Genomic DNA, 55,384 nt, shown 5'->3' with positions numbered 1-55,384 from the left:
CCGATGGGCAGATTCGCGCCTTAGAGCAACTCTATCCCCTGTATGGCGTGGACTGGACTGATGGCCCGCTTGATTTGAATCGCCTTTTTGTAAAACCAGGCCCGGTTGTTCTGGATATTGGATTTGGTGATGGGGAAGCGCTGGCTGCTATGGCAATCACCCATCCTGAGTACAACTACTTGGGGCTTGAGGTTTATCGCGCTGGCACCGGTAAGCTTTTGCGCCGCATCGAAGCGGACGGCATTAGCAATCTAAAAGTGATGTTGACCGATGCTACGGAGTTTTTAAAAGCCGGCGTTGCTTCTGCTTCATTGGCTGGTGTGCAACTGTTTTTTCCCGATCCATGGCCTAAAAAACGCCATCACAAACGCCGCATGGTTCAGCCTGAATGGCTGACGATGGTGGCCGATCGTCTGCAGCCCGGTGGCTTTTTGCACATGGCAACGGACTGGGCCGAATACGCCGACTGGATGCTCGAGTTAACCAATCAAGCACCTGATTTTGAGAATCCACATCGTGGCTTTGCTTCGAATGTTACTGCACGGCCGTCCTCTCGCTTTGAACGCCGTGGCCTTCGCAAAGGTCACCAAGTTTTTGACTTGATCCTGCTTCGTCGAGCGGGCACACTCTAAGCATTACTTCGGTTCTGATGTTACGGCATCAGATGAAAAGGGAACGCAGTGTAAAGCTGCGGCTGCCCCCGCAACTGTAAGCGGATAGCGAAGTCCTAAGATGCCACTGTCACGCTGCGTGATGGGAAGGCGGGGCTGAGCAAAGACCCGTGAGCCAGGAGACCTGCCGATGTAGTCACCCATTTCCGGTGCGGGGCGCGCCTGGGAAGCGGCACATCGCAGAGGTGACAGTCGCCGGTCTGCGGTGGGCTGTCTAAATGAGGCCTTCGTAGACCTAATGTGTCTGTCAGCAGGGGTATTCCCTGCTTGTAAGTTTAGGCCTCAAAATCATGAAAAAATCTGTTTGTTCTTTTGCCCTGGCACTGGCTGCCGGTGTTCCCCTGTCTGCCAATGCGCAATCTTTTCTGGTTACCGAGTTAGATCCCATCATTGTTTCTGCTGGTATTTCTCCAGTTTCTGCAGATGTGTATGGACGGTCGCATACCGTCATTAATCGCCGTGAAATCGAAAGCCAGGGTTATACGACGGTTCAAGAAGCACTAGAGGCGCGTCCTGGCGTATCCATCAATGGCACTGGGCCCAACGACCGGCAAATCCGCATTCGCGGCAGCGAAAGTAATCACACCCTGGTGTTAATCGACGGTGTTCGCGCTGCAGCAGGCGATAACGAGTTCTTTTTGCGGGGGCTAGATCTTGGCGCGATTGAGCGGATTGAGATTTCGCGTGGCCCACAGTCAGTGCCGTTTGGTACGGATGCCGCGGCGGGCGTGGTCAATATCATTACTCGCGAAGCAGCAGAAGGCTTAAGCGCTGGGGGCTCGGCAGAAATTGGCGAGGGCGATCGTCAAGCCGCTTACCTCACCTACGGTGGAGAATCTCACCGCCTTGCGATATCGCTGTCTAATTTAAACGACCGAGGTTTTGATTTTAGCGGTAGTGATGGCGAGCGAGACAGCACACGTTGGCAGTCTGCTGCGGGCAAAGGTGAGTTTGACCTGACCGCAACCACGACAGCGGGATTTAGCTTTCGACTGGCAGATGCCAGTTACGATTTTGACGATACCGATTTTAGCGCAACACGCATCGAAGACTATGTGGTTGATAGCGCAGAAAATGAACGCAACCTGACCGAGCGGGCGGGTAGCGTTTTTGTTGACCATCGGCCAACGAATCAACCCGTCAGTCATCGCTTGCGACTCGATCGCACTGCTAATCAAACGGATAATCCGTTTACCTCAGATACCACAACCGATGTGGTGAATTATCGTTTCCAAGTAGCACTTGATCAGGCGCAAATTGAATCGAGCGATCAGCTTGTTAGCGTGCTTTTAGAGCGACGTACGGATGGTGATGAGGGTGAAGTTCCAGATCGTGAAAATGACAGCGTAGCCGTTGAGTATCGAACCTGGATCTCAGAGCAAATGAGTGTTCAGGCTGGCGTTCGTTACGACGATAATAATGTGTTTGATAACGCCACAACTTGGAATGTTGCCACGAGCTATTTTTTAGAAAATGACATTCGCTTGCATGCCTCTGGCGGTCGAGCCGTGGTTAATCCCACGTTTTTTGAGTTCACTGGCGGCACCGATCAAGCGCTCAATGCCAACCTTCAGCCCGAGAAAAATGAAGGCTTTGATGTGGGTGTTGAGGTGCCGATTACAGGCTTAAATGGCTCTGTTGATGTGACGTATTTTCAAGAAACACTGACCGATGAGATTTTTACAAAGAATAGCTTTACCTCGCCATTTATCTTCGAAAATCGCCCCGGCGATAGTGATCGTGAAGGCGTAGAAATTACCGCGCTGATACGTCCTGCCAACGCAGTGGATTTGCGTGCCAACTACACCTATCTAGATGCATCTGATTCGCAAGGCAACACCGTAATTCGGCGGCCACGTAACGAATTAGGCATGGGTGCAACCTGGCGCCTGCCCAATGGCGATACAACGCTCAGCGGTAACCTTCGTTATGTCAGAGGGCTGTACGACGACCAATTCTTCTCTGGCGGTCAGACAGGGGTTCGTTTGGATGACTTTACGGTGGTCGGGTTGTCGCTTAGTCACGCTTTGAATGCAAATTTTGAGCTTACAGCGCGGTTAACCAATGCGTTTGATGAGACCTACCAAGAGGTGGCCGGTTTTGCGACGCGTGGCCAAGCTGCTTACGTCGGGGTGCAGGCCACATGGTAGCCCGAGTTTGGGTTATTTGGCTTTTGGTGGGGGCGTTGCTCCCACTGAGCCTTGGGCAGGCAGAAGAGCGGTCGAAGGCAACCCCGCAGCGGGTTGTTTCGATGAACCTATGTACGGATCAGTTAGCTATGCTGATTGCCGATGAAGACCAGCTCGTTTCTGTGTCTGCGTTGGCCAAAGATCCGCTCAATTCAAGCATGGCCGATCAGGCGGCAGGATATGCGATTAACCATGGTAGGGCGGAAGAGATCCATCTACTGAACCCCGACTTGGTGATTACCGGTCGATTTAACGCGGGTCCAACAGTTGAGATGCTGCGCCGATTAGGTATTTCGGTGGTGGTATTTGATCCCGCCAATTCATTGCATGACATTCGCGACAACCTGATCAAAATGGGCGATGTGCTTGGGCAGCCTGAGCGAGCGCAAACTTTGGTTAAGGAATTTGATCAGCGGCTTGCCATGCTTAGTCAACCGGCGCTAAACCCGCCGCGAGCCGCTTTATATTTCCCCAACGGCTATACCCGCGGAGACAACACCTTGCTGGGCGATATCGTACGTACCGCTGGATTTGCCAATATTGCAATGGAAGCGGGTGTTCAGGCCGGGGCGCACATGTCGTTAGAAAAGCTTGTGATGGCTGCACCAGATATCATCATTACGGGGAGCCGCCACGATGGGAAATCAAGATCTGAAAATATTCTGCAACACCCCGCGCTTGATACCGCCGCTCGCTGGCAAGTAAAACACGAGCTCAAAACGAGTGACTGGGTTTGTGGTACGCCGCAAGCGCTTGCCGCTGTAGAGCGAATTGGTGCGTTGCGTGGCAGTTTGATGGGCGCACGATGAAGTCTCTGCTAGCAGTATTGGGTTGTATTGCCGCTGCATTATTTGTTGCTTCGCTTTTAATTGGGCCATCCGCCATTGGGCCACTGCCAAGTGTTAAAGCTTTGTTTTCGTCAGGCGACACCGCGCTGGCATTAGTGATGCAAGAGATCCGACTACCACGGGCCATTCTTGCCGTGCTGGTCGGCGCCAGTTTGGGTTTGGCCGGTGCCGCGATGCAGGGATATTTGCGCAACCCACTGGCAGAGCCTGGATTGCTGGGTATTTCAGGGTCTGCAGCGCTCGGTGCCGTGTTAGCAATCCAAACTGGCCTAGCAGCCACATTGCCGCTCGGCCTGCCCCTTGCAGCTTTATTGGGCGCACTGCTCGGTGTGTTTTTGATTACGCTGCTGGCGGGTCAACAAGGCGGTACGTTAAGCCTTATTTTAGCTGGCATTGCCATTTCTGCTTTAGCCAGCGCCATGGTTTCTTTAGTGCTTAACTTATCGCCTAACCCATTTGCTACTAGTGAAATCGTGTTTTGGCTGATGGGATCATTGGCCGATCGGTCTATGGAGCATGTGGGTCTAATTCTGCCCTTTGTGCTGTTGGGCGGCGCGATGTTGTTTACCTTACAGCGCTCGTTAGATGCGATGACGCTGGGTGAAGATGCCGCAGAAGCTTTAGGCATGGGTGTGGCGCGCATGCGCCGGCGGTTAATTATTGGTGCAGCATTGGTTGTGGGTGCTAGCACTGCTGTGGCGGGAACCATCGGTTTTGTGGGGTTGGTGGTGCCACATCTTCTGCGGCCTTTTGTTGGCGCGATGCCCGGGCGGTTGCTACCAGCAAGCGCACTGGGTGGGGCTATTATGGTGTTGCTGGCAGATATTTTAGTGCGCGTTATTCTGCCCGAAGCCGATCTAAAGCTCGGGGTGCTGACTGCGCTGATTGGTGCGCCTTTATTTTTGCATCTGATTTATCAAACGCGGCGAACACTGGCATGAGCTTACTAAGCGTAAAACAGCTCTCGGTGTCGTTGAGTCAGCAAAAAATCATCTCCGGCGCTGAGCTTCAGATTGCCAAGGGCGAGGTGGTGGGGCTAATTGGGCCCAACGGCGCCGGAAAAACAACCTTAATGCGGGCGATTTTGGGCCTGATCCCCACGGTGGGCCACAGCAGCCTTGCGCGCTTGAGTGAGGATGCGCGCGCCCGGGCAGTGGCTTGGATGCCACAAGATCGGCATATTGCATGGCCGATTGAGGTGCAATCGCTCATTATGCTGGGGAGATTGCCTTATCGCAGCTACTCGCGCGCCCCGAGCGCGGCTGATCAACAGGCAGTGCAGGCGGCAATGCAGCAGGTCGATTTGGTGGGATTTGCCAAACGCCGCGCCACAGAACTATCGGTGGGTGAGCGTACCCGAGCGTTAATCGCCCGGGCGCTGGCGCAACAAACGCCATTGCTTATGGCAGATGAGCCTATCGCTGGCTTGGATCCGGCTCACCAAATGAGCACTATGCAAACGTTTGTTGAGCTTGCTCAGCGGGGTAACTCGGTATTCCTGTCGATTCATGACTTAGGCTTGGCGGCACGTTATTGCAGTCGATTAATTTTGCTCGGTGAGCAAAAAATCATTGCCGATGGCCCGCCGGCTGAAGTGTTAACGCCTAACAACCTTGCTCGAATTTTTGGCATTGAAGCCTATTTTGAAAACACAGCGCATGGCCGAATCTTTCAGCCTTTGCGTGTGTTGGCACCGTAGCTTTTAGAAACAAATGCCTCTTCGCTTAACCCGCGTCGCTGGTTGATCACCAAAATCATCGCAAAGAAAAGATTACAGAAAACATTGCACAACCTGGGCAGCACATCGGGTATGTCTTGGCCGGTTTCTTCAATTCTAACTAATTGGCGAATGGCCTTTTTAGCGCCCGAGCGGGCGAGATTTAAAAAAGGGACAGGCATCTCGCCGCGGGGCAAAACAAAGCCGGTAGCTTGGCCTTTTGCCTCGTTGCGGTAGTGATCCAAGCGTGCTTTAGCCCATTTGATGTCAGCTTCCTCAATAGCCATACGCCCGCGCAGCGACCCATTTAAATGAAAGGCGAGTGGTTGTAGCGTGGCAAGGTCCTGATGAATATCAGCAAATTCGGCGGGGGTAAGAGACACGGCTGCCCCAATGTTGCCGCAGAGCTCATCGGTGATGACTTCAAAATCAGTGAGTGGGCCGTGTTCATGGATAAACGGATAACAGACTTCATCTAAGTTATCGCTGCGTTGCATGTTCTGACTCCTTTGGATTCCGGTATCCTATGCGGCATGAGTATCTCGATTATGACCGCTAATTTAAATGGCATTCGCTCAGCGCAGCGCAAAGGCTTTTTTGAGTGGCTTGAGCAACAAAGCCCCGATGTTCTGTGCATTCAAGAAACCAAGGCCCAACGCGATCAGCTTGAGGGTGGCCCGTATTTTCCCGCCGGCTATCATGCCGAATTTGTTGATGCTGAACGCAAAGGCTACAGCGGTGTTGCGCTCTACAGCCGGCGCCAGCCTGATGAATTTATTCGTGGCATTGGTATTCCTGAGATTGATCAGGAGGGCCGTTGGCTTGAGGCACGATTCGGCGCTTTAAGCGTGATTTCATTTTACATGCCTTCGGGTAGTTCTGGGGAACATCGACAGGCCATTAAAGATGCCTTTTTGGGCCCGCTTATGGAGCGGCTGCAAACTATGGCTGCCGATGGGCGTGAATATGTAATTTGTGGCGATTGGAATATTGCGCATACCCAGCGTGACTTAAAAAACTGGCGGTCTAATCAGAAAAATTCTGGGTTTTTGCCGCATGAGCGTGAGTGGATGGATCGACTCTTTGGCGAGGCGGGCTATGTGGATGCCTTCCGCCAGGTCAATGACGAGCCCGATCAATACACCTGGTGGTCATTTCGTGGTCAGGCCTGGGCCAACAACACTGGATGGCGCATCGACTACCACGTCACCACTCCGGGTATTGGTGCAACGGTGAAAAACGCCTCGATCCACCGCGCTGACCGCTTCTCCGATCATGCCCCACTCACGATTACTTACGATTGGGGGTAATTGGTCATTCGGTAATCGCCGGAAGGCCAATTAAAAGCCCCACTAGGATCAGCAAAACGCCTGCAATCTGATTGGTCCTGCGCAAAGCAGCGGGAGACAGGACAAGCGCGCGCAGCCGGTCAATGCCGACGGCAAACACCATATTGCCAAGAAATGGAACGGCCATGGAGACCGCCACAATCAAGGCGATATCGACAGTGGTAATTGCTTGTAAATCAAAAAAGCCTGGCAATAGCCCGAGGTAAAAAAGGATGGCTTTGGGGTTGCCGAGAATCGCCACAACGCCTGCTGTAAAGCCTGGCCAAAAGCCCGGTCGTGTCAGTCGGCCGTCGGCGTGAATCGCTTTACCGGCACGGCGAATGAGCTGAATACCCATGCCTGTGAAAACTAGCAGAGCCAGCCAACGCATCGCTACCAGCACTTCGGCATACATCGAGACGATCCAAGCAAGGCCGAAAATCGCAGCAAGTGGCCATAAAAAATCTCCGACCACCACCCCAAGCGAGAGTGGCAAAGCCGCAGGGAATCCCCCCGCCAGTGTGCGGGCCAGAAGCGCAAGCCACACAGGCCCAGGGGTGAGAAACAACACCAGCAGCGCACCGGCGTAGAGCAGTAGATCAGCTGGGCTTATGGTCATGGCGCCGACTAAGCGGCGGCCAACCGGCGTAAATAATCAATAATATCCGCTGACTCATATAGCCACTCGCTGCGCCCGTCTGAGAACTCGATATAAAGGCAGGGCACCATGCCGCGGCCTCCGCCTTTGACCAGTTCCTGCTGGCGAGCGGGCTCGCGCAGAATGTTGCGTGACTCGATATTCAGCGGGAGGCTTTCGGTGGCCTGCCGTACCATCATGCAAAACGGGCAGAGCTCATGCTCGTAGAGCGCCAAATGTGTCGGCTTTTCCATGCCCCCGCTCATGTCTGGGCATCGAGATATTTTTCGGCATCTAATGCGGCCATGCAGCCACTGCCCGCTGAGGTAATGGCTTGGCGATAAACATGATCCATTACATCACCGGCGGCAAAAACACCGGGTATGCTCGTGGCCGTGGCGTTACCCTCTAGCCCACTTTGTACCGTAATGTAACCGCCTGCCATATCGAGTTGGTCAACAAAAAGCTCGGTATTAGGGCGATGGCCAATCGCAATGAATACACCGGCCAGTGCAATATCTTCAGTGCTGTTGTCGGCGGTGCTGCGCAGTCGTGCGCCGGTTACCCCAGATTCATCACCCAGCACCTCATCTAACGTGCTATTCCAGCGAATTTGAATATTGCCGGTAGCCGCGCGTTGTTTGACTTGATCTTGTAAGATTTTTTCGCCGCGGAATGCATCGCGCCGATGCACGATAGTCACGGATTTGGCGATATTAGACAGATACAGCGCCTCTTCTAGCGCGGTATTGCCGCCGCCAATCACGGCCACGTCTTGATTACGATAGAAAAACCCATCGCAGGTAGCGCAGGCGGAAACGCCTTTGCCCATAAATTCACTCTCAGAATCCAGCCCGAGATACATGGCAGATGCGCCAGTGGCAATAATCAGGGCATCGGCCGTGTACTCGGCATTATCACCAATCAGCCGGAAGGGGCGATTTTTCAAATCAGCGGTGTGGATGTGATCAAACAGCACCTCGGTGCCAAAACGCTCGGCATGTTGGCGCATGCGCTCCATTAAATCGGGCCCTTGCAAGCCTGATACATCGCCGGGCCAGTTGTCGACATCCGTGGTAGTGGTGAGCTGCCCGCCCATTTGCATACCGGTAACTAACACCGGATTAAGGTTGGCTCGGGCGGCATATACCGCGGCCGTGTATCCGGCGGGGCCTGAACCTAAAATCAATAAGCGGCTGTGGCGTGTGTCAGTCATTCGGTTCTCCTTTGCGAATCCTGACTATTGTCGCCCCCTCCATGGGTTCGCGTCCACCGCATGATTATTACAACTAAACCAATAGCGGGTAAGCCAAGGGTTGCCGCTGAGATAAAGAAAATGGGATAGCCCATTGCATCAACAACCACCCCACCAAAGCCACTTAAAAATTTGCCCGGCAGGGTCATGAGCGAGCTAAAAAGGGCATATTGAGTTGCGGTATAGGCAGTGTTGGTTAAGCTAGAAAGCCAGGCGATAAAAACCGCACCGGCAAACCCACCTGAGAAATTATCGGCACTAATGACTAGCATTAATGCCACCACGGATCCGTCTTGGCCAGCCATCCAAGCAAAGAGCAGATTGGTGCTCGCCACGAGTATCGCCCCCACCAGTAAGGGCCGCATCAACCCAAATCGAGCGGCCACTAAGCCGCCGGCCAGCGCGCCAATGATTGTCATGGCCAGCCCATAAGCGCCACTAATATTTGCGATAACAGCCTTGCTGTAGCCAAGGTCGATATACAGAGGGTTGGCCATACTTGCCATGGCGATGTCACTAATACGAAACGTGGCTACGAGCCCAAGAATGACTAATGCAAACCAGCGAAAGCGCGAGAAAAAGTCAGTTAGCGGGCATACGACGGCAGAAATTAACCATGCGCCGGTTTGTTGCGCCCAGCTGGGCAGGTTGGGTGTGCGATCAATAAAGGCAGTGACGCGTTCCTCCTGAGCCAAGGTGGCCCGATCAATTTGTACAATAGGTTCAGGACGAAGCAAGATGGTGAGCATGCCGATGCTCATCAATACCGCCATTGCAAGGTAGGCGCTGCGCCAGTCAAACCCTTCGGCTAGGTATAAAGCGCCGGTGTAAGAGGCCAAAATGGCAAAGCGATAGCCCATTTGATAGGTGGCCGCCATCGCGCCTTGAAAGCGATCGATTTCAGATTCGATACGGTAGGCATCGATGGCGATATCTTGGGTAGCTGATGAAAACGCAACTAACAGGGCAAACAGGGCAACCGGCAGCAGTGTGACGGTGGGGTCTGAAAAGGCCATACCAATCAGCCCTAGCATAATGCCGGTTTGCCCAAGTAGTATCCAAGCCCGACGCCGACCGAGCAGGCGAGATAGTAACGGCAGGGGTAAGCGGTCTACCACGGGTGCCCAAATAAATTTGATGGAATAGGTAATGCCCACCCAGCTAAAAAAGCCGATGGCCGTGCGGCTCACGTCAACCTCACGCAGCCAAGCGGTTAGCGTGGCAAACACCAACATAAAGGGCAGGCCAGCAGAGAAACCCAAAAGCAGCATCGTAATAACTGCCGGGCGTCGGTAAATGCTTAGTGCGCCCATGTTGATGTCCTTACAACCTTTAGCACTGACTGAATAACTGCATGTTCAGGGAAGTGCTGCCGCTCGGCAAGTCGTAGCCGCTATAATGCACTAGAGATAAAAGGGAGTTTGCATGAGCGAAAACCGTAATGACGCGCCGCTGCGCGAAGATATCCGCCAGCTTGGCGGCCTTTTGGGCAGCACCATTCATGATCAAAATGGCGCGGCTGTTTATGACATTGTCGAAGAAATACGCGGTCTTGCCAAAGATGCCCGTGGTGGCGATACGGCAGCAGGGCAGGCATTAGAAGAGCGCCTAGCCGCATTGCCGGATGAGTGGATTGTTCCGGTGGTGCGCGCGTTCTCGCAGTTTTTAAACTTAGCCAACATTGCTGAGCAACATCATCGGGTTCGCCGCAGTCGCGCGTGGCTGCGCGATCCTGAGTCAGGGCCGTTGCGTGGGTCTTTAGAAGAGTTTTTTACGCGCATGCTGCCTGAAACTGAGCCAGAGGCATTGCATGCCACCTTGGCAGGTTTAAACATCGAGCTTGTGTTAACGGCGCACCCAACCGAGGTGATGCGCCGCTCAATGCTGCAAAAATACAATCGCATTGCTGAGCTGTTGGAAAAAGGGGATCGCTTAGACCCAACACCCGAAGAAATTGAAGAGGTTCATCAGGCCCTGCGGCGTGAGATAACGGCTGCGTGGGAGACCGATGAAATTCGGCGCCGTCGCCCCGCACCTCAAGATGAGGCGCGCTGGGGCTTGGCGGTAATCGAGCAAACACTCTGGGATGTTGTGCCGCATTTTCTGCGTCGGCTGGATCGGATGCTGCTACGTCATACCGGCAAGGGGTTGGAGCTGGATGCAGCCCCGATTCACTTTGGTTCGTGGATGGGGGGTGATCGAGATGGCAATCCGCGCGTTACCGCTGCGGTTACTCGCGAGGTTTGTCTGCTTAATCGCTGGCAGGCGGTGGAGCTGTATGAACGAGAGGTAGCCGCATTGGTTGAGGAGCTCTCGGTGCGCACGGCCAATGCCGAGCTTCGCGAGCTAGTGGGTGATGCTTGGGAGCCGTACCGTACGGCACTCAAAGTGGTAAGAGATCGGCTGATTGCCACCCGGCATTGGATTGAGGCAAGACTGGCGGGGCGGCGCCCGCCCGATGCGCTGATTTACTGGCATGCCGAAGAGCTGCGAGCGCCTTTGATGATCTGCTATCGCTCTTTGTTAGAGACCGGTTCAGAGGTGGTTGCCGAGGGTCGATTGAAGGATTTGCTGCGGCGCTTGGCAACGTTTGGTATGACGCTGATGCGGGTGGATATCCGACAAGAGTCAGGCCGCCATACGGAGGTGCTTGATGCACTCACGCAGGCGCTTGATATGGGTTGCTACGAGGAGTGGTCAGAAGAGGAGCGGCAGGCCTTTTTAATTAAAGAGCTGGCCAACCGCCGCCCGTTAATTCCGCCAGACTTTGCGCCTGAAGAATCGGTGGAGGAGGTTTTGGCCACCTTTCGGATGATTGCGGAGTTTGGCGCAGATTCACTCGGTGCCTATGTGATTTCGATGGCATCGCGTCCATCCGATATTTTGGCGGTCAAGCTGCTGCAAAAAGAAGCCGGCGTAAGCTCGCCACTACGCGTTGTACCTTTGTTCGAAACCCTAACGGATCTTCAGGGTGCGGCCGACTGTTTAACCCAACTGCTCGATATTCCTTGGTACCGCGAACATATTCAAGGCGAGCAAGAGATTATGATCGGGTACTCCGATTCTGCTAAAGATGCCGGTCATCTGGCTGCCGCCTGGGCGCTTTATCAAACCCAAGAGCAGTTAGTTGAGGTGGCAAAAGAGCAGGGGGTGCGATTAACGCTATTTCATGGGCGCGGAGGGTCGATTGGCCGGGGTGGTGGCCCAACGCATGCGGCCATCCTCTCACAACCACCGGGGTCGGTAGATGGGCGTTTGCGCGTTACCGAGCAGGGAGAGGTTATTCAAGCAAAATTTGGACTGCCGGGCATTGCCGAGCGCAACTTAGAGCTTTATGCCACAGCGGTGGCAGAGGCAACACTGAAGCCGCCGGCGCCACCCGCTGCCGAATGGCGTGAGCAAATGGGCCAGCTTGCCGATAGTTCGTGTCAGGTCTATCGGCATTTGGTCAGAGAGACGCCAGAATTTATTGACTACTTTCGGCATGCAACACCTGAGCACGAAATCAGCCACTTGGCTATTGGTAGCCGTCCGGCACGGCGCCGTCCAACAACGGGTGTTGAGGGGCTGCGAGCCATTCCTTGGATTTTTGCTTGGACCCAAACCCGTTTGCTTTTGCCGACATGGTTAGGCGTGGGCGATGCCCTTCACCAGGCATTAGCGGGTAATGCCAAACAAGCGTTGCAGCAAATGTATCAGCAATGGCCTTTCTTTCGGGCGTTTATGGACATGCAAGAGATGGTGCTGGCGAAGAGCGATCCTGCCGTAGCGGCATGGTACGACGCGCGCTTGGTACCCGAGGCGCTGCACCCGCTTGGCGCAGAGCTACGCCAAAAGCACGCACAAACCCGTGAAATGGTGCTCACCGTAACAGGCCATGCGCAACCACTTGACGATGCACCGGTGGTGCAACGATCGGTGGGGCTGCGTAATCCCTATGTTGATCCGCTTAATTTGGTACAAGTGGAATTGCTGGCACGCATTCGCCATGGCCAAGAGGATGATCTGCGCGAGGCATTGATGATTTGTATTAACGGCATCGCCGCCGGCATGCGAAACACAGGATAAAACCATGCAGCCTTATCAGCGACAATTAATTGAGTTTGCCTTAGCGCGAGGGGTGCTGCGGTTTGGTGATTTTACGCTCAAATCAGGCCGGCAAAGCCCGTATTTCTTTAACACGGGTTTGTTTGATTCAGGTCAGGCATTGCATGTGCTTGGGCAGGCGTATGCCCAGGCGGCAATGGATGCGCGGCTTGAGTTCGATATGTTATTTGGCCCGGCCTACAAAGGAATTCCGATTGTGTCGGCCACGGCAATCGGGCTGGCTGCAACGCATCAGCGGGATATCCCCTATGCGTTTAATCGTAAGGAAGAAAAAGACCATGGTGAGGGCGGCATGATTGTTGGTGCGCCCCTGCAAGGCGCGGTGTTGGTTGTGGATGATGTGATTTCAGCCGGTACCTCAGTGGCTGAAAGTGTAGCGCTGATTAAAGCCGCGGGGGCCCGGTTGGCCGGTGTGCTGGTGGCATTAGATCGACAAGAAAAGGGTAGCGCTGAGCGCTCAGCCACCGAAGAGGTGGCAGCGCGCTATGGCGTGCCGGTAACACCAATTTTAACCCTCAGCACACTGATGGAGTTTTTATCAGAGCGCCCCGATGGCGCTGAGCAGCTTAAGGCGATGAAGACCTATCAGCGCCGTTATGGATCAGCGTACCAACCCCAGAGTCAGTAAATAGCTCAAGCAACACGGCATGCGGCACTCGCCCATCAATAATGGTGGCGGCTTTAACACCGTTGCGCACCGCCTGTAGCGCGCACTCAACCTTTGGCAGCATGCCGCCATGCAGGGTGCCATCATTGATTAGCGCGCGCACTTGAGCCTCATCTAGGCCCGTTAGCAAATTGCCCTGTGTATCCAAAATACCGGCGGTATTGGTCATTAGGATTAGCTTTTCAGCACCTAAGGTCTGTGCCAAATGCCCGGCCACCAGGTCGGCATTAATGTTGTAGCTTGTGCCATTTTCATCCACGCCGATGGGCGCAACCACGGGAATAAAGTCGGCGCCATCAAGGAGCGTGAGTAGAGCAGAATCCATGCCGGTTACCTCGCCGACATGCCCGATATCAATAATTTCAGGCGCCTGTTCGGCCGGCCCAGGGCGCGTTAGCTGTAAGCGCTGGGCACGAATTAACCCGCCGTCCTTTCCGCTCAGCCCAACTGCGCGGCCACCGTGCGTGTTGATCAGGTTAACGATTTCCTTATTCACTAACCCACCGAGCACCATTTCAACAACGTCCATGGTCTCTGCATCGGTAACGCGCATGCCCTGTATAAACTCGCTTTCCTTGCCAATTTTCTTAAGCAATGAGCCAATTTGCGGGCCGCCGCCATGCACAATGATGGGGTTAATGCCCACCAGTTTCATGAGCACAATATCGCGGGCAAAGCTCTGCTTTAACGTCTCATCAATCATTGCATTGCCGCCGTATTTCACTACAACCGTGCGGCTATGAAAGCGGCGGATGTACGGCAGTGCCTCAATGAGCACATGGGCGACAAGATTAGGGGGCGAGTTTTCTGCTGTCATTGGCTGTTAATTTCCGCAAAATAAAAAAGCCGCACAGGGTTTGTGCGGCTTTATGTTGGCGCCCCGCGAGCCAGGGCGCAAGCATGACTGCGGATCAGTTAGCCGCAGCACCCCGTGGGTAGTCCGGGATATCAGGCAGTGGCGTGCTATCTGTACGCACGGGCATAACCGGATAGACCACGTCGGGCTGCTTGCCAGTCAGTGCGCGCAAGAACGCCGTTACGTCTTCTACTTCTTGGTCGCTGAGTAAGCTGCCGAGCTGAGAGTCGTTCATCACCGCAACCGCTTCACGCAGGCTCCACACGTTGCCTGAGTGGAAGTAAGGTGCCGTTAGCTCCACATTACGCAGTGACGGAGAGCGGAAGACATAGCGATCTGCCGCTGTTTCCGTAACCTGCGCACGACCCAAGTCGTCATCGGGCAGAATATCAGCGCCTGGACGTGAGATAACACCAAACGGGTAGTAGCCCTGACCGCCCACATTAACGCCGTTATGACAGGCCACACAGCCTTTGTTCATAAATGCATCCAAGCCGGCCATCTGTTGCTCCGTCAGTGCGTCCTTATCCCCTTTAAGGTAAAGGTCAAACGGCGCATCTGGCGTAATTAACGTAGCCTGATAGACCTCAAGCGAGGAAGCAACGTTATCGAAGCTTACCGGGTTAGGATCATCCGGGAAGGCTTCGTTAAACATTTCCACGTAGGTCTCGATACTATTGAGCGTGCGCTCTAAGTTATCGGGCGTGTTGTTCATTTCAACGCCAGCCTGAATGGGGCCTTTGGCCTGCTCCTGAAGGTCTTCTGCCCGGCCATCCCAGAACTGGGCTACGTTAAACACCGCATTAAAAATGGTGGGTGAGTTACGCGGGCCACGCTGCCAGTCATGACCAATGGAGGTTGGGATGTTGTCATCACCACCCATGCCCACGTTATGGCAGGTATTACAGCTTATGGTTTGACTAGCAGACAGTCGGGGGTCGAAGAATAGCATCTCACCCAGCTCGATCTTCTCTGGCGTCATTGGGTTACGATCAGCTAAAACATCTTCGGCACTGTCTGGAATTGGCTTAAACAGCAATTGTGCCCGTTCAAGCATGGCATCGTCAGCAGCCGCAAGGCTACTGCCCAATCCCAGTGCAACGGCCGCGGTTAGCGAGTAGGCGGCTTTCATGGTTTTACACTCCTTAGTAACGTTGTTCTGTTTAGGAGCTTATGCCTACCCGCAATTGGGAATCTTGACCGGGGTCAAATACTGATTTTTTCTGTGCTGGCTGCTTGCTGAATTAGGTTTTGGAAATGGGCTCGAATGCGCTGAAGTGCTGTCTCATCTTGGCCCTCAAAGCGCATAACAAGGCAGGGCTGAGTGTTTGATGCGCGCACCAGCCCCCAGCCATCTGCAAAATCCATCCGCAACCCATCAAGGGTGGTCACTTTGGCGTGGTCTTGCTGAGAGGCAGCGGTTTGCATAATCGCGGTGATTAGTCGGTGTGGTTCGCCCTCGTTAAGATCAAGGCGAATTTCTGGCGTGCTGAGCGGCTCGGGGAGTTCGGCAAAAATGGCAGACGCAGGCCGGGTATCAGTCGCCAGAATCTCTAATAACCGCGCAGCGGCATACAGGGCATCATCAAAGCCATACCAGCGATCATTAAAAAACAAATGGCCACTCATCTCGCCGGCTAGCGGGGCATTTGTCTCGCGCAGTTTCTCTTTAATCAGGGAGTGACCGGTTTTCCACATCAGTGGCTGTCCACCGGCTTGTTCAATTACCGTGGCAAGCGCACCGCTGCATTTCACATCAAAGATCACCGCTTCGCCTGGGCGCTCTCGCAGCACCTCGCGTGCATACAGCATCATTTGCCGGTCAGCCCAAATAATATGGCCCTGCTCATCAACCACGCCGAGGCGATCGCCATCGCCATCAAACGCAATGCCAACATCGGCAGACTGCGCCTTAACCGTGGCAATTAGGTCTTGGAGATTCTCTGGCAGGCTGGGGTCTGGGTGGTGATTGGGGAATTGCCCGTCTACCTCGCAAAAAAGTGGAATGACGTCTGCGCCAAGCGATTTCAAGAGCTCAGGCGCCAGCCCGCCAGGCACGCCATTACCGCAGTCGATAACAACTTTGAGTGGCCGCTTAAGATCGATGCCTTGCTGGATTTTTTCTAAATAGGCTGGGCGGATATCCACTGATTCTGTGCTGCCTTGGCCGTTAACCAGGTCATCTTCGCGCAGCCGACGGCCGAGGTCTTTAATGGCCTCGCCCCAAAATGGGCCATGGTTCATGACGGTTTTTAAGCCGTTGTAATCCGGCGGATTATGGCTGCCAGTAATGGCAATGCCGGCGCCCGTGTTTAAGTGATAAGTTGCAAAATACACCAAAGGTGTAGGAACTTCGCCAATATCGATGACGGTTCGCCCGGCGGCCATTAGGCCAGCGCGCAACGCGGCGGCTAGCCGAGGGCTTGAGGCCCGCCCGTCATACCCCACCACAACTCGCTCTTGTTGATGTGAAGCGGCGACGCTGCCAATGGCATGCCCAAGCGCTTTAACGGTGGCTTCGGTTAAATCTTGATCGACAATGCCCCGAATATCATAAGCACGCAGGATGGTTTCATCGATAACAGTCACGGTGGCTGTCCCTTATCATTTCTTTATTTATTGTCGGCCGGTGTGTCCAAACCCGCCTTCACCACGGGTGCTCTGCTCAAAGTCTTTAACCACATTAAATTGAGGGCGGCTGATGGGTAAAAAAACCAATTGCGCGATGCGCTCACCAGGTTCGATATTAAAAGTGGTATCACTGCGATTCCAGCAAGAGATAAAGATTTCACCCTGATAGTCAGAGTCAATTAACCCCACTAAATTACCCAGCACAATGCCGTGTTTATGGCCAAGCCCAGAGCGTGGCAGGACAACCGCGGCATGCTCAGCATCTGCAATGTGCACGGCCATGCCGGAGGGGATTAGCTCTGTCTGCCTAGGCTGTAAGTTCAAAGGCGCATCAAGACACGCTCTAAGATCAATGCCAGCAGACCCCGCCGTGGCGTAGTCTGGAAACGGAAATTCATTGCCTAAGCGTTGGTCGAGAATTTTTATTTCAATGTTGTTCATTTACCGCATCTGCAATCAATAAAAGAAGTTCGTTTGCCAGGCTTGGTTTGGGTGCTGGCCCCAGCGTGCGCTCTGCATGTTCCGACAGGATATGCAAACAATTATCTTCGGTATCAAAACCTAAACCCGGGCCAACCTGATTGGCCGCGATCATATCGAGCCCCTTACGCTCGCGCTTGGCGCGGGCATTGTCGATAACCGCTTCGGTTTCTGCCGCAAACCCAACGATATACGGCCGATTAGGCAAAGCCGCGGCTTCGGCAACAATATCTGGATTAGGGATAAGGGTTAGCGATGTTTGTGCCGTTGATTTTTTTATTTTCTGTGCAGCTGGCGTGGCGATGCGATAGTCAGCAACGGCCGCGGCAGCAATAAAAATTGCTTTGCCTTTAATGTGCTGCATCACCGCGTCATGCATTTCGAGCGCGGTGGATACGTTAATGCGTTCTACACCGTGCGGTGTGGATAAGGCTGTCGGCCCACTAATGAGGGTAACCGTTGCGCCCTGCTGTGCGGCGGCAGTAGCAATGGCATAACCCATTCGCCCACTACTGCGATTACCAATAAAGCGCACCGGATCAATCGGCTCATGCGTGGGGCCAGCGGTGATAAGGAGGGTTTTGCCCGCCAGCGCGCCAGCCTTGTTAATGCTAAGCGCCTGAACAATATCCAGCGGTTCCATTAACCGCCCTGGCCCTGACTCGCCCTCGGCTAATGGGCCATCGATAGGGCCCAAAATACGGATGCCCCGCTGCTCAAGTTGTGCAAGATTATGCTTTGTGGCGGGCGCTTGCCACATGATGTGGTTCATCGCTGGGCAGACGGTAATAGGTGCCTGTGTGGCAAGGCATAACGTGCTCAGTAAATCATTAGCAAAGCCGTGGGCAAGTCTTGCTAAGCAGTTTGCACTAGCCGGTGCGATGACAACACGAGTTGCCCAGCGCGCCAATTCAATGTGGCCCATGCCGGCCTCTGCTTCAGAGTCGAGTAATTCTGTGTGCACGCGTGTATGCGCTACCGCCTGAAACGTCAGGGGCCCCACAAAGGCTTGTGCGCCGTCGGTAAGTACCACACGCACTTCAGCGCCGGCATCGCGAAGGCGGCGGACCAAATCTGGAGCCTTATAGGCGGCAATGCCACCACTAACCCCCAGCAGAATACGTTCACCGATCAGTGTCATAGCGGAACTGGTTCACAGGTCTTCCAAAGTCGCGAAGTTACACTGTTCTGCGCTGGCTGAACAGGGAGAGATGCGGTGGGAATTATGGATTGGCCCGAGGCAGAGCGGCCGCGGGAGAAACTTTTGGGGCAGGGTCCAACGGCATTGTCTGATGCAGAATTGCTGGCCATTTTTTTGCGAACGGGTGTGCGAGGGCATACGGCGGTGGATTTGGCGCGCGGTTTATTACAGCAGTTTGGTGGTTTACGTCCCTTGCTGGAGGCCGACAACAAAACCTTTTCATCGCATCATGGCTTAGGCCCGGCTAAGTATGTGCAGCTGCAGGCGGTGCTTGAAATGTCTCGCCGGCACTTGCGCGCCCGCTTGATGCGGGGTGATTCTTTAACCGGGCCAGAGGATACGCGGCGGTATCTAATATCGCGATTGCGTCACTTAGAGCACGAGGTTTTTGCTTGCTTATTTTTAGACAATCGCCATCAAGTGATTGCGTTTGAAGAGCTATTTCGCGGCACAATTGATTGTGCCAGTGTTTACCCGCGTGAAGTGGTGCGACGAGCGCTCGATTTAAATGCCGCGGCGGTTATCCTTGCACACAATCACCCATCAGGGGTTGCCGAGCCTAGTCGTGCTGACGAAACAATGACCGAGCGCTTGGAAAAAGCACTCGGTACTGTCGATATTCGTGTGCTCGATCACTTTGTGATTGGCGAGGGGCGACCGGTCAGCTTTGTTGAGCGTGGCTTGATTTAGGCGCTCTGCAATTGTGCTTTGAGCTGGGTAATGCTCTGCTTTTCAAGCTGCCTGATACGCTCAGCAGACACGCCGTATTCGTCTGCCAAAGTTTGTAATGTGGCCTTCGGCTCATCTAGCCAGCGGCGCACAAGGATATCGCGACTGCGCGCATCCAGTGCGCTCATTGCCTGTTGTAGCGACTGCTCACGTGAGTCATCCCAGTCTGTTTGCTCAAGCGAGCTGGCAGGGTCTGCATTATCGGCCATTAAATACTGTGCCGGTGCACTGGCATGTGGTTCTTCGGTATCTGTTTCTGGCCCGGGGTCAAACTCTACATCTTGTGCAGCAAGCCGAGATTCCATTTCGGTCACAACTTCGGGCTTAACGCCTAAGTCTGACGCCACGGCCTCAACCTCTTGCCGATTCAACCAACCCAGGCGCTTTTTAGCGCTACGGAGATTAAAAAAGAGCTTACGCTGCGCCTTGGTGGTGGCCACCTTAACGATGCGCCAGTTGCGCAAAATAAACTCATGAATCTCTGATCGGATCCAATGCACGGCAAAAGACACCAAGCGCACGCCAACGGCGGGGTCAAAACGCTTAACCGCTTTCATCAGGCCCACATTGCCTTCTTGAATCAGATCGGCTAGCGGCAGCCCATAGCCGTTGTAACCCCGTGCTACATGCACTACAAAGCGCAAGTGCGCCAGCACAAGCCAACGCGCGGCTTCTAGGTCGTTATGCTCGAAGTAGCGCAGGGCAAGATCCTGTTCAGTTTCTGCGTCTAACGCTGGAATAGCGTTAACCGCCTGAATGTACTGCTCCTCGCTACCTGCCCGTAGAGGCAAGCGATTGATATCTGTTGCAATTAATGCGTTATTCATACCCAATTTGAGCCCAATTAAGGCTTTAAGTTCCCTCTCCAGGCTCAATGCGGCGAAGGTGTTGAGTTACCGCCACCCAAGCGCCAACCAAGCCGAGAAAAACGCCGGTTGCCACAATAGTCAGCCCATCTGCTAGCCAGGGTCCACTGAGCGCAAACCCCGAGTCGTATAAACCGGCAAGGCGATTAGCTGGCCGTGCAACCACGGCAATCACAATGGCGCTTAGTATCCACGCCAGCATGCCACCCATCAAGCCATGCCAGAAACCGGTGTAAACAAAAGGCCGGCGCACAAAGGCATCAGTACCGCCAATGAGCTTCATAATCTCAATTTCGCTCCGGCGATTTTCAATATCCAACCGAATGGTATTGCCCACCACAAGCACAACGGCAATTGCCAGCAGGGCGCCGATTAACCCCGTGGCTCGGCTAGCTAGGTCTACGATGGTTTGCAGGCGCTGCAGCCAAGCTTGGTCAAGACGCACATCTTCCACGCCTGGTAAATCAGCAAGCGTGCCGACCAATGCGCTTACCTCATCTGGGTTAAGGGTGTTCACGGGCGTGGCTTGAATAACTGCCGGGAATGGATTTTGCTCAAGCAAATTGAGCATTTCAGCCATGCCGGTGCGCTCGGCAAAGGTTGTTTTGCCCTGCTCGGCGCTGATTAAAACGCTGCGCGTAATGCCAGATAGCGCATCAATTTGCGATAGCAGTGCGGTTTGCTCCTGCTCGCTGAGCGTGCGTTCTAGGTAGACATTAGCGCTCGGCGTGCCGTCCCAGTCTTGGGATACTTCGGCCAAATTATCGAGGGCAAGAATGAAAATCGCTGGCAATGCTAGGGCAATACCGATGACCGTGATTGTCATCAAGTTACCCGTCAGCCGGCGCTGAAATTCACCCAGTGCGCCAATGGCGGCACTAAGATGTTGTGTAAAAAATCTCATGCGAGCGCCCCATCGGCCAGATGAAGTCGACGATGCCCCAGTCGTTCTACCAAGGCATGGTCATGGCTGGCAATCATCAGCGTTACGCCAATCCGATTAAATTGCTCAAAAAGCCGCATGATTTCTTCAGACAAAGCCGGGTCGAGATTTCCGGTTGGCTCGTCTGCAATTAAAATGGAGGGACGGCTAACAACCGCTCTTGCTATGCCTACCCGTTGTTGTTCACCACCCGAAAGCGTGGCTGGATCACTGCGTTCTCGATCAAGTAACCCAACCTTATCAAGCGCTGCACGAACACGGCGTTGAGCTTCTTTATGCTCAAACCCCGCAATAACGAGTGGTAATGCCACATTATCGAATACGGAGCGGTCGGGCAGCAGGCGATGATCTTGAAAAATCATGCCAATCGAGCGGCGCAAATAAGGAATTCGCCGGCGTGTTAGCGTGGCCAGATTGACGTCATTGACGATGATACTGCCGCGGGTGGGGCGCTCTAGGAGGGGGATAAGACGCAAAAGCGTGCTTTTGCCTGCGCCACTGGGGCCAGTCACAAACACCATTTCGCCTTGGGTTACCTCAAACGAGATACCACGCAGCGCATCGTTTCCGCCTGGATAACGCTTAGCAACCCCATGAAATCGAATCATGACGCATTTTTTTCCGTTGCAGAGACATCGAGTAGTGCATCGACAAACGCCTCGGCGTTAAACGTACGCAAATCCTCAACGCCTTCACCGATACCGATAAAGCGCACGGGAATGCCAAAGCGTTTTGCAATCGCAAAAATCACGCCGCCCTTGGCGGTGCCATCCAGTTTAGTCAGCACAAAACCACTAACGTTAACCGCCTCGGAAAACTGCTCTGCTTGCGCCAATGCATTCTGACCCGTGCCGGCATCAAGAACGAGTAATACCTCATGCGGAGCGTTTTCATCCTGTTTGCCTAACACCCGGGCAATTTTTCGTAACTCATCCATCAGGTTTGCTTGCGTGTGCAGTCGCCCTGCTGTGTCTGCGATTAACACATCGGCACCGCGGGCAATCGCTGATTGATGCGAATCAAAAACGACTGACGCTGAATCAGAGCCTGTGGGTTGGCTGATTACTGGAATGTCTGTGCGCTCACCCCAAACCTTGAGTTGCTCTACCGCGGCCGCCCGAAACGTATCGCCGGCAGCCAGCACAACACGATGCCCGTCTTGTTTGAGTTTTGCGGCGAGTTTACCGATGGTGGTTGTTTTGCCAGCGCCATTGATGCCCACTGTTAGAATGACAAAGGGTTGTTTTTGTTGAGGAATAACCAATGGTTGGGCAACCGGCTCTAAAATAGCCAACATATCTTCGCGCAGTGCGGTACGCAGGCTATCTGGGTCATTTATTTGGTTGCGTTTTAGCCGAGCGGTAAGGTCATCGATGATTTGGGTGGTGGCCTCAATGCCCACATCGGCCATGAGCAGATGGGTCTCTAACTCTTCGAGTAAGTCTGCATCAATCGATTGGCGCCCAGAAAACAGTTGCCCAAGCCCGCTGCCAGTACGTTTGAGCCCTGCGCGTAACTTGCTAAAAAAGCCGGTTTCGTTAGCAGTTTCGTTAGCGGTTTTGTTGCGTTTAAAAGGCAGCATGGAACTCCTGGCCATGGAGATGGAACAAAGTATCGGTATCCTAGCATTCAGTCGGCAGAATTGGCTCAACTAAGAGGCACAAAAATGGCAGCCAGAAATGCAATCTTCGCGTTGCTTCCCGCGTTAATGGCCGCACCTGCTTTTGCAGATGATGGCAATAACAACAATATTGGCAACATTACTCGATTTACACTTGATAACGGTATGCAGGTGCTCGTTAGAGAAGATCATCGCGCACCGGTTGTGGTTTCGCAGGTTTGGTACAACGTGGGCTCGAGTTACGAGGCACGCGGTGTTACCGGCATCGCGCACATGCTTGAGCATATGATGTTTAAAGGCACGGAGCAGTTTCCTGAGGGCGAATTCTCCGCCATCGTTTCGCGCGAAGGGGGGCGTTTAAACGCCTTTACCAGCCGCGATTTTACTGCCTATTTTGAAATTATGGCGGCCGATCGTTTGCCGATTGCCTTTGAGCTTGAGTCTGATCGGATGATGAATCTGCAGCTCACCGACGATGCCCTTGCCACCGAGCGTGAGGTGATTCTTGAAGAGCGTCGGCTGCGCAGTGATGATCGACCCGAAGGGCGTTTTGGCGAGCGCTTTGCAGCGGTCGCTAACCCCGGCACGGGTTATGCCCACCCGATTATCGGATGGGAAGATGACATTCGTAGCATCAGCTTGGACGATCTGCAGTCGTGGTATGAGCATTGGTACTCACCCAGTAATGCCACGTTAATTGTGGCAGGTGCCGTTCAGGCTGATGCTGTTTATGCGCTGGCGGAAGAGTATTTTGGCGATATTCCGGCACGTGAAGTACCGGCAGTGCGCGACCCTAACGTTTTTGATGCAGCGGGCGAGCGGCGATTAATTTATCGGGATGCTCAAGCCCAGATTCCTCAGCTTCGCTTAAGCTACGATGTGCCCTCATTCGCCACGGTTGAAGATCGCGCCGATGTGTATGCATTACTCATGCTCTCAGCGATTTTAGATGGCGGAGAAGGTGCGCGCTTAGCTGAGCAGCTGGTTCGTGGTAGCGAGGTGGCAGCGGCCGCCGGCGCTGGATATAACCCCATGGCTCGCCTACAAGCCGATTTTTCGCTTTATGGGGTGCCGGCAGATGGCCAGGTTGAAGCGGTAGAAGAGGCGCTGCGTGCCCAAATCGATGCATTAAAGGCCGAGCTGGTTACTGAAGAAGAGCTTGAGCGCGCCCGCAATCAATTGCTGGCAGATCATTTGTTTGAGCTTGACTCTGTGTTCTATCAGGCAATGCAGCTTGGCATGCTCGAGACCACAGGCGCCGGTTGGCAGACGCTGCAAGACTACCAAGCCGGCATTGCCGCGGTGAGCGCGCAAGATATTCAATCGGTGGCAGAGCGTTATTTGCTGCCAGAACGCCTAGCCGTGGGCATTATGCTGCCGCCTGAACAGGGGGAAGACACATGAAGCGGTGGCTTTTGGGGGGATTAATGACGGTAATTACCGGCACAGGGGGTGCGATGGAAGCGGATATTCAGCAGTGGACAACGGACAATGGCGCAAAAGTGCTGTTTGTAGAGCGAAACGAACTCCCCATTGTTGATTTACGGATCGCATTTGATGCTGGAAGCGCCCGTGATGGGCATCAGCCGGGGCTGGCACGCATGGTCAGTAATGTGCTGCTTGATGGCACAGCTGAGCGTAATGCAGGCGACATCGCCCGGCGTTTTGAGCGTTATGGGGCGCGTGTTTCAGCCGGCAGTAGCCGTGATATGGCAGAAGTTAGCCTGCGCAGTTTGAGCGATCCCGACAATCTCAAACCGGTGATTAATGAACTGGCAGCAGTGATAGCGGGCGCCAATTTTCCCGACGATGCGGTGGCGCGTGTGCGTCAGCAAATGATGCTTGGCTTGCAACAAGAGCAATCATCGGCCTCTAGTTTGGCAGAAAAAGCCTTTGCGGCAGCCATTTATGGCGATCATCCGTATGCGAAACCGCCGCAGGGCACCCTAGAGTCGGTGCCTGAAATAACGCGTGAAGACCTACAAGCGTTTCATGCGAAACACTATGTTGCACAGAACGCGACCGTGGCGATTGTGGGTAATTTGACTCGGGCTGATGCCGAGACAATGGCTAATCAACTGACATCCGGGTTGCCTACTGGGCAAGCGCCTGAACCGCTGCCAGTGGTTCAGTTGCCAGCAGCCGCAGAGGTGGTGCGGGTGCCATTTGAGGCAGGCCAAACCCATGTGTTGATTGGCCAGCCGTCTGTTGCCCGCGGAGACGAGGCGTACTACCCGCTTTATTTTGGCAACCACCTGTTAGGCGGCGGTGGTTTAACCTCGTTGCTGGCAGAGCGCATGCGTGAGGAGCGGGGGTTGTCTTATAGCAGCTACTCGCAACTGAGTACCGGCGCGCAGCGTGGCCGCTTTGAGATGGGCACACAGGTACGTAATGAAGCGCTGGAAGAGGCACTAGAGGTTTTGCGTGGCACCTTGGTCGAATTGATTGAGCAAGGGCCATCTGCAGAAAGGCTGGAGGATTCTCGGCGCAATATTACCGGCAGCTTTCCTTTGCAGTTAGACAGCAACCGTAGTTTGCTCGGTTATGTTGTTAGCATTGGCTTTCATGACCTGCCCCATGACTACCTCACTCAGTTTGTTGAGAAAATCGAAAACCTAGACGCAGACGCGGTGCAAGGGGCGATGCGTGAGCATCTGCATCCACAACGAATGATTACCGTACTGGTTGGCCCGGCTGAGGTTATTGAAGCGGTGGCAGATTAACGCTTGGCGGGGCAACTGCGGATTATTGCGGGTCAGTGGCGTGGGCGGCGGTTGCCAGTTACGGCTGCCGCTGGCCTAAGGCCAACCGCCGATCGTAATCGAGAAACGCTATTTAATTGGCTGCAAGGCGATCTGCAGGGCGCCCGTGTGCTGGATCTTTTTGCTGGCACCGGGGCTCTTGGGCTAGAAGCCTTATCTCGAGGTGCGGCATCGGCGGTATTGGTGGAGCGTCATCGTCGAGCGGCCAGCGCGCTAAAAGCAGCCATAGAGCAGCTTGATGCCACCGCGCTTGCACAGGTCATTACCGATGATGCCTTGCGGTTTTTAAAACGGCCACCCGCTGCGAAGTTTGATCTTGTTTTTATTGATCCGCCGTTTCAGTCGACGTTGCTGGCAGCGGTTATGCCTTTGCTGACACAGGACGAATGGCTGAATCCGGGCGCGCAAATCTACCTTGAGGCCGCTTCTATGCCGATGCTGCCGGAGCATTGGACCTTACGACGGGGTCAATCGGCGGGCGGGGTCTGGTATGGTTTAGCCGTGATCGGTTAAGCAACGAGGACAATAATGGGCATCATCGCCGTTTATCCAGGGACTTTTGATCCGCTGACCAATGGACACAGCGATCTTGTGGAACGAGCGGCAAAGCTCTTCGATCAGGTGATTGTGGGAGTGGCCAGCTACCCAAGCCCAAATAAGCGCCCGGCATTTGCACTTGACGAGCGGGTGACGATGGCCGCGCATGTGCTTAAGCCATTCAATAATGTGGTGGTTAAGCCGTTTGCCAGTTTGCTGGTCGATTTTGTTGAAGCCGAAGGCGCGCGCGTTATTGTGCGTGGGTTGCGCGCGGTGTCTGATTTTGAGTACGAATTCCAGCTGGCCAGTATGAATCGTCAGCTCGTACCTCGAGTGGAGACGCTGTTTTTGACGCCGGCTGAGCAGTACTCCTACATATCCTCAAGTTTGGTGCGAGAGGTGGCAGCACTTAATGGTGATGTGAGCCGCTTTGTGCATCCGGTGGTTCAGCAGGCGCTTGCCAAGCGCTATCTTGACGCTTAACCCCCTGCTTCAGGCATTGCCTCAGGCGTGGCTTCGGGCGTTGCCTCGGGGGTGGCCTCGGGCGTTGCCTCGGGAGTGGCCTCGGGCGCCGCTTCAGGCGCCGCCTCGGGCGTGCTCGCCGGAGCGGGTTGCTCATTGGGCCGTTGCGCAAGATCAGAGTAGACGCCGTGAATGGCAGCCGCACCGGTCATTGCGATTAATAGCGGCGTTGTATAAACCAGCCCGCGAGATAGCTTTTTGAGTAGCTGTTGGCGTTCTTGATCAGACATGCGCGCTTGTTATACCTCGTTGCCGCGAATAAGAAGATAAATGGCAATGCAAAGCAGTGTAATGGGCAGTGCGATGCCACCGGCAGGGTGAGAATCTGAGGGCAAGGGATGCCATTGCCCCCAGTGCACCATAAAAATGGCCCCCAGCAGCAGAAGGCTGGCAGCAAAAGCGCCGATGCGGGTTAGCCAGCCACCCAGCAGCGCCCCCGCCAATAGACCAAGGCCCGTGGCAATTTCTGCTACGGCAAGCCAGGGCGCACCATCAATCAGGAATCGATTAAAACCCTGATAAAGCAACGCTATTGCCAATGGTGTTCGCAGTAACCACTGCCCAATCGCTGCTTGACGATCAAGCAACGGATCGCCGGTGTGAAGGGGTGCCCCCATGTTAAATGACCTCCAATTTTCGAGCGACAAGCGCCATACTTGACCCTCCATCTTACTCGTTCGAAAGAGGTTTGTCTGATGGCGCATCAGCGCAAGGTTTGGTTTCAAGGTGATTCACAGGGGAGCCAGAATCGGCTGTTTGCCGAGGCGCTGAGCCCTGATTTATGGCAACAAGGCTCCGCCTCAAATTGGCATGCAATTTGGCATACCGATATGCCGGCGCCAGAGGTGTTTGCTCAGGCCCCCGAGCACAGCTGGATTAATCATATTCCCGGCAATAATCACCTAACCGTAAAAAGCGCTTTGCACCAAACACTTGATGCGGCGCAAAAGCGGTGGGAATTAACGGATGTGTTTTGGCCTGAAACCTATAACCTGCCGGCAGAGCAAGAGGCGCTGCAGCAAGCGGCCGAACAAGCACCGGATACGGCGTGGATCGTCAAGCCCGCTAATGGCGCACGCGGAGAGGATATTCAGCTACTTGATACCCTCGATACCCTCCCGACGCAGGGTGATTGGGTGGTGCAGCGGTATCTTGATGCGCCGCATCTTTATCAAGGCCGAAAATACGTGCTGCGGCTTTACGTGTTGATTAGTGAGATTGATCCGCTGCGCATCTGGCGATTTGCAGAGGGGTCGGTCAAATTAGCGTCTATGCCTTACGCACCTGAGGAGCGAAAGAACCCCTACGTCTTTTTGACCAATCCGGATGTTAACGAGCGTAATGCCGAAGTCGGCGTGGAGTTTCTCTCATTAACGGACTATAGCGAATGGCTGAAAGCGCAAGGGCATGATGCCACTCGATTGCTTGGGCAAATTGATGATCTGATTGTGCGCACGGTTATGGCAGGTTGCGAGGCCATGCGGGCGCGCGCTCAAGCCATTGGCCCAATTGCTGCGCATACCTATGAGCTGATGGGGCTGGATTGCCTGATTGATGCACAGCTTAAGCCCTGGCTGCTTGAGTGTAATTTAAGCCCTTCGCTAGAAACCTGCGCGCGTCCGGAGCAGGGGGGTATTACCGAGGCAGCCATGAAAAAAGCGCTGATTGATGATTTGGTGGGGTTGCTTGGCCTGAATGGGCCGTTGCAATCCGGGCGCTATCGCTGCCTTTATCCAGCCGCAGACGCGCAGTCAAAATTTCACCAGTTGATTGCGCCAAGCTTAGCGGATCAGCAGGCGGCAGAGCAGGTGGTGGGGCAGCCACTGACACCGTCATATCAACCATGGAGGGTTGAGGAGGTGATTAAAAATGATCAGCTTTTTCTGATTTCTCATGCTACTGGTCAAGTATTTAGCTCTAACGAGACGGCCAGCTGGATATGGTTGCAGATGTGTGCGGGCACTGAGCCAGAAGAGATGGCCAAGCAGCTGGCCACACCGGCCACGTTGCCACAGGTGAGACAAGACATTTGGCGTACTTTAGGTGACTGGTCTCGGCAGGGATTGATCCGTCAAAATATGACAATTTGAAGAAAGCGATCGTTTTTGATTGCGCATACCGCTGGGCTCACGTATTGTCAAGTCAGGCATGTGTCATTGCGATGGCTTTGCTTGGCGGCTCAAACTGGGCTGTCCGAAGGGTAGCAACCGCTACTCGCTGTGTTAGACCTGTCCTCCTTGAATGGTTGACAGTGATTGATGAGATCTAGTGATGAAATCGATTTATGTGGGCAATTTGCCCTTCTCCGCCTCCGAAGACGAGGTGCGCGAGCTCTTCTCCGCCCATGGTGACGTTAAAGAAGTTCGTATGATTACCGACCGTGAAACGGGTCGGCCTCGTGGTTTTGGCTTTGTCCGTATGGACCCAGCCGAGGCAGATGCTGCTATCGAGGCCCTTAATGGGACTGAGCTCGATGGCCGGACGTTGCGCATTAACGAAGCGCAGGACCGCAAGCCCGGTGGCGGCGGTGGTGGCGGCGGTGGCGGTGGCCAACGTCGTTCTTGGTAATAGCCTAACCTAGGTTATCTAAAGCCCGTCACTGCTTAGCAGGACGGGCTTTTTCATATTTGGATGATTGTTCCCGATCACGAAAGACATCACCGCGCTTTCTTAGCAGCGGCCCAGCTGCGCTATCCTTGGCAGTTCCGTAACCGTGCGCGTAATGAAGTGGCAGAGCCTGTTGTTGTAGAGGTTGGCAGGGGCTGGCACCCATTACTTGAGCGTTTATTTGCAGATGTCGAACGGTTAGTTCCCGAGTCTCAACGCGGCATTTTTCGCTGGCAACGGCTGCGGGCCAATCAAGGTGCGCTGGAAATTCGCTTTGAGGGCGGTAAAGATCATGTGCTGCCCGCCATTCTGCGTGCGCGTGATGCCGCTGCGGTGTGTTGTGAGCACTGCGGTGCGCCTGGGCAAAGACTGGAAGTGGCCGGCCAGCATGCGGTGAGTTGCCCAAAGGCGTTTTTTGAACGACTGTTGGCGGTACATCCTGCAGATCCAGCGGGTGTTAGACGGTGGCTGAGCAGCCAGCCGGATGCACAAACCGATCACCCATCCCCCGCACTGATTGAATCAGCGTTACGAGAGGTGATGCCACCGTTGCCCATGCTAAATGGAGCACACCGGCAGCGGCTGCAGGGGGCATGGCCCATCTTACGGGCTGACTTTGGCGAGCGGCTGCGCAGCTTGCGCATTGCAGAGTTTGACCCGGCCTCAGGTAGTGGTGGCAGTTTGATTGCGGTGATGAGTGTTACTTGCGATGAAGCAGCGCATGCTACCGCGGTTAATCATTTAGCAAGAGCTGGCTTTAGTGATTTGCGCTTGCGCTTGGTGTCTTTGGCCGATCTGGAACAGCCAGCTTTAGCCAATGAGCCCTGGGCGTGCATGCTGGCATTAGAGGCCTCAGTCACCATCCCGCGTTATCAGCCCGGAATATAAACATCAAAACGGGTGCTCCGCCCAGTAATGCTGAAATTTGGCGGTGCCTGTCCTAGTGTGGGCGCTAGGCGTTGACGTTTGACAACCACTCGTTTGCTGGCGGCCTTTAGCGCGGCAGTCAGCAAGTTTTCGTTGTTTTGTTGTTGTTGCTCAAGCAGCTTTTCGAGCATTGCCAGCGGTTTGGCCGCGGCGGCTTTACGCCGGGCTGGGCGATACATGGGGTCTAAATAAACCGCATCTGCTGCCGGCCAGTCGCTTTGGTTGAGCCAGTCAACGGCCTCAGTCTGAATGAGTGTCAGTCTGCTTGTGATGTGATGGGCGCCTTCCTGCTCGGCTCTTTGCAGCCCGTCACGCAGTAATGCGGCCACAACAACCGATCGCTCTAGCATTGTCACGATAGCGCCATGGCTGGCGAGTACAAAGGCGTCATGACCAAGGCCAGCCGTTGCATCAACAATATGCAGTTTGGGCGCTTTGCCTATTCCGCAGGCGCGGACAATGGCTTCACGTGCCTGGCCATGCTGACGCAGTCGAAAGCCCTGCTTGCCTGCGGTGAAATCAACGCGCAAACGCTGTTTGGGTTGTTCGCTATCACAAAGTGCAAGACCAGTGGGGCTCAGCTGCAAGTATTGTCCGTTAACGGGCGCAGAATGCATAAGCGTAGCGCCCGTGCGCTGGGCAATCTCAAATCCGCGTTGTTGGCTTATCTCAGGGGTAATAACCAGAGAAATTGCCATTGAATTTACACAAATTATGGGTCACCTGTTTGTCGCCTTTTGCCGCAGTGCCGTATGATCTCATGACCTTGAGTATTAAGGCGATTAGAACAATGAATGATTCAGTAGAAATAGATGCCAACGAGCTAACCCGGTCACTGTCTGAAATTGCGGGTCGAAGCCAACAGTTGGTGGCAGATTTCCTCTCACGGCAACAGTCGGGAGAGCAGGTATCAATGGACGATGCACTGCATATGAGCAAGTTGTTCACTGACCTTTATACCCGATTGATGTCTGACCCGGTTCAACTGGCCCAGGCGCATATGGCGTTTTGGCAGGACTATATGACGCTCATGCAGAATTCAACGCTGCGTATGATGGGCGTAGACAGCGACCCCGTGCGGCCTGCCGATGATCGAGATAAGCGGTTTGCTCACGACTCTTGGGACGACAACCCGTTTTTTGATTTTGTGAAGCAGTCTTATCTGCTAACTGCTGATTATCTGCATAGCACAGTAGATCGTGCCGAAGGGTTAGATGATAAAACCCGGCGGAAAATTGATTTCTATACCCGTCAGTTTGTGAGTGCGACCTCGCCGAGTAACTTCTTGGCAACCAACCCCGAGGTGCTTGAGCTTACCGTGAAAACCCGCGGTCAAAACCTGATCGATGGGTTGAACAAGCTGCTAGAAGACTTAGAGCGAGGCAACGGCCGATTAAAAATCCGCCAGACGCACCCAGAAGCCTTTGAAGTGGGCAAAGATCTTGCTATCACCCCTGGCAAAGTGGTGTACCGCAATGAGCTAATGGAGCTGATTCAGTACAGCCCCCAAACTGAAGAAGTTGCTCGACGGCCGCTGCTTTTTGTGCCGCCTTGGATTAACAAGTACTACATTTTGGATCTCAAGCCAAAGAACTCGTTTGTGAAGTGGCTAGTCGATCAGGGCTTTACCGTGTTTGTTATCTCTTGGTGCAACCCCAGCGCTGAGCTGGCAGAAAAGCAGTTTGAAGATTACATGCATCAAGGGCCTCTGGCCGCACTTGATGCCGTTGAACAGATTGTTGGCGAGCGCGATGTCAACATGATCGGCTATTGCTTGGGCGGTACGTTGCTTGCCTCAACGCTGGCGTGGATGGCCGATAAAGGGGTAGAAGGGGTGCATAGCGCCACTTTCCTGACTACCCTGCTCGATTTTGAAAGCCCCGGCGAGTTAGAAGTCTTTATCGACGAAGAGCAGCTGGAGACGTTAGAGCGGCAGATGAATGAAAAAGGCTTTTTGGCTGGGCCGCAAATGGCAGCCACCATGTCTAGCCTAAGGTCGAACGATCTCATTTGGTCATTTTTCGTGAATAACTATTTAAAGGGCGAGGATCCATTCCCCTTTGATTTGCTGTTCTGGAATCAAGACGCAACGAATATGCCAGCCCGCATGCATGCGTTTTACCTACGCAATATGTATCTTGAAAATAAGCTGCGTGAGCCTGGCGGTATTCAGCTGGATGGCGTTGATATCGATTTGAGTAAGGTCAAAGTGCCCAACTACTTTGTCTCGGCCAAAGAAGACCATATTGCGCCTTGGCACGCCTGCTATACGGGCGCGAAGTTGCTGGGTGGCCGTGGTCGCTTTGTGCTGGGTGGATCCGGGCATATCGCTGGCGTCATTAATCCGCCCGAAAAGCAAAAGTACGGTTATTGGACAAATTCACGCCGCCCCAAAGATCCAGAAGCATGGCTTGCCAATGCCGAGCAGCATGAGGGCTCTTGGTGGCTGGACTGGGTTGATTGGTTAAAGCCAAAACGTGGTGGCAGCGTGCCAGCGCGCGAGCCTGGCGGCGGGGTATTGAAGCCATTGGCTGATGCGCCCGGGCAGTACGTGAAGGAAAGCCATGATGGCCGATAAGACACCCCAGGTGGGGATTGTCATGGGGAGCCGCTCCGACTGGGAAACGATGGCGCATGCGGCTCGCCAGTTGACTGATTTTGGTATTGAGCATGAGTGCAAGATTGTATCGGCACACCGCACGCCTGCCTGGATGGCAGAGTATGCGGCAACAGCTGAGTCGCGGGGTTTGGTGGCCATTATTGCGGGCGCAGGTGGCGCGGCCCATCTGCCGGGCATGCTCGCTGCGCAAACACCCGTGCCCGTGCTCGGGGTGCCGGTGCAAAGTCGCGCCCTAAAAGGCATGGATTCGCTTTTATCCATTGTGCAAATGCCAGCCGGGGTGCCGGTGGCCACATTTGCAATCGGCGAGGCGGGCGCCCGTAATGCGGCCTTATTTGCCGCTGCTATCCTCGCACGCTTTGACTCGGCCGTGGCCGATGCGCTGAATCACTTTCGCGCGGCGCAAACGCAACGGGTAATGGAGGACGAGCTGCCTTGAGCAAACCGATTCTGCCGGGGGCAACAATCGGCATTTTAGGCAGTGGTCAGCTCGGTCGAATGCTGGCTCAAAGTGCGCGGCAAATGGGCTATCGAGTCTTTACGCTATCACCAGAAAAAGATTCACCCACCGGGCAGATCGCCGATTGTGAGGTTGTGGCGGATTATGCAGACCTTGATGCCATTGAGCAGTTTGCCCAATCCGTTGATGTGGTGACCTTTGAGTTTGAAAACGTAGCGTCTGAGGCAACAGCGGTGGCGGCAAGGCATGCCCCGGTGCGCCCTGATGGGCAAGTGCTGCACATCACGCAAAATCGGTTACGTGAAAAGCAGGCGCTTTCTTCGGCCGGATTGCCACTCACACCGTTTGTGCCGGTATCTGATTTGGCATCGCTAACTGAAGCGATTGCTACCCTAGGTTGCCCAGCGATCCTGAAAACGGCTGGGTTTGGTTATGATGGCAAAGGCCAAGTTCGCATTAACCAACCAGCAGAGGCGCAATCGGCCTGGGCAGGCATCGGGGAACAGCCAGCCGTGCTGGAGCAGGTGGTTGATTTTGAGCTTGAGCTATCGGTTGTTGCTGCCCGTGGGCTTAATGGCCAAGTGGTTGATTATGGGCTAATTGAGAATCGGCACAGTCAGCATATTTTGGATTTATCGATTGCTGATTTGCCGCTATCAGCCACCCAAACAGCCGCCGCCCGTGAAATTGCCCATGGTGTGCTCGAAACGCTTGGCGTGGTGGGCGTGCTTTGTGTGGAGATGTTTCTGACTAAAAGCGGCGATCTGCTCATTAACGAGGTGGCGCCGCGGCCGCATAACTCCGGGCATTTGACGATAGAAGGCTGTGCCACCAGCCAGTTTGCCCAGCAACTGCGTGCCGTTTGTGGGCTTCCACTGGGTGATACAACACGACATTCTGCGGTGGCAATGGCCAATTTGCTTGGCGATTTATGGCAGATCGATGGCAAGCCACAAACGCCTGATTGGTCACAGGCATTGGCAAATTCATGCGTTAATTTACATTTGTATGGTAAGGCAGAGCCGCGTCCGGGACGAAAGATGGGCCATATCACCGCTTTAGGGGCAACGCGTGAAGAAGCAGCGCAAAACGCATTAGCAGCGCGCGCTGCGCTGACATCTCATTAACTAAAAAGAGTATTTCCATGTGGTTTCGCAATCTTTGCGTTTATCAGCTTGCTGATGCGTTCGCGTTAAGTTCTGAGCAGTTGGAGTCACGCTTAGCAGGAGCGGCATTTCAACCCGTTGGTCCGCATGACCCTGAAACTCGGGGCTGGGTGTCGCCGCTAAGCACCGGGGGTGAGCTACTTGCGCATGTGGCGGGCACACAAATGATGATGTGCTTGCAAACTGAAGTGCGGGTGCTGCCGGCAGCCGTCGTTAAAGAAAATGTCGAGCAACGTGCTGAGGAGCGTGAAGCGGCAATGGCAAGGCCCTTAGGCAAGCGCGAGCGCACCCGGCTTAAAGAAGAAGTGACCATGGATCTGTTGCCTCGAGCGTTTACAAAGCGGCGAAAAACCTATGGCTACTTTGATATGGAGAATCGCTGGCTGGTGGTGGATGCGAGCAGCTGGAAAGAGGCGGAGATATTTACCGAAGACCTGCGCGCAGCGCTAAGCAGCTTGCCATTGCGGCCGCTGCAAACGGATTCAGCACCGCATCAAGTTATGACAGAGTGGCTGGCACATGATCGGTTTCCAAGTGATTTAGAGCCAGGCGAGGAAGCGGTTTTTGAAGACCCGCGCAGCGAAGGCGCTGAAATTAGCTGCCGTCGACAGGATTTAAGAAGTAACGAAATCCGTGCCCATATTAAGGCGGGTAAGCGGGTTAAGCGGCTGGCGATTGCCTGGGATCAGCGCCTTGAAGCGGTGATGGATACGGATTTATCGATTAAACGGCTGCGCTTTGCCGATTTGGTGCAATCCGAAAGTGGTGATCGGGAGGCCGAAACCCCGGCAGAGCGCTTTGATGCTGATTTTGTCATGATGACTGGCGAGCTAGCGCGCTTTATCCCGCGCCTGCTGGCATGGTTTAGCTAATCTTTATTCTATTTAGTTATATACATAGCATAAATAATTCCTTTTCATTGTTAACGATGCGGGTAGCCTACGGGGCAATCTTTCTGAATAACTGGAGTGGTTCAATGAATAAGGTAAAGGCTGTGTTCGCTGCCTTGGCATTGTTTGTTTCTGGGGGCGCCGTATTGGCTGCACCAGCGGTAACGCCGTTGGTCGATAGCGCATGGTTAGCCGACAACTTACAGGCCGATAATCTTGTCATTATTGACGTGCGCAGCGGCATCGACGGTACGAATGCGGAAGGTTTTGCCGCCGGTCATATTCCAGGCTCCGTTTACGCAAGCTACACCGATGGTGGGTGGCGGACCAGCGTTAATGGCGTGCCTGGCATGACACCGGGCGTTGAAGATCTGCAAACCTACATTCAAAGCTTGGGTGTGAGTAATGATGACGCAGTGGTCATTGTGCCAGCTGGCGTCGGGTCAACTGACTTCGGTAGTGCTGCCCGAGTGTATTGGACCTTTAAGCTGTTGGGGCATGATGCGGTGGGTATTCTCAACGGCGGCTTGAAGGGTTGGGTTGATGCAGGTGGCGAGCTAGCAACCGGTCAGACTAACGCCACCGCGGGTAACTTTACGGCAAACCTGCGCCCAGAGCTTTTGGTGAGCGCAGAGCAGGTGCAAGCTGGCATCAATGGCGGCTCACAGTTGGTAGATGCCCGGCCGGCTGCGCAGTTTCGTGGTGAAGCGAAACATCCGGCATCAGCAAACGCGGGCACCATCCCCGGTGCGGCCAGTTTAGAAGAGCATCTGTTAGTGCAGGAAGGCTCTTCGAACTTTGTGGATGCCGCCGAGGTATCCCGTCTGGTCGACGCTGCGGGTATTGATGGCAGCGAGCCAGTCGTTTCCTTCTGCAATACCGGCCATTGGGCGGCGACTGTATGGTTTGCGCTATCTGAGGTGGCCGGGCTAGAGAGCGTGGCAATGTACGATGGCTCGATGACAGAGTGGACGCAGGATGCTAATCGGCCCTTGGTGGCGGGTCAGCAAGCGCTTAGCGACCTGTTGAACTAGGGATAAGAGCTCACGCATGTCAACGCTGGCTGAAGCCATCAATGGAGAACGCCCTGCAAGTGCCAAGCGCCTGCAGGGCGATCGCTTTGTTTTAACCGTCGTTGGCATTGCGGCTTTGGTGCTTGGCGTGCTGATTTGGCAGCAGGCATCAGCGCAGTTTGTGGCGCTATTTTTAATTGGTGGCGGCTTGGGCGTTGCCCTGTATCACGCTGCCTTCGGATTTACCGCTGGGTGGCGTAACTATATTGTTAAACGCCGCAGCCGTGGGCTGCGCGCTCAGCTGATTTTGCTGGCCGTCTCTTCCGTGCTCTTCATTCCTGTGGTTGCCAGTGGCTTAGCCAATGGCGCAATCGCACCAGTGGGTGGTTTTGTGATTGTTGGCAGCTTCTTGTTTGGCGTGGGAATGCAGCTTGGCGGGGGTTGTGGTTCAGGCACTCTATTTACCGTAGGTGCTGGCAATCGGCGCATGTTAATAACCCTAATCGCGTTTATTGTGGGTTCGGTGCTTGGCACCATCCATTTACCCTGGTGGCTGGCTGGGCCCAATATCGGCGCCATCGATTTAGCGCAATCGCTGGATCCGGTCGGCGCGATTTTATTGCAAGTTTCCGTGTTGTTGGCGCTCGTTTGGGTGGTGGTTAATGTTGAGCGTGAGCGGCATGGCTCGGTTGAGCGGCTGTTTGTGCGCCCAGATGGCCCCTGGTGGGTCACTTTAATTGGTGGTGGTTGGCCGCTGATTTGGGGCGTAATTGCGCTAGCCGGTCTAGGGCTAGCCACTTTATTGATTGCTGGCCAGCCATGGGGTATTACGTTTGCCTTTGCGGTATGGGGTGCTAAGGCCCTAGCAGCAGTGGGTGTTGATATGAGTCAGTTTGAATACTGGAGCTGGCCGTATCCTGCCCGTGTGCTGCGTGAAAGCGTATTAGTGAATGTAACTTCCGTGATGAACTTTGGGCTGCTGTTAGGGGCAATGTTGGCCGCTGGGTTGGCGGGCCGGTTTAATGCGGGTAGTCAAAATCGCCTTGGGCTTTTAAATGTGAGTGCGGCCATTATTGGCGGGTTGCTGATGGGTTATGGCGCAAGATTAGGTTTTGGCTGCAATATCGGTGCATTCTTTAGCGGTATTGCAACGGCAAGTCTGCATGGCTGGGTTTGGCTGGTCTTTGGTTTTCTCGGCTCCATTATGGGTGTTGCCCTGCGACCTCGCTTTGGTATGGATAACTAATCATGAATGCTGAAAAACCACGCTACAGCCGAATCAATTTGGTGGTTACCTTGGTAATTTTGATTCTGCTGGTTGTACTCGATCACTGGTCCTCAGTTAGCGGGTAACTGCTCAGCCGGCGTGCCCTCCAAATCAGGCTCATGCCAATTAGAGTGCCCGCGGCAACAAGAAAAAACGTTTTTGTGTAGCTGCCAATCAGTGGCTGCATTAGGGTAAAGACCGTTGGCCCCACCATCACGCCAGCAAACGTGACAAAAAGTGCGCCGCCCGAAATGCGCGCAACGGCGCCGGCTGGCGCGGCGCGAGCAACCTCTGACAAATAAACCCCGTTCCAGCTGAGGGCACCAAAGCTAAATAGGCAGAGCGCCGCTGTGATCAGCCAAATAGGCCATGCCTGGGTCATTTGCGTAACGAGAAGGCTGCCTGAGAGCGAAACGCTATTCACTAAGAGTAAGGCGATCAGCCCATTGCCAATAGCATCGGCAATCCAGCCCCAGAGCATGCGCCCAATAACCCCAACCACCTGCACGATCGCAAGAATAACCCCGGCATGCACCAATGAAAGGTGGATGTCCTCGACGAGCAAGGTGACGGTAAAAACGGTTAAGCAGAGCTGCGAGGCACTAAAGAAAAATGACGCAATAGCGAGTAGTCGCAGTGGCTGGTGCCGCCAAACGAGCATAAGGTCAGCAAATGGTGCAGCCTGCCATGTTGTTGTCCGACGCCGATCGCCATCCCATTGGTGACGCCGTCGCTGCAATAAAATTAATCCCAGTACAGCGGGTATCACCACGCTAATCACCGCCACACGCCAGCCATAGGCAACAGCCAAGGCGGGCGCTACGGCACCGGCTAGCATGCCGCCCAGTGGAACACCGGTTTGTTTAATACCAAAGACCAGGCCGCGCCGATTTTTGTCGGTAAAGCGCACTAGTAGGTGGGAGGCCGCGGGATTGGTGAGGCCATATCCAAGCCCCATTAGCACGCTAGAGAATACAAACAAGGGCAACGTACCGATCGCCATTAATGCCGCGCCGGTGGCGAGTAAACCTAAAGCAACTTGGGTGGTGCGGCAGGCACCTAGCCGCTGATTAACGCCACCACCCGTTAAAGATGCCAGCATAGCGCCAAAGTAGAGCAGGCTGATTTGAATGCCGATTAATGAAGGGGATACCTCAAGCGCAACGCCAATTGCAGGTGCAATTGCAGCCGGAAATACGGCCACCATTGCTGCAAAGGTCAGCGCACCGGTCGTTGCGATCAGTACGCCGGTTGTATCAGATTTTGCCTGATCTTCCATAAGTAAAACTGATTGTTTGCCCTAGTTTTTGTGCAAATAGCGGCATAGCATGGTAATGCATGACTACACTTGACCCCATCATGCGTTATTCCGCATTCAATTTGTTCAAACAGGGCCTGCGTGGTCATCGCGGCTGGCCGCTTGCATGGCGTGCACCCACGCCAGCCAAACATTATGACGTGATTATCATCGGCGGGGGCGGTCATGGCCTGGCAACTGCCTATTATCTGGCCAAAAATCATCGCGTCGGGCGTATCGCTGTTTTAGAAAAAGGCTGGATTGGCGGTGGCAATACGGGGCGCAACACCACAATTGTTCGCTCCAATTACATGATTGGCAGTAATGTCGACTTTTATGAATGGTCAATGAAGCTCTGGGAAGGGCTGTCTCAAGATCTAAATTTTAACGTCATGCTCTCCCAGCGTGGGCAATTTAACTTGGTGCATAGCGATGCCCAAGTTGATGCCGCGCGCAGACGGGGGAATGTGATGCGCGCCCATGGTATCGACGCCGAGTTGCTTGATGCACAGGCGGTGCAGGAGGCGTTGCCGCAACTAGATTATCGCGACTCGGCGCGTTTTCCGATTTATGGAGCGCTTTATCAAGGCCGCGCAGGCACTGCACGACATGATGCTGTGGCATGGGGCTATGCGCGTGCAGCTGATCGTTTAGGTGTGGATATCATTCAAAACTGTGAAGTCAGCGGCTTTGAATTCTCAGGTGAGCGAGTGGTGGGTGTGAAAACAAACTTGGGCACCATCGGCGCAGGGCGCGTGGGGGTGGCGGTTGCCGGCAACTCAGGGCGCCTAGCGCAAATGGCCGGGTTTGAGCTACCCATCGAAAGCCATATTTTGCAGGCGTTTGTTAGTGAGTCAATCAAACCTTGCCTCGATCATGTGGTGGGTTTTGGCGCTGCGCATTTTTATATCAGTCAGTCTGACAAGGGTGGCTTGGTATTTGGGGGCGATCTGGATGGTTATAACTCGTATGCCCAGCGCGGCAACATGCCGATCTTGCGTGATGTGATTTCAAGTGCGGTTGCCCTAATGCCCCAAGTCTCTCGATTACGCTTGCTGCGGCATTGGGGGGGTGTAATGGATATGACCATGGACGGCAGTCCAATTATTGGCCCCACGCCTGTCGATGGCCTTTTTCTTAACGGTGGCTGGTGTTACGGCGGGTTTAAGGCAACGCCAGCCTCAGGCTGGTGTTTTGCCCATTCGCTGGCCAATGGTGGGCATCATCCGCTGGCAACCGACTTTACGCTAGAGCGTTTTGAAAAAGGACTAACGCTCGATGAAAAGGGTATGGGGCCTCGCCCCTGGGCGCATTAGGAGCCACTGAGTATGCGAATTACCTGTCCTTATTGTGGCCAGCGAGACTTGGCCGAGTTTGCCTACGGCGGTGATGCAACTCAGCCGCGGCCTGATGAAGCAGATTTAGATGCGGAGCGTTGGGCGCAATACGTCTTTTCACGCAAGAATCCGCGAGGCTGGCATCAAGAGTACTGGCAGCATCTGCATGGCTGCCGAGCTTGGCTTCAGGTAACTCGAAATACCGCAACCCATGAAATCGCAGAGGTGGGGTTACCCCATGGCCAATAGACTGCCTAACGCGATAGGTATTGATACCGATAGCCCGATTGAATTTAGCTTCAATGGCCGCCGCTATACGGGGCTGCAGGGCGATACATTAGCGTCGGCATTATTAGCGAATCATCAGCGGATAATTGGGCGGAGCTTTAAATATCATCGCCCACGCGGCATTTTAAGCATTGGTAGCGAAGAGCCCGCAGCACTGGTTACTCTTGGCACCGGTGCTCAAGCCGAGCCCAATACCAAAGCAACAACGGTCATGCTTAGGCAGGGCATGGCGGCATCTTCACAAAACTGCTGGCCATCACCCCGTTTTGATTTGATGGCCATTAATGGGCTGTTTGCGCCCTTTTTTGTGGCGGGGTTCTATTACAAAACATTTATGCGCCCAGCCAGTGCCTGGGAGCCGCTTTATGAGCGGGTGATTCGGCGTGCTGCTGGATTGGGCAAAGCACCTGATGGGCCAGATCCTGATCGGTATGGGCAAATCGAGGCAAGCTGTGATGTGCTTGTGATTGGTGGTGGAGCGGCGGGTTTAGAGGCTGCGCGCACGGCCGCAGCAACCGGTGCCGATGTAATGGTTGCTGAGGAGCGTGCCTGGTTTGGTGGTCAGCTTGCCTTAGCGCCCGCGTTAGTGAATGGACAGGCAGGGCAGGATTGGGTGGAGCAGACCGTTCGTGAGCTCGAAGGCCAGCCCAATGTCCGTTTGCTTAAAGAAACCGCTGCCTACGGCCTTTATGATGACAAAGTTGTTGGGTTGATTGAGACGGTAGCAAGTGATGCGCCATCCGGTGCGCGTCAGCGTAGTTGGGTTGTTCGCCCGAAACAGGTGATTTTTGCAACCGGTGCCATCGAGCAGCCACTCGCCTTTGTGGGCAACGACCTGCCGGGCGTGATGTTAGCCGGCGCTGCGCTGGGTTATGCGTTTCGTTTTGGCGTTGCACCCGGCAAGGCGGTGTTATTGGCGGGTGGCGATGAGCAAATTGTGCAAACCGCTTTGTCACTCAAGCAACTCGGCGTTCATGTGGTGGGCGTTGTTGATTCGAGACAGACACCGCCTAGCGACGGGATGGCTAGGCTTGCTGATGCCGGCATTCCTTACCACGTAGGGTGCGTGATTGGGCGTGCTCGTGGCTGGCAGTCAGTTGCTGGTGCTGAAATTGTGCCGCTGGAAGGAACCGCGGCAAGAATGAATGAGCGGCAGTCGGTTCGCTGCGACACAGTGGCAGTTTCAGGCGGTTGGCAGCCGTCTGTGCATTTGCAATGTCATTTAGGCGGACGCCCTGGGTTTGATCAGACGCATGGCATTTTTCTGCCGCCTGAGCTTGGCGAGGGGTTTCAGACGGTTGGCCGCGCGGCGGGTGTCATCAACGATGGAGACTGGGGCCCGGTGGATCGTCTGCGCGTTTTCCCAGCCGCCGGTGGGGGAAAACGATTTATTGATTGGCAACATGATGTAACGGTTGAAGATGTTGAGCTGGCTTATCGTGAAGGCTATCGCTCCGTTGAGCACTTAAAGCGTTACACCACCCTTGGTATGGGGACTGACCAAGGGAAGACATCGAATATTCTTGGTTTGCATGCCCTTGCCACAGTGCTCGGCAGTTCGGTAGCAGAGGCGGGTACAACAACCTTTAGGCCTCCGTATATTCCCATTACCTTCGGTGCGCTTACCGCCGCGGAGCGCGATCGGGATTTTCGGCCCGTGCGTCGCGCCCCAGCCGAAGCTGCGCATCGCGCCTTAGGGGCTGAGATGATCACCGCTGGCTTGTGGTATCGGCCTCGGGTCTATCCACAACCGGGTGAGTCTGCGGCCCATGCTGTTCGCCGTGAAGCGGCGCAGGTTCGTGCCACGGTGGGTGTTGTTGATGTTTCTACGCTTGGCAAAATTGCCCTGGTTGGGCCAGATGCGCCTGAAGTGGTTAATCGGCTGTATGCCAACGGGATGAAAACGCTACCGCCCGGTAAGGCCCGTTATGGCTTAATGCTCAGAGACGATGGCTTGATCATGGATGATGGCACGGTAGCGCGATTCGATACAGATCGTTATTTGTTAACAACGACCACCGCAAACGCTGCTTTGGTTCTGTCGCATATTGAGTTTTTGCTTGAGACGGCTTGGGTGGATTTGCAAGCAATGGCAATTAGCGTTTCTGATCATTGGGCGGCTTTCGCCATTGCTGGGCCACAGAGTCGTGCGGTGGTACAGGCGCTGCTGCCAGAAGAAGACTTAAGTGCCGAGGCACTGCCCTTTCTTGGCGTTAGAGAAACCCTGTTTGAGGGGAAAGATTGCTTGGTTATGCGCAATAGCTATTCTGGTGAGCTTGCCTTTGAGGTGTATGTGACGGCAGATCATGGCCTTCGCTTGTGGGAGCAAATTTTGCAGGTTGGGCAGGCTTATTCCATTACGCCCTATGGCACCGAGGCAATGGCCACACTGCGCATCGAAAAAGGGCATATTGCCGGGCCTGAATTGGATGGACGAGTAACCGCGGATGATGTGGGGTTGGCGCGAATGGTGGCCCGCCGTAAGCCGTGTGTGGGACAGGCACTTCGCCACCGGCCAGGGCTGCAAAAGCCCAATCGGCCGCGGTTGGTGGGCTTGCTGCCGATGGATTCTCAGGCGCCGCTGAAGGCGGGCAGCCTATTGCGGCCAATTGGCGCGCAAGAGGGTGGTGATGCGATTGAAGGCCATGTCACCTCAGTCACATTTAGCCCTGCAATGGATTCAATGATTGCTTTGGGCATGCTGACGCGGGGCGATGCTCGGCATGGCGAAATAATTGAGATCTGGGATGGGCTTGCTAATCAAACATTCACCGTAAAGGTGGTGCCGCCTGTTTTTGTTGATCCGCAAGGGGAGCGGTTGCATGGGTAAGCCTGATCAGGAACTGACCTTGCGTGAACAGCCTATTGTGGGTGCCTGGGTGGTCGAGTCGCCAGCAGATGATCGTGCGTTTCAGCAGATCAGCGACGTGCTCGCCATTCGGCTGCGTCCAACCCGGTACTATGTTGTGACAAATAGTGCGCAGGCTGCCGCTGAGTTACCCGCCCTGTTTGCTGCGCCTATGGTTATCGCCTGTAGCCAGCAGCGCACTTGGTTTGTACTTGAAGGCCCGTCAGTGCGAACCATGCTGGATCGGCTCACGCCAATTGATTTGCGCGCTACAGCCTTTCCTAACGGTGCCACGGCTTCTGGGCAGATTGGCCAGATTGATGTCATGCTGCATGCGCGCGCCGACGGCGCCTTTGATTTATTCCCTCTGCGTAGTTATGCCGAAGCGCTGGCGCAGACGCTGCCTGGTCGCTTACGATTGGTAAGATAGGCAAAGCCAGAATAAGGATGCCATAGCATGGCCAAAGACGGCCCCAAGGCGGGGTTGAGTGATTTGCGTGCATTAGAGATTTTCGTCAGTGTTGCTGAGTCGGGCAGTATGACGGCAACTGCACGGCGCCTAAACATGTCGCAATCGGGTGTCTCTCAGGTTATCCGTCAGCTTGAACAAGCGCTTGGCGTACCTTTATTAGATCGCAGCGTAAGACCAACCGCACTGACCCACCCTGGGCATGAGCTTCATCACCGCGCCAGACGCTTATTGGCTGCCGCCGCCGATGCCGCGCAGGCAGTACGGCGCGCTGCCAATGTGGGTGAAGCCAAGCTGCGCATCGGCTTGGTTGATTCGCTTGCCGTTAACGTTGGCCCCGCACTGGCAACCAGGCTGCGCGAGGCGGGCGGTGGGTGTCTGCTGTTATCAGGACAGTCACTGAGCCATGTGGATGGGCTAAGGCGGCGTGAGCTGGATTTAGTGATTACCAGCGACACCAGTCTGGTTGAGCAGGAAGGCATTGCCGCTGAGCCGCTGTTAGCAGAGCCGATGGTCCTGGTTCTACCAGCAGATTACCCGCATGCCGATGAAGGGCTAGAGCGTATAGTGGCCGATCTTGAATTGGTGGCTTATAGCGAGCGTGCGGCATTATCACGACAAGTTGCCCTGCATCTCAGTCGGCTCCGCTTGCAGCCAAGGTGTAATTTGGCCTTCGATTCCACCGATTCGGTTTTTACGATGGTTGGCGCCGGGCTGGGTTTTGCCGTGACGACACCGCTGTGTCTGCTGCAGGGGCGCGAGCGGCTACGCCATGTTCAGATCGTGCCGCTGCCCGGGCCGGTGGTAAAACGCCATCTCTCGGTGGGGTATCACGTGGGTGAGTTTGATGTGCTGGCCAAAGAGATGGTGAGCGTTTGCAGAGCGGCACTGCGCGCTGATGCCCTGCCAGCGCTTCAGCCACTGGGCGCTTGGCTAACCCGAGATTTTTGGCTGGGCGATTAGCCTAGCCCGCGTGAGTTAGCCCGGCAATCAACCGCTCTGTATTACTCGCTAAGCTATCGTAATGATAGCCGCCCTCCTGAATAACCACCGTTGGCAGGTTTAATTGGGCAATTTGGCTGCCCAGCTGCTGGATATCATCGGGTTCGACGCCAATTTTGGCCTGCGGATCTTCTCGATAGATATCAAAGCCATTACAAAAAACAAAGGCATCTGGCGCAAACAGTTTGATTGCGTTTAATGCCTTATCGAGCTGACGATAAAAAGCCGCGGGCCCTGATCCATGGGGTAGAGGCAGGTTTAAGTTGTAACCCATGCCTTCACCCGTGCCGCGCTCATCTTCAAAGCCCGTTACGACAGGGTAGAAGTTGGTGGGGTCACCATGAATCGATATATAAAGGACGTCTGCGCGATCATAAAAGATCTCTTGAATGCCCTGACCATGATGCACGTCGGTATCTAAAATTGCGATGCGCGGAAAACGCGCCTGCAACGCTTCAGCGGCAATGGCGGCGTTATTGAGATAACAAAAGCCGCCGGCGGCATCCCGCCTTGCGTGGTGGCCTGGTGGGCGGCACAGCGCAAAGCTCATGTTTTCGCCTTTAACCACTTCATCAGCAGCGCTGACAGCGCATTGTGCTGACCAATACGCGGCCTCCCAAGTATGTTCTCCCACTGGGCAGCTGCCATCGGCCAGATAACACGCAGCCTCAGCCAAAATACCGCGCAGGTTGTTGGGTGAGCGAACAAAAATATTAGAAATAACCTCGTTACCCCAATCCTCGGGCATGCTTGTCCATTCTGCATGACAGGCCTGCAAGAACCGCAGATAGCCTAAGTCATGTACCCGGTTGATTGGCCGCATGCCGTGATCTGCTGGGGTTTGCGTGACGATGCCGGTGCTCTCAAGACCCGTTCGAATGTGACCAGTGCGCTCAGGAATTTCCTGCGGTGCGCGCATTTGGCCCCGCGTAAAATAGGTGCGCGGGTGATGTAAGTCTTGCCGAGGATCAAAGAATGCTTTCACGATAATTACTTCCTGCAAAAAGGTGGCGCGCCCGACAGGAGTCGAACCTGTGACCTTCGGCTTCGGAGGCCGACGCTCTATCCAGCTGAGCTACGGGCGCACGGGCAGAATTGTACAACAGTTTTCGCTTATCAGCATTGTCGCTATACTTTGCAGAATTGAATTTTAATGGTGAGGGTAGCTTAGTGAGCGCAGAGCAGGATAACGTTTTCATTCGTAACTTTGCGATGGTGATTGGGGCACTGCTCGGAGTCACAGTATTTTTAATTCTGATCGCGAATGTTTTTTTTGGAACTGATAACCCCGAGCGGGCCGCCCTTGCCCAAGAGCGTGCGCAACAAAATATGAATCCGCTTTACTCTGTGCGGCTGACGGGTGATCCAGCGCCGGTTATGGCTGGTGCCGATTCAGCCGCAGAAGATGATGGCGTGATGGAAGTGCGCAGTGGTGAGCAGGTAGTGCAGGCTGTTTGTATTGCCTGTCATCAAGGCAATTTCATGAACGCACCGGGTGTTGGCGATGCCGAAGGGTGGTCAGCGCGCATCGGCCAGGGTTGGGCCACGCTAATTGAGCATACGGCGCAAGGCTACGGCAATATGCCTGCCCAGGGTGCCAGTGCCACTGAAGAAGAGATTCGTGCGGCCATTGAGTGGATGGTGGTTACAGAAACGGGATTAGAGATCCCCGAGTCTTAGATTCATTCGATAGCCCACGGCCTCAGCAACATGATGGGGCTGTGGGGTCTTCTCGCCTTCTAAATCTGCAATCGTGCGAGTCAGCCGTAGGCATCGGTGCCAGGCTCTTGCCGTGAGGTTGAATTGATCGCTGGCTCGACGGAGCACGGCCATTGCGGCAGGGCTTAGGGGGCAGCTTGCCTTTAGTGCCTGATTATCCAGCAGGGCCGCGGGTACGCCATCACGTGCCATTTGTACCGATCGTACTCGACTGACGCGGTTGCGAACGGTTGTGCTGTTCTCTGCCACGTCTAAGTCTTCCAGCTCCGCGGCCTTTACGCGTGCCACATCAACCTGAAGATCAATCCGATCTAGCAATGGGCCACTCAGCTTGGCGCAATATTGTCTGACTTTATTATCAAGACATTTACATAACCCGTTTTGATCACCCCTATAACCACAGGGGCAGGGGTTCATGGCGGCCACTAACTGAAAATTGGCTGGGTAAGTCATATGATGGCGGGCCCGCGTGATATGAATGACCTGGCTTTCTAACGGCTCGCGTAGCGCCTCAAGGGCAGCACGTGGAAATTCTGGTAGCTCGTCGAGAAATAAAACGCCATGGTGCGCTAGAGAGATTTCACCGGGGCGTGGCTTAGCACCACCCCCAGTTAGCGCCGTGGACGTGGTGGTGTGGTGAGGGCGCCTAAAAGGGCGTTGCCCCCATTGGTTGGCGTCATACCCACCCTGGGCAATCGATTGAATCGTAGCGCTCTCTAGGGCCTCTTCAGTGGTCATCGCTGGCATAAGCCCCGGGAGTCGACTGGCCAGCATGGTTTTGCCACTACCGGGTGGTCCACGAAACAAAAGGCTATGGCCCCCCGCTGCGGCTAGCTCTAGTGCACGTCTAGCGCGGTGTTGACCACGCACATCACTCAAATCCTCCATAACTACCGCGGGTGTTTGAATAAAACCAGGATCAGCAGTGACCAATGGTAACGGTGCACTACCGCGCAAATGTGAAATCACCTCTGCCAGGCTTTCAGCGCTGTGAATTTTTCCATGAGCCAGTGCGGCCTCGGCGGCATTGGCATTGGCAACAATCAAGGTTTCATTGGCATGTTGGCTATGTGCTGCGATGGGTAGGATCCCATGGATGGGACGCAATGCTCCGCTGAGTGCTAGCTCTGCGCTAAAAAGCGTGTTTGTGATGGCATCTGCTGGTAGCTCGCCAACGGCCATTAAGATGCCAATGGCAATGGCTAAATCAAATCGCGCCCCGTCTTTCGGTAAATCCGCCGGCGCAAGGTTAATGGTGACCCGCCGTGGCGGGAATCGGTAACCACTATTCTCTAGGGCGCCACGAACGCGGGCACGAGCCTCTCGCACCGCGGCATCCGGTAACCCAACAATTGACATGGAGGGCAGGCCGCCCCCGAGATGAACTTCAACATTGATCTTGGGCGCTTGCACACCAAGAAGCGTGCGTGTTTCAACAACCGCAAGTGACATGGCCCATGCACCTCCTTGTGCAATGTGGCAGTTTTACTCGGCTTTTTCGGTACCTTCCAGTGCCGCAATACGAGCTTCTAAGGCCTCGAGTTTTTCTCTGGTGCGTGCAAGGACCTTTGCCTGTGCATCAAATTCTTCTCGCGTGACCAATTCCATTCGGTTAAACGCACTTTGCGCAGCGATGCGAACATTTTTTTCGACTTCCTGCTGCAGATCACGCAGTCCGCTTGGTAATTGCTCGGTAAAGCGCCGTGCGAGTTCGTCGAGTTGCTTTGGATCGAGCATGATTTTGCCTCCGGTTCGTAGTGTCTTTTAGTTTACGTGGCTCAGCTCTAAAGCCCAATCCCTTTAGTCGGTCCTGTGTGCACCAAAACAGAGCGCCGCCTCTGCTGGGGCGTCTTTTTTGGTGCGAATGCACAGTTTTGAATCGCGAAATGTGTTTCTTTTTGATGCTCTGCAGCATTTGGCACGAACCGTGCATAAACAGGTTTGAGTTATTTCCATCCACAGGTACGACATGGGGTCGGCCCTACTGCGGAGACAAGAGGAATGAAGTTAATCACCGCCATTATCAAGCCCTTTAAGCTCGATGATGTTCGAGAGTCGCTCTCGGAAATCGGAGTTCAGGGCGTCACTGTCACGGAGGTCAAAGGATTTGGCCGCCAAAAAGGCCATACCGAGCTCTATCGTGGCGCTGAGTATGTTGTCGATTTTCTACCAAAAATGAAGGTAGAGGTGGTCATCGACGACGGCATGGTCGAGCAGGCCGTAGATGCCATCACCAAAGCCGCCAACACCGGCAAGATCGGTGACGGAAAAATCTTTGTTGCGCCTGTCGAGCAGGCCGTACGCATTAGGACTGGCGAGACCAATACGGACGCGCTGTAAAAACGATTTTTGAATTAATGGGAGTCTTGAACAATGGCTGAAGAACTCAACCAATTAGCGCAGCTCGCATACGCGCTAGATACTTTTTACTTTCTAATTTCTGGCGCGCTCGTCATGTGGATGGCGGCCGGATTTACGATGTTAGAGGCCGGACTGGTTCGGGCCAAAAACACCACAGAAATTTTAACCAAGAACGTCGCGCTCTATGCGATTGCTTGCATTATGTACATGGTGATTGGCTATAACATTATGTATGGCGGTGGCGTTAGCTCGATTATTCCCTCATTTAGCCTGATTTTAGGGGCAGCGGATAACGCAGCAGCCGATATTGTGGCAGGCAGCGATGCTTACTACTCCAATATGTCTGACTTTTTCTTCCAAGTGGTGTTTGTGGCAACGGCCATGTCCATCATCTCGGGTGCGGTGGCTGAGCGTATGAAGCTCTGGTCCTTCCTGCTGTTTGCCGTGGTCTTAACGGGCATTGTGTACCCAGTTCAGGGTTTCTGGAGCTGGGGCGGCGGCTTCCTGAGCGACTTGGGATACTCCGATTACGCAGGCTCGGGCATTGTGCATTTGTTTGGCGCCGCCGCAGCCTTGGCCGCGGTCATTGTGCTTGGTCCTCGTAAGGGCAAGTACGGTGCGAACGGTGAAGTTAAGCCAATCCCAGGTACCAACATGCCACTCGCCACGTTGGGCGTGTTCATTCTGTGGTTAGGCTGGTTTGGATTTAACGGTGGCTCTGAGCTTAAAGTCTCTGATGTTGACTCAGCCAATGCCGTTGCGCTGGTTTTTGCTAACACCAACTTAGCGGCTGCTGGTGGCGTTGTTGCCGCACTGATTACCGCAAGGCTGATGTTTGGCAAGGCTGACCTGACGATGGCGCTGAACGGTGGCATCGCCGGGCTTGTTTCCATCACGGCCGGTCCGAATATCCCAAGCCTTCTGGGGGCTACCCTGATCGGTGTTGTGGGTGGTGTGCTGGTAGTGCTCTCTATTGTAGCGCTCGACAAGCTCAAGCTGGATGATCCAGTTGGTGCGATCTCCGCTCACGGTACCGCTGGTATCTGGGGTGTGCTGGCGGTTCCGCTTTGGGCCGACGGGGCAACCTTTGGTGCACAGTTCATTGGTATCGCAACGATCTTTGTTTGGACTTTCGTTGTCAGCCTAGTGCTGTGGATGATCCTCAAAGCGATCATGGGCATTCGTGTGACCGAGGAAGAAGAAATGATGGGGCTGGATATCACCGAGTGTGGTGTTGAGGCCTATCCGGAGTTTACTCGCACGCAGTAAACGCGCGCAGATAACTTCGTAATCAAGCGGGCGACTCTTTTAAAGGGTCGCCCGTTTTTTTATGTGCATGAGCCATTAGCGAGTAAACTGGAAAAATAATAATTTTATTCAGAGGAGTATTTGTATGCGCGTTGGATTTATTGGATTAGGCGTGATGGGCGCCAACATGGCCAGGCATTTGGCTAATGCAGGGCAGCTCACCACCATTTGGAATCGCACACGCGCCACTGCAGATGAGCTAGGTCAGGCGCTTGGCGTGCCAGTGGCCGACAGCCCCGCTGCTTTAGCTAAGAGCTGCGATGTGATCATTACTTGCGTGAGCGCTGATAAAGATATTCTTGAGATGATCGATGCGATTGCACCGGAGCTTACTGATCAGCATACGGTGATTGATACCTCAACCGTGGGTGCCGATACCGCAGAAATTATCGGCGAGCGGTTGGCAAAAACCAAGACGGCCTTTTTGGATGCACCATTAACCGGTGGCTCCGAGGGTGCAGAGGCCGGCACATTAGTGGTGATGGTGGGCGGAGATGAGGCGGTGCTCGATGCGATGCGCCCTGCGCTGGAGCCCTTCTCAAGCCGCATCAGTTACTTTGGCCCCGTTGGTAATGGTCAAAGGGCAAAGGCCGTGAATCAGGTGATTGTGGCAGGCATTGTGCAAGCGGTTAGTGATGGCTTGTCTTTTGCTGCCGCTAGTGGCCTAGATACCGATGAGCTATTACCCGTACTCATCGGGGGTGCCGCCGGTAGCCGTTTACTTGAACGTCGCGGTGCTCGGTTGTTAGAAAATGACTTTGCTCCAGGCTTTAAGCTGGCGCTGCATCACAAAGATTTACTGCTGTGTCAGCGGCTGCTGAAAGGGCTAGATGTTAGTTTGCCAACCGTTGAAATGACGATTAAGCATTACGAGCGTTTAATGGCCGATGGTTATGGCGAAGAAGATATTACTGCGCTGTATCGACTCAAAAGAGCATTATTTGAGACGGGAAATCAGCGGAGTCTCTAGCCGCCAGTACGCAGCATGATGGCCTCAATTTGATTTGCGGCCATCCTTGCTCTTGCCTCATTAACGGTTCTTAAATCGCTAAAGGGTCCAATACGCACGCGATGCCAGGTTTCTCCGCCGGGCAATTCCACCACCTGAATATTCGCTTCGATACCAATAATAGCTAGGCTGGCTCGAAGTGAATCGGCATCTCCTGCCTTTTGAAATGAACCAGCCTGTAGTAAATAGCGCGTACCGCCTGTGGCTACCTCAGGTTCTTCCTCTTCTTCTGCCGTGGGCAGGGCACCGTCTCCGGCCATGCTAATGCTGGCGGTTTCAGGGTCTGTTTGCACCTCGGTGCTCCCTGGTGCGTCAGTTTCAGTCTCGCCCTCTATCTCTATGGCAACCTCTTGCTCAGTCAGCAGGTGGTAGAACTCAAAACGCGGGGCTGAAGCCGGGTCGGTTGTTGTTTCTTGGGCAGTGGTGTCGGGATCTGCGGGTAGGGTTGGTTGGGTATGTTCCCAATGAACCCAGTAAGCAACACCCAGACCCATGGCAAGGCCAACACCCCAAGCCAAAAAGGGGCGACAGGGCTTGGGCGGCTCGCTGCTCTTTTTGCTGGCTTGACTGGTCTTGGTCTTGTTTGCCATTGCTACATACTCTCTGGCGCAGATACGCCGAGCAAATCCAGGCCATTGCGAATGACCTGACGAACCGCGGTAATTAGCGCCAGGCGGGCATCCCGTAGATCAGGATCATCCACCAAAAACGGATGGGCGTTGTAGTAGGTATGGAACGCGGCGGCCAGTTCACGTAAGTATTGAGCGATCTGATGGGGTTCATGAGCCTCTGCCGCGGCTACAACAATTTCAGGATAACGCCCAAGCTCGCCAATAAGCGCTTGCTCGTGGGATTCGGTTAATCGACTCAGTGCGCTGATGCCGCGCGTTAAGTCATGTTCTAAATTACGTTCGCCCATCTGCGCAAGCACGCTGCAAACTCGGGCGTGCGCGTATTGAACGTAGTAAACGGGGTTATCATTTGAGCGAGACTTTGCCAGCTCAAGGTCAAAATCAAGATGTTGCTCAGGCCGGCGCATCACGTAAAAAAACCGCGTGGCATCGTTACCGACCTCTTCGCGCAGTTCTCGTAAGGTGACAAACTCGCCAGACCGAGTGGACATCTGCATGCGCTCGGTACCGCGATAGAGAATTGCAAACTGCACAAGCCGAAACGTTAATTGCTCGATGGGTTTGCCAAAGGCCGCAAGGCTGGCCTTTACGCGGGCCATGTACCCGTGATGATCCGCACCGAATACATCGATGATTTGCTCAAACCCGCGCTCAAATTTATCTAAATGATAGGCAATATCCGATGCAAAATAGGTGGTTAGCCCGTCTGCGCGCTTGACTACGCGGTCTTTTTCATCGCCGTAGTGGCTAGAGCGAAACCACTGCGCGCCCTCTTTTTCATAAATTTCACCAGCCGCCTCAAGACGATCAAGCGCGTTGTTAACACCGCCGGCGTCAACCAAAGCCTGCTCAGAAAACCATCGGTCGTAATGTACGCCAAAGGCGGCTAAGTCTTCTTCAATATCCCGTGTAATTGCTGCAACGGCGGCACGCAGTATCTCTTGATAGCGATCGGTGCCAAGTAATATCTGCGCTCGAGCAATAACTGCATCGATGTATTGTTCTTTGTCACCGCCTTCATTGGCATCGGCAGGCAGGTTAGCCAGTAGCTCACTAGCCGCGACGCGGAAGCGCTCACCATGGGCCGCTTCAAGGTCACGTGCAATGTCGTGGATGTAATCACCCCGATAGGCGTTGACCGGAAAGGGTAGTGACTCTCCGCGGTGCTCCAGGTAACGAAGCCAAACACTAGCCGTTAAGATGTGAATTTGCCGGCCTGCATCGTTAACGTAATATTCACGATGTACCTCATGCCCCGCGGCTTCAAGCAAGTTAGCAAGGCTGCTGCCAAACGCCGCCCCGCGCCCATGCCCAACATGCAAAGGCCCAGTTGGATTGGCTGAGACAAACTCTAAAAGGACGCGGCTGCCCCTGCCATGATGGCTGCGTCCAAACTCCGCGCCCTGTTCATGGATTTTTTCGATCACTAAGGCGGCTGCCTGCGCCGTGACAAAAAAGTTAATAAAACCAGGGCCCGCCACTTCCACTTTTTCTACCAGCGGGCTGGCGGGTAGATGAGCAACGATGGCGGTGGCCAGATCTCGTGGTGGCATTTTTGCAACTTTGGCCAACTGCATGGCCAGATTGCTGGCATAATCACCATGACCGCTGCCACGGCCGCGCTCTACCTGTATGCCGTCGGGCGGGCTGAGGCTGACATCAGCCGCTTTGCAATGATTATCGAGTGCCTGAGCAAGCAGCGCAGCAAGGTCTTCTTTCATGAATAACGGCAATTTCCGGGTGCTAAGAAGTGGCCCATTATCCGTTTTCAAGCCGTTTATTCAACTGCTTACAGCGTATCAGCAGGATCTACGTCAATTGCCCACCGCACTTTGCGCGCCAAAGATGAGCGCGCCACACTTGGCAGCCAACGTTCTAAAAGCGATTGTAGCTGCCCGCGCTGGTCGGCCTGCACAAATAACTGCATGCGATAGCGATTAGCGCGCCGCTCCATGGGTGCAGGAAATGGCCCGACAAGCTCAATGTGTGGCGTGGAGGCAATGAGCGCTTTCGCCTCTTCTAAAAAGCGGGCCGCGTTGTGGCGTTGGGTAGACTCTGCGCGTAATAACGCAAGGGCTCGGGTCGGCGGCAGCCCTGCCGCCTCGCGCTCGCTTAGCGCGGCATCGGCAAAGGCAGGGTAGCCGCCATGAATGAGGGTTTGGAGTAACGGATGCTCTGGATGATGGGTCTGAATCAGCACCTCGCCGGGGTTAATCTCGCGCCCGGCACGCCCGGCCACCTGAATAATCAACTGGGCAAGCCGCTCTGCGGAGCGAAAATCAGCACCAAACAGACCTTGGTCTGCATCAATAATGCCTACTAACGTTACGTTGGGTAGATGATGGCCCTTGGCCAGCATTTGGGTGCCAAGCAGCAACTGCGCCCCTCCTTGCCGTGCCTTAGCCAGTGCCTGCTCAAAGCTGCCGCGTCGGCGGGTACTATCGCGATCAATACGAATGGGTTCAATATCCGGCAGTGCGGTGTCGAGTGCGGCTTCAATTCGTTCAGTACCCAGCCCCAAGGCCCGCAGGTCAACGCTATTGCAGTTTGGGCAGACCGCCGGAATAGGCCGGTCTTGGTCACAGTGATGGCAGAGCAATCGATTGCGGCCCCGATGCCAAGTGTAACGGGCATCACAGGCTGAACATTCCGCAATCCACCCACAGTCATGGCAAATCAGCACCGGGGCATAACCGCGGCGGTTTAGGAAAAGCAGAACCTGATTGCCTGCATTCAGATGTTTTTTAATGGCATCTAGTAACGCGGTAGATAGCCCATCCTGCATATCGGCGCCGCGCACATCGAGTAACCGAAGGGTGGGTGGTTTTGCTGCGCCCGCTCGTTGGTCGAGCCGATAATGCTGATAGCGTTTTGCTCGTGCATTCGCAATGCTCTCTAAAGACGGAGTGGCAGAGCCAAGAACAATGGGTATTTGTAATCGATGCGCGCGCATCACCGCCAAATCGCGCGCTGAGTAGCGCAGGCCATCCTGCTGCTTGAGTGATGCATCGTGCTCTTCATCAACAATAATCAGCCCGGGGCGCGGCAATGGGGTAAAAATGGCAGACCGTGTGCCAATAATGACATCAGCCTGCCCCGCCTGGGCCGCTAGCCATGCATTGAGCCGTTCGCCTTCGGGTAAGCCTGAGTGCATTACCGCGATTTCACCCTTAAGACGTTGCCGAAAGCGATCGAGCAGCTGCGGCGTCAGCCCAATTTCTGGCACGATCACTAGCACTTGTCGATGTGCACTTAAGTGCTCTTGGATAGCGGTTAAATAGACCTCTGTTTTGCCACTGCCGGTTACGCCTTCAAGTAACAACGGGCGATGATCGTTAGCATTGGCAATTGCCTCGGTGGCCAGTTTTTGCTCAGCGTTCAGCGCCGGCGGTGGTTGTTCGGCCTGACCACTGATCAGGCCATAGTCGGCTTTCTCGCTTAACGTGGCATCGCCCCGGGCAACTAGCCGTTGCAGTGCGCCGCGAGAGTCTCCTGCGCTGCCGAGCTCACCGGCACTTAAACGGCCAGTGGATTGAAGGCGCCCAAGCAGCTCTGCCTGCCGTGGGGCGCGAGCCGCTAACTCAGAGGGCAGGGTTA

The 55,384-nt window shown here is 54.4% G+C and carries 55 protein-coding genes, 1 tRNA gene, 1 pseudogene and 1 riboswitch (2 of these 58 cut by a window edge); of the genes and pseudogenes, 32 read left to right on the top strand and 25 right to left on the bottom strand.

Going from position 1 to position 55,384, the window contains the following annotated elements:
• The 5 genes from trmB to GH984_RS05450 form a co-directional block, all read left to right on the top strand.
• On the top strand, positions 1-632 hold the 3' portion of the coding sequence (gene trmB, locus GH984_RS05470) for a tRNA (guanosine(46)-N7)-methyltransferase TrmB (protein ID WP_153719182.1). 64 nt of this gene lie to the left of the window's left edge; 632 of the gene's 696 nt are visible here — the last part of the coding sequence; its start codon lies off the left edge, out of view; it ends in the stop codon at positions 630-632.
• Positions 625-817: riboswitch (cobalamin riboswitch) on the top strand. Its footprint overlaps the gene before it by 8 nt.
• A gap of 144 nt (positions 818-961) precedes the next feature.
• The gene (locus tag GH984_RS05465) at positions 962-2,821 is read left to right on the top strand and encodes a TonB-dependent receptor plug domain-containing protein (protein ID WP_153719181.1); all 1,860 of its coding nucleotides are present in this window, start codon (positions 962-964) and stop codon (positions 2,819-2,821) included.
• Entirely contained in the window at positions 2,815-3,669 is an 855-nt protein-coding gene (locus GH984_RS05460) for an ABC transporter substrate-binding protein (RefSeq protein WP_153719180.1), read from the top strand. The genes GH984_RS05465 and GH984_RS05460 overlap by 7 nt, the downstream gene beginning before the upstream one ends.
• A complete protein-coding gene (locus GH984_RS05455; protein ID WP_153719179.1) occupies positions 3,666-4,649 on the top strand; it encodes a FecCD family ABC transporter permease in 984 nt (327 codons plus the stop codon). Before GH984_RS05460 ends, GH984_RS05455 begins: the two co-directional genes overlap by 4 nt.
• Positions 4,646-5,407, top strand: coding sequence for an ABC transporter ATP-binding protein (locus GH984_RS05450; RefSeq protein WP_153719178.1), 762 nt, complete (start codon positions 4,646-4,648; stop codon positions 5,405-5,407). The genes GH984_RS05455 and GH984_RS05450 overlap by 4 nt, the downstream gene beginning before the upstream one ends.
• Here the strand turns inward: GH984_RS05450 and GH984_RS05445 are convergent.
• Entirely contained in the window at positions 5,380-5,922 is a 543-nt protein-coding gene (locus tag GH984_RS05445; RefSeq protein ID WP_153719177.1) for a cobalamin adenosyltransferase family protein, read from the bottom strand. The genes GH984_RS05450 and GH984_RS05445 overlap by 28 nt on opposite strands.
• Positions 5,923-5,958: 36 nt before the next feature.
• On the opposite strand from GH984_RS05445, the gene GH984_RS05440 reads away from it, so the two are divergent.
• Positions 5,959-6,735, top strand: a complete 777-nt coding sequence (locus tag GH984_RS05440) for an exodeoxyribonuclease III (protein ID WP_153719176.1) — start codon at positions 5,959-5,961, stop codon at positions 6,733-6,735.
• Between the two features lie 4 nt (positions 6,736-6,739).
• On the opposite strand, the gene GH984_RS05435 is transcribed toward GH984_RS05440, so the two are convergent.
• From GH984_RS05435 to GH984_RS05420, 4 genes are read right to left on the bottom strand one after another with little or no spacing between them, the layout of a single operon-like run.
• Complete coding sequence (locus tag GH984_RS05435; protein WP_153719175.1) at positions 6,740-7,372, bottom strand: LysE family translocator; 633 nt, start codon at positions 7,370-7,372, stop codon at positions 6,740-6,742.
• 8 nt (positions 7,373-7,380) lie between these two features.
• Complete coding sequence (locus tag GH984_RS05430) at positions 7,381-7,644, bottom strand: glutathione S-transferase N-terminal domain-containing protein (RefSeq protein WP_253939126.1); 264 nt, start codon at positions 7,642-7,644, stop codon at positions 7,381-7,383.
• Between the two features lie 8 nt (positions 7,645-7,652).
• Positions 7,653-8,606: a thioredoxin-disulfide reductase gene (gene trxB / locus GH984_RS05425; protein WP_153719173.1), complete on the bottom strand. Its 954-nt coding sequence runs from the start codon at positions 8,604-8,606 to the stop codon at positions 7,653-7,655.
• On the bottom strand, positions 8,603-9,958 hold the full coding sequence (locus GH984_RS05420) for an AmpG family muropeptide MFS transporter (RefSeq protein WP_153719172.1): 1,356 nt from the start codon (positions 9,956-9,958) through the stop codon (positions 8,603-8,605). The genes trxB and GH984_RS05420 overlap by 4 nt, the downstream gene beginning before the upstream one ends.
• A 112-nt stretch (positions 9,959-10,070) precedes the next feature.
• Here GH984_RS05420 and ppc point away from each other — a divergent pair, with 112 nt between their 5' ends.
• Together ppc and pyrE are read left to right on the top strand one after the other, a co-directional pair.
• Positions 10,071-12,713 (top strand): phosphoenolpyruvate carboxylase, encoded by a 2,643-nt coding sequence (gene ppc / locus GH984_RS05415; RefSeq protein ID WP_153719171.1) that lies wholly within the window; start codon positions 10,071-10,073, stop codon positions 12,711-12,713.
• 4 nt (positions 12,714-12,717) lie between these two features.
• Positions 12,718-13,380 (top strand): orotate phosphoribosyltransferase, encoded by a 663-nt coding sequence (gene pyrE, locus GH984_RS05410; protein ID WP_153719170.1) that lies wholly within the window; start codon positions 12,718-12,720, stop codon positions 13,378-13,380.
• On the opposite strand, the gene argB is transcribed toward pyrE, so the two are convergent.
• From argB to coaBC, 5 genes are all read right to left on the bottom strand, one after another.
• Positions 13,319-14,236, bottom strand: coding sequence for an acetylglutamate kinase (argB, locus tag GH984_RS05405; protein WP_153719169.1), 918 nt, complete (start codon positions 14,234-14,236; stop codon positions 13,319-13,321). The genes pyrE and argB overlap by 62 nt on opposite strands.
• 94 nt (positions 14,237-14,330) lie before the next feature.
• Positions 14,331-15,407 (bottom strand): cytochrome-c peroxidase, encoded by a 1,077-nt coding sequence (locus GH984_RS05400; protein WP_153719168.1) that lies wholly within the window; start codon positions 15,405-15,407, stop codon positions 14,331-14,333.
• 74 nt (positions 15,408-15,481) lie between these two features.
• Complete coding sequence (locus GH984_RS05395; protein ID WP_369691951.1) at positions 15,482-16,864, bottom strand: phosphomannomutase/phosphoglucomutase; 1,383 nt, start codon at positions 16,862-16,864, stop codon at positions 15,482-15,484.
• A 27-nt stretch (positions 16,865-16,891) separates the two neighbouring features.
• The gene (dut, locus tag GH984_RS05390) at positions 16,892-17,347 is read right to left on the bottom strand and encodes a dUTP diphosphatase (RefSeq protein WP_153719167.1); all 456 of its coding nucleotides are present in this window, start codon (positions 17,345-17,347) and stop codon (positions 16,892-16,894) included.
• Positions 17,334-18,527, bottom strand: coding sequence for a bifunctional phosphopantothenoylcysteine decarboxylase/phosphopantothenate--cysteine ligase CoaBC (gene coaBC, locus GH984_RS05385; protein WP_153719166.1), 1,194 nt, complete (start codon positions 18,525-18,527; stop codon positions 17,334-17,336). Before coaBC ends, dut begins: the two co-directional genes overlap by 14 nt.
• Positions 18,528-18,602: 75 nt before the next feature.
• On the opposite strand from coaBC, the gene radC reads away from it, so the two are divergent.
• Complete coding sequence (radC, locus tag GH984_RS05380; RefSeq protein ID WP_369691950.1) at positions 18,603-19,277, top strand: RadC family protein; 675 nt, start codon at positions 18,603-18,605, stop codon at positions 19,275-19,277.
• On the opposite strand, the gene rpoH is transcribed toward radC, so the two are convergent.
• Genes rpoH through ftsY form a run of 4 tightly spaced genes read right to left on the bottom strand, consistent with a single transcriptional unit; the run spans position 19,274 to position 22,707 of the window.
• A complete protein-coding gene (gene rpoH, locus GH984_RS05375) occupies positions 19,274-20,143 on the bottom strand; it encodes an RNA polymerase sigma factor RpoH (RefSeq protein WP_153719164.1) in 870 nt (289 codons plus the stop codon). The genes radC and rpoH overlap by 4 nt on opposite strands.
• A gap of 25 nt (positions 20,144-20,168) precedes the next feature.
• Complete coding sequence (gene ftsX / locus GH984_RS05370; RefSeq protein ID WP_153719163.1) at positions 20,169-21,086, bottom strand: permease-like cell division protein FtsX; 918 nt, start codon at positions 21,084-21,086, stop codon at positions 20,169-20,171.
• Positions 21,083-21,733 carry a cell division ATP-binding protein FtsE gene (gene ftsE, locus GH984_RS05365; protein WP_153719162.1) on the bottom strand — a complete coding sequence of 217 codons (651 nt, stop codon included), beginning with the start codon at positions 21,731-21,733 and terminating at the stop codon, positions 21,083-21,085. The genes ftsX and ftsE overlap by 4 nt, the downstream gene beginning before the upstream one ends.
• Positions 21,730-22,707: a signal recognition particle-docking protein FtsY gene (gene ftsY, locus GH984_RS05360; protein ID WP_153719161.1), complete on the bottom strand. Its 978-nt coding sequence runs from the start codon at positions 22,705-22,707 to the stop codon at positions 21,730-21,732. Before ftsY ends, ftsE begins: the two co-directional genes overlap by 4 nt.
• 84 nt (positions 22,708-22,791) lie before the next feature.
• Between ftsY and GH984_RS05355 the strand changes: the two genes are divergently transcribed.
• From GH984_RS05355 to coaD, 4 genes are read left to right on the top strand one after another with little or no spacing between them, the layout of a single operon-like run.
• The gene (locus GH984_RS05355; RefSeq protein WP_153719160.1) at positions 22,792-24,150 is read left to right on the top strand and encodes a M16 family metallopeptidase; all 1,359 of its coding nucleotides are present in this window, start codon (positions 22,792-22,794) and stop codon (positions 24,148-24,150) included.
• A complete protein-coding gene (locus tag GH984_RS05350) occupies positions 24,147-25,469 on the top strand; it encodes a M16 family metallopeptidase (protein ID WP_153719159.1) in 1,323 nt (440 codons plus the stop codon). The genes GH984_RS05355 and GH984_RS05350 overlap by 4 nt, the downstream gene beginning before the upstream one ends.
• A gap of 3 nt (positions 25,470-25,472) precedes the next feature.
• Positions 25,473-26,021: a 16S rRNA (guanine(966)-N(2))-methyltransferase RsmD gene (rsmD, locus tag GH984_RS05345; protein ID WP_153719158.1), complete on the top strand. Its 549-nt coding sequence runs from the start codon at positions 25,473-25,475 to the stop codon at positions 26,019-26,021.
• A 15-nt stretch (positions 26,022-26,036) separates the two neighbouring features.
• Complete coding sequence (gene coaD / locus GH984_RS05340) at positions 26,037-26,528, top strand: pantetheine-phosphate adenylyltransferase (RefSeq protein WP_153719157.1); 492 nt, start codon at positions 26,037-26,039, stop codon at positions 26,526-26,528.
• On the opposite strand, the gene GH984_RS05335 is transcribed toward coaD, so the two are convergent.
• Both GH984_RS05335 and GH984_RS05330 read right to left on the bottom strand, forming a co-directional pair.
• Positions 26,525-26,797, bottom strand: coding sequence for a hypothetical protein (locus tag GH984_RS05335; RefSeq protein ID WP_153719156.1), 273 nt, complete (start codon positions 26,795-26,797; stop codon positions 26,525-26,527). The two genes, coaD and GH984_RS05335, sit on opposite strands and share 4 nt — an antisense overlap.
• Before the next feature lie 9 nt (positions 26,798-26,806).
• Entirely contained in the window at positions 26,807-27,184 is a 378-nt protein-coding gene (locus GH984_RS05330) for a hypothetical protein (protein ID WP_153719155.1), read from the bottom strand.
• Between the two features lie 78 nt (positions 27,185-27,262).
• On the opposite strand from GH984_RS05330, the gene GH984_RS05325 reads away from it, so the two are divergent.
• From GH984_RS05325 to GH984_RS05315, 3 genes are all read left to right on the top strand, one after another.
• Entirely contained in the window at positions 27,263-28,657 is a 1,395-nt protein-coding gene (locus GH984_RS05325; protein ID WP_153719154.1) for a PqqD family peptide modification chaperone, read from the top strand.
• 181 nt (positions 28,658-28,838) lie between these two features.
• Positions 28,839-29,135 (top strand): RNA recognition motif domain-containing protein, encoded by a 297-nt coding sequence (locus GH984_RS05320; protein WP_153719153.1) that lies wholly within the window; start codon positions 28,839-28,841, stop codon positions 29,133-29,135.
• 63 nt (positions 29,136-29,198) lie between these two features.
• Entirely contained in the window at positions 29,199-30,062 is an 864-nt protein-coding gene (locus GH984_RS05315) for a hypothetical protein (RefSeq protein ID WP_153719152.1), read from the top strand.
• On the opposite strand, the gene GH984_RS05310 is transcribed toward GH984_RS05315, so the two are convergent.
• The gene (locus tag GH984_RS05310; protein WP_153719151.1) at positions 30,047-30,799 is read right to left on the bottom strand and encodes a class I SAM-dependent methyltransferase; all 753 of its coding nucleotides are present in this window, start codon (positions 30,797-30,799) and stop codon (positions 30,047-30,049) included. The two genes, GH984_RS05315 and GH984_RS05310, sit on opposite strands and share 16 nt — an antisense overlap.
• A 92-nt stretch (positions 30,800-30,891) precedes the next feature.
• Here GH984_RS05310 and phaC point away from each other — a divergent pair, with 92 nt between their 5' ends.
• The 6 genes from phaC to GH984_RS05280 all read left to right on the top strand — a co-directional run bounded on the left by phaC (position 30,892) and on the right by GH984_RS05280 (position 37,496).
• Positions 30,892-32,679 carry a class I poly(R)-hydroxyalkanoic acid synthase gene (gene phaC, locus GH984_RS05305; RefSeq protein ID WP_153719150.1) on the top strand — a complete coding sequence of 596 codons (1,788 nt, stop codon included), beginning with the start codon at positions 30,892-30,894 and terminating at the stop codon, positions 32,677-32,679.
• Positions 32,669-33,160: a 5-(carboxyamino)imidazole ribonucleotide mutase gene (gene purE / locus GH984_RS05300; RefSeq protein WP_153719149.1), complete on the top strand. Its 492-nt coding sequence runs from the start codon at positions 32,669-32,671 to the stop codon at positions 33,158-33,160. The genes phaC and purE overlap by 11 nt, the downstream gene beginning before the upstream one ends.
• Positions 33,157-34,308 carry a 5-(carboxyamino)imidazole ribonucleotide synthase gene (locus tag GH984_RS05295; protein WP_153719148.1) on the top strand — a complete coding sequence of 384 codons (1,152 nt, stop codon included), beginning with the start codon at positions 33,157-33,159 and terminating at the stop codon, positions 34,306-34,308. Before purE ends, GH984_RS05295 begins: the two co-directional genes overlap by 4 nt.
• A 17-nt stretch (positions 34,309-34,325) precedes the next feature.
• Positions 34,326-35,219, top strand: coding sequence for a recombination-associated protein RdgC (locus GH984_RS05290; protein WP_153719147.1), 894 nt, complete (start codon positions 34,326-34,328; stop codon positions 35,217-35,219).
• 104 nt (positions 35,220-35,323) lie between these two features.
• Positions 35,324-36,271 (top strand): sulfurtransferase, encoded by a 948-nt coding sequence (locus tag GH984_RS05285; protein ID WP_153719146.1) that lies wholly within the window; start codon positions 35,324-35,326, stop codon positions 36,269-36,271.
• A 16-nt stretch (positions 36,272-36,287) separates the two neighbouring features.
• Positions 36,288-37,496, top strand: a complete 1,209-nt coding sequence (locus GH984_RS05280; RefSeq protein WP_153719145.1) for a YeeE/YedE family protein — start codon at positions 36,288-36,290, stop codon at positions 37,494-37,496.
• 82 nt (positions 37,497-37,578) lie between these two features.
• Here GH984_RS05280 and GH984_RS05275 read toward each other — a convergent pair whose 3' ends face one another.
• Positions 37,579-38,796 carry an MFS transporter gene (locus GH984_RS05275; RefSeq protein WP_153719144.1) on the bottom strand — a complete coding sequence of 406 codons (1,218 nt, stop codon included), beginning with the start codon at positions 38,794-38,796 and terminating at the stop codon, positions 37,579-37,581.
• A 59-nt stretch (positions 38,797-38,855) separates the two neighbouring features.
• Between GH984_RS05275 and GH984_RS05270 the strand changes: the two genes are divergently transcribed.
• From GH984_RS05270 to GH984_RS05250, 5 genes are read left to right on the top strand one after another with little or no spacing between them, the layout of a single operon-like run.
• Positions 38,856-40,130 carry a sarcosine oxidase subunit beta family protein gene (locus GH984_RS05270; RefSeq protein WP_253939125.1) on the top strand — a complete coding sequence of 425 codons (1,275 nt, stop codon included), beginning with the start codon at positions 38,856-38,858 and terminating at the stop codon, positions 40,128-40,130.
• Between the two features lie 12 nt (positions 40,131-40,142).
• Positions 40,143-40,400: a sarcosine oxidase subunit delta gene (locus GH984_RS05265; RefSeq protein WP_153719143.1), complete on the top strand. Its 258-nt coding sequence runs from the start codon at positions 40,143-40,145 to the stop codon at positions 40,398-40,400.
• Positions 40,390-43,269 (top strand): 2Fe-2S iron-sulfur cluster-binding protein, encoded by a 2,880-nt coding sequence (locus GH984_RS05260; protein WP_172973172.1) that lies wholly within the window; start codon positions 40,390-40,392, stop codon positions 43,267-43,269. Before GH984_RS05265 ends, GH984_RS05260 begins: the two co-directional genes overlap by 11 nt.
• Positions 43,262-43,717 carry an aminomethyltransferase family protein gene (locus GH984_RS05255; RefSeq protein ID WP_153719141.1) on the top strand — a complete coding sequence of 152 codons (456 nt, stop codon included), beginning with the start codon at positions 43,262-43,264 and terminating at the stop codon, positions 43,715-43,717. Before GH984_RS05260 ends, GH984_RS05255 begins: the two co-directional genes overlap by 8 nt.
• A gap of 27 nt (positions 43,718-43,744) precedes the next feature.
• Positions 43,745-44,719, top strand: a complete 975-nt coding sequence (locus GH984_RS05250; protein WP_153719140.1) for a LysR family transcriptional regulator — start codon at positions 43,745-43,747, stop codon at positions 44,717-44,719.
• Between the two features lies 1 nt (position 44,720).
• Here the strand turns inward: GH984_RS05250 and GH984_RS05245 are convergent, their stop codons facing one another.
• Both GH984_RS05245 and GH984_RS05240 read right to left on the bottom strand, forming a co-directional pair.
• The gene (locus GH984_RS05245; RefSeq protein WP_369691949.1) at positions 44,721-45,743 is read right to left on the bottom strand and encodes a histone deacetylase family protein; all 1,023 of its coding nucleotides are present in this window, start codon (positions 45,741-45,743) and stop codon (positions 44,721-44,723) included.
• 23 nt (positions 45,744-45,766) lie between these two features.
• Positions 45,767-45,843 (bottom strand) — tRNA-Arg (locus GH984_RS05240).
• An 85-nt stretch (positions 45,844-45,928) separates the two neighbouring features.
• On the opposite strand from GH984_RS05240, the gene GH984_RS11080 reads away from it, so the two are divergent.
• Positions 45,929-46,438, top strand: coding sequence for a c-type cytochrome (locus tag GH984_RS11080; protein WP_172973171.1), 510 nt, complete (start codon positions 45,929-45,931; stop codon positions 46,436-46,438).
• Here GH984_RS11080 and GH984_RS05230 read toward each other — a convergent pair.
• Both GH984_RS05230 and ubiK read right to left on the bottom strand, forming a co-directional pair.
• Positions 46,418-47,929, bottom strand: a complete 1,512-nt coding sequence (locus GH984_RS05230; protein WP_153719138.1) for a YifB family Mg chelatase-like AAA ATPase — start codon at positions 47,927-47,929, stop codon at positions 46,418-46,420. The two genes, GH984_RS11080 and GH984_RS05230, sit on opposite strands and share 21 nt — an antisense overlap.
• Positions 47,930-47,962: 33 nt before the next feature.
• Entirely contained in the window at positions 47,963-48,214 is a 252-nt protein-coding gene (gene ubiK / locus GH984_RS05225; protein ID WP_153719137.1) for a ubiquinone biosynthesis accessory factor UbiK, read from the bottom strand.
• A 264-nt stretch (positions 48,215-48,478) separates the two neighbouring features.
• Between ubiK and GH984_RS05220 the strand changes: the two genes are divergently transcribed.
• From GH984_RS05220 to GH984_RS10980, 4 genes and pseudogenes are all read left to right on the top strand, one after another.
• Positions 48,479-48,817, top strand: a complete 339-nt coding sequence (locus tag GH984_RS05220) for a P-II family nitrogen regulator (RefSeq protein ID WP_153719136.1) — start codon at positions 48,479-48,481, stop codon at positions 48,815-48,817.
• A gap of 33 nt (positions 48,818-48,850) precedes the next feature.
• On the top strand, positions 48,851-50,107 hold the full coding sequence (locus GH984_RS05215) for an ammonium transporter (protein WP_153719135.1): 1,257 nt from the start codon (positions 48,851-48,853) through the stop codon (positions 50,105-50,107).
• A gap of 100 nt (positions 50,108-50,207) precedes the next feature.
• Positions 50,208-50,696 (top strand): annotated as a pseudogene (locus GH984_RS10985) (NAD(P)-dependent oxidoreductase); the annotation flags it as partial.
• A complete protein-coding gene (locus tag GH984_RS10980) occupies positions 50,673-51,116 on the top strand; it encodes an NAD(P)-dependent oxidoreductase (RefSeq protein WP_256365601.1) in 444 nt (147 codons plus the stop codon). The pseudogene GH984_RS10985 and the gene GH984_RS10980, both read left to right, overlap by 24 nt.
• Here GH984_RS10980 and GH984_RS05205 read toward each other — a convergent pair.
• The 3 genes from GH984_RS05205 to GH984_RS05195 form a co-directional block, all read right to left on the bottom strand.
• Entirely contained in the window at positions 51,113-51,745 is a 633-nt protein-coding gene (locus GH984_RS05205; RefSeq protein ID WP_153719133.1) for an SPOR domain-containing protein, read from the bottom strand. The two genes, GH984_RS10980 and GH984_RS05205, sit on opposite strands and share 4 nt — an antisense overlap.
• A gap of 2 nt (positions 51,746-51,747) precedes the next feature.
• On the bottom strand, positions 51,748-53,508 hold the full coding sequence (gene argS / locus GH984_RS05200; protein ID WP_153719132.1) for an arginine--tRNA ligase: 1,761 nt from the start codon (positions 53,506-53,508) through the stop codon (positions 51,748-51,750).
• A 68-nt stretch (positions 53,509-53,576) separates the two neighbouring features.
• A protein-coding gene (locus tag GH984_RS05195) for a primosomal protein N' (RefSeq protein ID WP_153719131.1) crosses the window boundary here: on the bottom strand, positions 53,577-55,384 show its 3' portion. 382 nt of this gene lie beyond the right edge of the window; only the last 1,808 of its 2,190 coding nucleotides appear in the window; its start codon lies off the right edge, out of view — the gene reads right to left on this strand; its stop codon occupies positions 53,577-53,579.

This window comes from Spiribacter salilacus (assembly GCF_009649225.1).
Lineage (GTDB): Bacteria > Pseudomonadota > Gammaproteobacteria > Nitrococcales > Nitrococcaceae > Spiribacter > Spiribacter salilacus.
This window is presented reverse-complemented; position numbering and strand designations above follow the sequence as displayed.

Excerpts from the sequence above, each read along its gene's own strand:
- GH984_RS05465 (WP_153719181.1), top strand. The coding sequence starts at position 962 with ATGAAAAAATCTGTTTGTTCTTTTGCCCTGGCACTGGCTGCCGGTGTT.
- GH984_RS05460 (WP_153719180.1), top strand. The coding sequence starts at position 2,815 with ATGGTAGCCCGAGTTTGGGTTATTTGGCTTTTGGTGGGGGCGTTGCTC.
- GH984_RS05455 (WP_153719179.1), top strand. The coding sequence starts at position 3,666 with ATGAAGTCTCTGCTAGCAGTATTGGGTTGTATTGCCGCTGCATTATTT.
- GH984_RS05450 (WP_153719178.1), top strand. The coding sequence starts at position 4,646 with ATGAGCTTACTAAGCGTAAAACAGCTCTCGGTGTCGTTGAGTCAGCAA.
- GH984_RS05445 (WP_153719177.1), bottom strand. The coding sequence starts at position 5,922 with ATGCAACGCAGCGATAACTTAGATGAAGTCTGTTATCCGTTTATCCAT.
- GH984_RS05440 (WP_153719176.1), top strand. The coding sequence starts at position 5,959 with ATGAGTATCTCGATTATGACCGCTAATTTAAATGGCATTCGCTCAGCG.
- GH984_RS05435 (WP_153719175.1), bottom strand. The coding sequence starts at position 7,372 with ATGACCATAAGCCCAGCTGATCTACTGCTCTACGCCGGTGCGCTGCTG.
- GH984_RS05430 (WP_253939126.1), bottom strand. The coding sequence starts at position 7,644 with ATGGAAAAGCCGACACATTTGGCGCTCTACGAGCATGAGCTCTGCCCG.
- trxB (WP_153719173.1), bottom strand. The coding sequence starts at position 8,606 with ATGACTGACACACGCCACAGCCGCTTATTGATTTTAGGTTCAGGCCCC.
- GH984_RS05420 (WP_153719172.1), bottom strand. The coding sequence starts at position 9,958 with ATGGGCGCACTAAGCATTTACCGACGCCCGGCAGTTATTACGATGCTG.
- ppc (WP_153719171.1), top strand. The coding sequence starts at position 10,071 with ATGAGCGAAAACCGTAATGACGCGCCGCTGCGCGAAGATATCCGCCAG.
- pyrE (WP_153719170.1), top strand. The coding sequence starts at position 12,718 with ATGCAGCCTTATCAGCGACAATTAATTGAGTTTGCCTTAGCGCGAGGG.
- argB (WP_153719169.1), bottom strand. The coding sequence starts at position 14,236 with ATGACAGCAGAAAACTCGCCCCCTAATCTTGTCGCCCATGTGCTCATT.
- GH984_RS05400 (WP_153719168.1), bottom strand. The coding sequence starts at position 15,407 with ATGAAAGCCGCCTACTCGCTAACCGCGGCCGTTGCACTGGGATTGGGC.
- dut (WP_153719167.1), bottom strand. The coding sequence starts at position 17,347 with ATGAACAACATTGAAATAAAAATTCTCGACCAACGCTTAGGCAATGAA.
- coaBC (WP_153719166.1), bottom strand. The coding sequence starts at position 18,527 with ATGACACTGATCGGTGAACGTATTCTGCTGGGGGTTAGTGGTGGCATT.
- rpoH (WP_153719164.1), bottom strand. The coding sequence starts at position 20,143 with ATGAATAACGCATTAATTGCAACAGATATCAATCGCTTGCCTCTACGG.
- ftsX (WP_153719163.1), bottom strand. The coding sequence starts at position 21,086 with ATGAGATTTTTTACACAACATCTTAGTGCCGCCATTGGCGCACTGGGT.
- ftsE (WP_153719162.1), bottom strand. The coding sequence starts at position 21,733 with ATGATTCGATTTCATGGGGTTGCTAAGCGTTATCCAGGCGGAAACGAT.
- ftsY (WP_153719161.1), bottom strand. The coding sequence starts at position 22,707 with ATGCTGCCTTTTAAACGCAACAAAACCGCTAACGAAACTGCTAACGAA.
- GH984_RS05355 (WP_153719160.1), top strand. The coding sequence starts at position 22,792 with ATGGCAGCCAGAAATGCAATCTTCGCGTTGCTTCCCGCGTTAATGGCC.
- GH984_RS05350 (WP_153719159.1), top strand. The coding sequence starts at position 24,147 with ATGAAGCGGTGGCTTTTGGGGGGATTAATGACGGTAATTACCGGCACA.
- coaD (WP_153719157.1), top strand. The coding sequence starts at position 26,037 with ATGGGCATCATCGCCGTTTATCCAGGGACTTTTGATCCGCTGACCAAT.
- GH984_RS05335 (WP_153719156.1), bottom strand. The coding sequence starts at position 26,797 with ATGTCTGATCAAGAACGCCAACAGCTACTCAAAAAGCTATCTCGCGGG.
- GH984_RS05330 (WP_153719155.1), bottom strand. The coding sequence starts at position 27,184 with ATGGGGGCACCCCTTCACACCGGCGATCCGTTGCTTGATCGTCAAGCA.
- GH984_RS05325 (WP_153719154.1), top strand. The coding sequence starts at position 27,263 with ATGGCGCATCAGCGCAAGGTTTGGTTTCAAGGTGATTCACAGGGGAGC.
- GH984_RS05320 (WP_153719153.1), top strand. The coding sequence starts at position 28,839 with ATGAAATCGATTTATGTGGGCAATTTGCCCTTCTCCGCCTCCGAAGAC.
- GH984_RS05315 (WP_153719152.1), top strand. The coding sequence starts at position 29,199 with ATGATTGTTCCCGATCACGAAAGACATCACCGCGCTTTCTTAGCAGCG.
- GH984_RS05310 (WP_153719151.1), bottom strand. The coding sequence starts at position 30,799 with ATGGCAATTTCTCTGGTTATTACCCCTGAGATAAGCCAACAACGCGGA.
- phaC (WP_153719150.1), top strand. The coding sequence starts at position 30,892 with ATGAATGATTCAGTAGAAATAGATGCCAACGAGCTAACCCGGTCACTG.
- purE (WP_153719149.1), top strand. The coding sequence starts at position 32,669 with ATGGCCGATAAGACACCCCAGGTGGGGATTGTCATGGGGAGCCGCTCC.
- GH984_RS05290 (WP_153719147.1), top strand. The coding sequence starts at position 34,326 with ATGTGGTTTCGCAATCTTTGCGTTTATCAGCTTGCTGATGCGTTCGCG.
- GH984_RS05285 (WP_153719146.1), top strand. The coding sequence starts at position 35,324 with ATGAATAAGGTAAAGGCTGTGTTCGCTGCCTTGGCATTGTTTGTTTCT.
- GH984_RS05280 (WP_153719145.1), top strand. The coding sequence starts at position 36,288 with ATGTCAACGCTGGCTGAAGCCATCAATGGAGAACGCCCTGCAAGTGCC.
- GH984_RS05275 (WP_153719144.1), bottom strand. The coding sequence starts at position 38,796 with ATGGAAGATCAGGCAAAATCTGATACAACCGGCGTACTGATCGCAACG.
- GH984_RS05270 (WP_253939125.1), top strand. The coding sequence starts at position 38,856 with ATGACTACACTTGACCCCATCATGCGTTATTCCGCATTCAATTTGTTC.
- GH984_RS05265 (WP_153719143.1), top strand. The coding sequence starts at position 40,143 with ATGCGAATTACCTGTCCTTATTGTGGCCAGCGAGACTTGGCCGAGTTT.
- GH984_RS05260 (WP_172973172.1), top strand. The coding sequence starts at position 40,390 with ATGGCCAATAGACTGCCTAACGCGATAGGTATTGATACCGATAGCCCG.
- GH984_RS05255 (WP_153719141.1), top strand. The coding sequence starts at position 43,262 with ATGGGTAAGCCTGATCAGGAACTGACCTTGCGTGAACAGCCTATTGTG.
- GH984_RS05250 (WP_153719140.1), top strand. The coding sequence starts at position 43,745 with ATGGCCAAAGACGGCCCCAAGGCGGGGTTGAGTGATTTGCGTGCATTA.
- GH984_RS05230 (WP_153719138.1), bottom strand. The coding sequence starts at position 47,929 with ATGTCACTTGCGGTTGTTGAAACACGCACGCTTCTTGGTGTGCAAGCG.
- ubiK (WP_153719137.1), bottom strand. The coding sequence starts at position 48,214 with ATGCTCGATCCAAAGCAACTCGACGAACTCGCACGGCGCTTTACCGAG.
- GH984_RS05220 (WP_153719136.1), top strand. The coding sequence starts at position 48,479 with ATGAAGTTAATCACCGCCATTATCAAGCCCTTTAAGCTCGATGATGTT.
- GH984_RS05215 (WP_153719135.1), top strand. The coding sequence starts at position 48,851 with ATGGCTGAAGAACTCAACCAATTAGCGCAGCTCGCATACGCGCTAGAT.
- GH984_RS05205 (WP_153719133.1), bottom strand. The coding sequence starts at position 51,745 with ATGGCAAACAAGACCAAGACCAGTCAAGCCAGCAAAAAGAGCAGCGAG.
- argS (WP_153719132.1), bottom strand. The coding sequence starts at position 53,508 with ATGAAAGAAGACCTTGCTGCGCTGCTTGCTCAGGCACTCGATAATCAT.